The organism is Amorphus sp. MBR-141 (assembly GCF_053628695.1).
In genome coordinates this window covers 1-54,982 of the sequence record NZ_JBRJGW010000026.1, presented here as the reverse complement: position 1 = coordinate 54,982, position 54,982 = coordinate 1, and the positions used below count along the sequence as shown (strand labels likewise).

At 65.1% G+C, this 54,982-nt stretch carries 56 protein-coding genes, 1 tRNA gene and 1 pseudogene (1 of these 58 cut by a window edge); 16 read left to right on the top strand and 42 right to left on the bottom strand.

Annotated elements, in window-relative coordinates:
* Together ACSSVZ_RS24410 and ACSSVZ_RS24405 are read right to left on the bottom strand one after the other, a co-directional pair.
* Positions 1–248, bottom strand: partial view of a sensor histidine kinase gene (locus ACSSVZ_RS24410; RefSeq protein ID WP_453973407.1) — the 5' end (the start) only. Its footprint begins 1,402 nt before the window's first position; the window shows 248 of its 1,650 coding nt (coding positions 1–248); the start codon lies at positions 246–248; its stop codon lies off the left edge, out of view.
* A gap of 76 nt (positions 249–324) precedes the next feature.
* Positions 325–828 (bottom strand): hypothetical protein, encoded by a 504-nt coding sequence (locus ACSSVZ_RS24405; RefSeq protein WP_453973406.1) that lies wholly within the window; start codon positions 826–828, stop codon positions 325–327.
* Between the two features lie 412 nt (positions 829–1,240).
* On the opposite strand from ACSSVZ_RS24405, the gene ACSSVZ_RS24400 reads away from it, so the two are divergent.
* Positions 1,241–1,810 carry a PDC sensor domain-containing protein gene (locus ACSSVZ_RS24400; protein WP_453973405.1) on the top strand — a complete coding sequence of 190 codons (570 nt, stop codon included), beginning with the start codon at positions 1,241–1,243 and terminating at the stop codon, positions 1,808–1,810.
* An 86-nt stretch (positions 1,811–1,896) separates the two neighbouring features.
* Positions 1,897–3,546 carry a methyl-accepting chemotaxis protein gene (locus ACSSVZ_RS24395; protein ID WP_453973404.1) on the top strand — a complete coding sequence of 550 codons (1,650 nt, stop codon included), beginning with the start codon at positions 1,897–1,899 and terminating at the stop codon, positions 3,544–3,546.
* 436 nt (positions 3,547–3,982) lie between these two features.
* Here ACSSVZ_RS24395 and ACSSVZ_RS24390 read toward each other — a convergent pair whose 3' ends face one another.
* The 4 genes from ACSSVZ_RS24390 to ACSSVZ_RS24375 all read right to left on the bottom strand — a co-directional run bounded on the left by ACSSVZ_RS24390 (position 3,983) and on the right by ACSSVZ_RS24375 (position 9,816).
* Positions 3,983–7,204, bottom strand: coding sequence for an efflux RND transporter permease subunit (locus ACSSVZ_RS24390; RefSeq protein ID WP_453973403.1), 3,222 nt, complete (start codon positions 7,202–7,204; stop codon positions 3,983–3,985).
* A complete protein-coding gene (locus tag ACSSVZ_RS24385; protein ID WP_453973402.1) occupies positions 7,201–8,205 on the bottom strand; it encodes an efflux RND transporter periplasmic adaptor subunit in 1,005 nt (334 codons plus the stop codon). The genes ACSSVZ_RS24390 and ACSSVZ_RS24385 overlap by 4 nt, the downstream gene beginning before the upstream one ends.
* Before the next feature lie 76 nt (positions 8,206–8,281).
* Positions 8,282–8,485, bottom strand: a complete 204-nt coding sequence (locus ACSSVZ_RS24380; protein ID WP_453973401.1) for a YgaP family membrane protein — start codon at positions 8,483–8,485, stop codon at positions 8,282–8,284.
* A 38-nt stretch (positions 8,486–8,523) separates the two neighbouring features.
* The gene (locus ACSSVZ_RS24375) at positions 8,524–9,816 is read right to left on the bottom strand and encodes an NAD(P)/FAD-dependent oxidoreductase (RefSeq protein ID WP_453973399.1); all 1,293 of its coding nucleotides are present in this window, start codon (positions 9,814–9,816) and stop codon (positions 8,524–8,526) included.
* 232 nt (positions 9,817–10,048) lie between these two features.
* Here ACSSVZ_RS24375 and ACSSVZ_RS24370 point away from each other — a divergent pair, with 232 nt between their 5' ends.
* Positions 10,049–10,339, top strand: coding sequence for an ArsR/SmtB family transcription factor (locus ACSSVZ_RS24370; protein ID WP_453973397.1), 291 nt, complete (start codon positions 10,049–10,051; stop codon positions 10,337–10,339).
* Positions 10,340–10,444: 105 nt separating this feature from the next.
* On the opposite strand, the gene ACSSVZ_RS24365 is transcribed toward ACSSVZ_RS24370, so the two are convergent.
* Positions 10,445–11,566 carry a helix-turn-helix transcriptional regulator gene (locus ACSSVZ_RS24365; RefSeq protein WP_453973396.1) on the bottom strand — a complete coding sequence of 374 codons (1,122 nt, stop codon included), beginning with the start codon at positions 11,564–11,566 and terminating at the stop codon, positions 10,445–10,447.
* Positions 11,567–11,779: 213 nt separating this feature from the next.
* Here ACSSVZ_RS24365 and ACSSVZ_RS24360 point away from each other — a divergent pair, with 213 nt between their 5' ends.
* Both ACSSVZ_RS24360 and ACSSVZ_RS24355 read left to right on the top strand, forming a co-directional pair.
* The gene (locus ACSSVZ_RS24360) at positions 11,780–12,082 is read left to right on the top strand and encodes a hypothetical protein (protein WP_453973395.1); all 303 of its coding nucleotides are present in this window, start codon (positions 11,780–11,782) and stop codon (positions 12,080–12,082) included.
* Between the two features lie 186 nt (positions 12,083–12,268).
* Positions 12,269–12,529 carry a hypothetical protein gene (locus ACSSVZ_RS24355; RefSeq protein ID WP_453973394.1) on the top strand — a complete coding sequence of 87 codons (261 nt, stop codon included), beginning with the start codon at positions 12,269–12,271 and terminating at the stop codon, positions 12,527–12,529.
* Between the two features lie 13 nt (positions 12,530–12,542).
* On the opposite strand, the gene holA is transcribed toward ACSSVZ_RS24355, so the two are convergent.
* From holA to leuS, 3 genes are all read right to left on the bottom strand, one after another.
* A complete protein-coding gene (holA, locus tag ACSSVZ_RS24350; RefSeq protein WP_453973393.1) occupies positions 12,543–13,571 on the bottom strand; it encodes a DNA polymerase III subunit delta in 1,029 nt (342 codons plus the stop codon).
* A gap of 122 nt (positions 13,572–13,693) precedes the next feature.
* Positions 13,694–14,260, bottom strand: coding sequence for an LPS assembly lipoprotein LptE (lptE, locus tag ACSSVZ_RS24345; RefSeq protein ID WP_453973392.1), 567 nt, complete (start codon positions 14,258–14,260; stop codon positions 13,694–13,696).
* The gene (gene leuS, locus ACSSVZ_RS24340; RefSeq protein WP_453973391.1) at positions 14,247–16,847 is read right to left on the bottom strand and encodes a leucine--tRNA ligase; all 2,601 of its coding nucleotides are present in this window, start codon (positions 16,845–16,847) and stop codon (positions 14,247–14,249) included. The genes lptE and leuS overlap by 14 nt, the downstream gene beginning before the upstream one ends.
* Positions 16,848–16,989: 142 nt before the next feature.
* On the opposite strand from leuS, the gene ACSSVZ_RS24335 reads away from it, so the two are divergent.
* Positions 16,990–17,673 carry a YggS family pyridoxal phosphate-dependent enzyme gene (locus ACSSVZ_RS24335; protein ID WP_453973390.1) on the top strand — a complete coding sequence of 228 codons (684 nt, stop codon included), beginning with the start codon at positions 16,990–16,992 and terminating at the stop codon, positions 17,671–17,673.
* 61 nt (positions 17,674–17,734) lie between these two features.
* On the opposite strand, the gene ACSSVZ_RS24330 is transcribed toward ACSSVZ_RS24335, so the two are convergent.
* Positions 17,735–18,634 (bottom strand): hypothetical protein, encoded by a 900-nt coding sequence (locus ACSSVZ_RS24330; protein ID WP_453973389.1) that lies wholly within the window; start codon positions 18,632–18,634, stop codon positions 17,735–17,737.
* Between the two features lie 484 nt (positions 18,635–19,118).
* Here ACSSVZ_RS24330 and ACSSVZ_RS24325 point away from each other — a divergent pair.
* From ACSSVZ_RS24325 to ACSSVZ_RS24290, 8 genes are all read left to right on the top strand, one after another.
* Positions 19,119–19,205 (top strand) — tRNA-Leu (locus tag ACSSVZ_RS24325).
* A gap of 271 nt (positions 19,206–19,476) precedes the next feature.
* Positions 19,477–19,683: a ribbon-helix-helix domain-containing protein gene (locus ACSSVZ_RS24320; protein WP_394030966.1), complete on the top strand. Its 207-nt coding sequence runs from the start codon at positions 19,477–19,479 to the stop codon at positions 19,681–19,683.
* Entirely contained in the window at positions 19,680–22,901 is a 3,222-nt protein-coding gene (locus ACSSVZ_RS24315; protein ID WP_394030968.1) for a helicase-related protein, read from the top strand. The genes ACSSVZ_RS24320 and ACSSVZ_RS24315 overlap by 4 nt, the downstream gene beginning before the upstream one ends.
* Positions 22,898–23,668 (top strand): DUF4391 domain-containing protein, encoded by a 771-nt coding sequence (locus ACSSVZ_RS24310; protein ID WP_394030970.1) that lies wholly within the window; start codon positions 22,898–22,900, stop codon positions 23,666–23,668. The genes ACSSVZ_RS24315 and ACSSVZ_RS24310 overlap by 4 nt, the downstream gene beginning before the upstream one ends.
* A 2-nt stretch (positions 23,669–23,670) precedes the next feature.
* A complete protein-coding gene (locus tag ACSSVZ_RS24305) occupies positions 23,671–25,680 on the top strand; it encodes a site-specific DNA-methyltransferase (RefSeq protein WP_394038815.1) in 2,010 nt (669 codons plus the stop codon).
* Positions 25,680–26,201: a gamma-glutamylcyclotransferase family protein gene (locus ACSSVZ_RS24300; RefSeq protein ID WP_394030974.1), complete on the top strand. Its 522-nt coding sequence runs from the start codon at positions 25,680–25,682 to the stop codon at positions 26,199–26,201. The genes ACSSVZ_RS24305 and ACSSVZ_RS24300 overlap by 1 nt, the downstream gene beginning before the upstream one ends.
* Entirely contained in the window at positions 26,198–29,185 is a 2,988-nt protein-coding gene (locus ACSSVZ_RS24295) for a type III restriction-modification system endonuclease (protein ID WP_394030976.1), read from the top strand. The genes ACSSVZ_RS24300 and ACSSVZ_RS24295 overlap by 4 nt, the downstream gene beginning before the upstream one ends.
* A gap of 386 nt (positions 29,186–29,571) precedes the next feature.
* A complete protein-coding gene (locus ACSSVZ_RS24290) occupies positions 29,572–30,462 on the top strand; it encodes a LysR family transcriptional regulator (RefSeq protein ID WP_394030977.1) in 891 nt (296 codons plus the stop codon).
* Here ACSSVZ_RS24290 and ACSSVZ_RS24285 read toward each other — a convergent pair.
* Positions 30,435–30,581: pseudogene (locus tag ACSSVZ_RS24285) on the bottom strand (DUF2274 domain-containing protein); the annotation flags it as partial. The gene ACSSVZ_RS24290 and the pseudogene ACSSVZ_RS24285 overlap by 28 nt on opposite strands.
* 26 nt (positions 30,582–30,607) lie before the next feature.
* On the bottom strand, positions 30,608–31,471 hold the full coding sequence (locus ACSSVZ_RS24280) for an exonuclease domain-containing protein (protein WP_394030979.1): 864 nt from the start codon (positions 31,469–31,471) through the stop codon (positions 30,608–30,610).
* 145 nt (positions 31,472–31,616) lie between these two features.
* Here ACSSVZ_RS24280 and ACSSVZ_RS24275 point away from each other — a divergent pair, with 145 nt between their 5' ends.
* Positions 31,617–31,826: a type 2 periplasmic-binding domain-containing protein gene (locus ACSSVZ_RS24275; protein ID WP_394030981.1), complete on the top strand. Its 210-nt coding sequence runs from the start codon at positions 31,617–31,619 to the stop codon at positions 31,824–31,826.
* Here the strand turns inward: ACSSVZ_RS24275 and ACSSVZ_RS24270 are convergent.
* The 13 genes from ACSSVZ_RS24270 to ACSSVZ_RS24210 all read right to left on the bottom strand — a co-directional run bounded on the left by ACSSVZ_RS24270 (position 31,799) and on the right by ACSSVZ_RS24210 (position 43,919).
* Positions 31,799–32,041, bottom strand: a complete 243-nt coding sequence (locus tag ACSSVZ_RS24270; protein WP_394030983.1) for a DUF2274 domain-containing protein — start codon at positions 32,039–32,041, stop codon at positions 31,799–31,801. The genes ACSSVZ_RS24275 and ACSSVZ_RS24270 overlap by 28 nt on opposite strands.
* A gap of 3 nt (positions 32,042–32,044) precedes the next feature.
* The gene (locus tag ACSSVZ_RS24265; protein WP_394030985.1) at positions 32,045–33,238 is read right to left on the bottom strand and encodes a TrbI/VirB10 family protein; all 1,194 of its coding nucleotides are present in this window, start codon (positions 33,236–33,238) and stop codon (positions 32,045–32,047) included.
* Positions 33,235–34,218 (bottom strand): P-type conjugative transfer protein TrbG, encoded by a 984-nt coding sequence (trbG, locus tag ACSSVZ_RS24260; protein ID WP_394030987.1) that lies wholly within the window; start codon positions 34,216–34,218, stop codon positions 33,235–33,237. The genes ACSSVZ_RS24265 and trbG overlap by 4 nt, the downstream gene beginning before the upstream one ends.
* A complete protein-coding gene (gene trbF / locus ACSSVZ_RS24255; RefSeq protein ID WP_394030989.1) occupies positions 34,215–34,904 on the bottom strand; it encodes a conjugal transfer protein TrbF in 690 nt (229 codons plus the stop codon). The genes trbG and trbF overlap by 4 nt, the downstream gene beginning before the upstream one ends.
* Positions 34,901–36,250 carry a P-type conjugative transfer protein TrbL gene (trbL, locus tag ACSSVZ_RS24250; protein ID WP_394030991.1) on the bottom strand — a complete coding sequence of 450 codons (1,350 nt, stop codon included), beginning with the start codon at positions 36,248–36,250 and terminating at the stop codon, positions 34,901–34,903. The genes trbF and trbL overlap by 4 nt, the downstream gene beginning before the upstream one ends.
* Before the next feature lie 3 nt (positions 36,251–36,253).
* A complete protein-coding gene (trbK-alt, locus tag ACSSVZ_RS24245) occupies positions 36,254–36,535 on the bottom strand; it encodes a putative entry exclusion protein TrbK-alt (protein WP_394030993.1) in 282 nt (93 codons plus the stop codon).
* 11 nt (positions 36,536–36,546) lie between these two features.
* The gene (gene trbJ, locus ACSSVZ_RS24240) at positions 36,547–37,305 is read right to left on the bottom strand and encodes a P-type conjugative transfer protein TrbJ (RefSeq protein WP_394030995.1); all 759 of its coding nucleotides are present in this window, start codon (positions 37,303–37,305) and stop codon (positions 36,547–36,549) included.
* A complete protein-coding gene (gene trbE, locus ACSSVZ_RS24235) occupies positions 37,302–39,740 on the bottom strand; it encodes a conjugal transfer protein TrbE (protein ID WP_394030997.1) in 2,439 nt (812 codons plus the stop codon). The genes trbJ and trbE overlap by 4 nt, the downstream gene beginning before the upstream one ends.
* A 9-nt stretch (positions 39,741–39,749) precedes the next feature.
* On the bottom strand, positions 39,750–40,010 hold the full coding sequence (locus ACSSVZ_RS24230; protein WP_394030999.1) for a VirB3 family type IV secretion system protein: 261 nt from the start codon (positions 40,008–40,010) through the stop codon (positions 39,750–39,752).
* On the bottom strand, positions 40,010–40,342 hold the full coding sequence (locus tag ACSSVZ_RS24225; protein ID WP_394031001.1) for a TrbC/VirB2 family protein: 333 nt from the start codon (positions 40,340–40,342) through the stop codon (positions 40,010–40,012). The genes ACSSVZ_RS24230 and ACSSVZ_RS24225 overlap by 1 nt, the downstream gene beginning before the upstream one ends.
* A complete protein-coding gene (trbB, locus tag ACSSVZ_RS24220) occupies positions 40,339–41,271 on the bottom strand; it encodes a P-type conjugative transfer ATPase TrbB (protein ID WP_394031003.1) in 933 nt (310 codons plus the stop codon). The genes ACSSVZ_RS24225 and trbB overlap by 4 nt, the downstream gene beginning before the upstream one ends.
* A 219-nt stretch (positions 41,272–41,490) precedes the next feature.
* Complete coding sequence (locus ACSSVZ_RS24215) at positions 41,491–41,925, bottom strand: CopG family transcriptional regulator (RefSeq protein WP_394031004.1); 435 nt, start codon at positions 41,923–41,925, stop codon at positions 41,491–41,493.
* An 8-nt stretch (positions 41,926–41,933) separates the two neighbouring features.
* Positions 41,934–43,919: a conjugal transfer protein TraG gene (locus ACSSVZ_RS24210; RefSeq protein WP_394031006.1), complete on the bottom strand. Its 1,986-nt coding sequence runs from the start codon at positions 43,917–43,919 to the stop codon at positions 41,934–41,936.
* Positions 43,920–44,158: 239 nt separating this feature from the next.
* Here ACSSVZ_RS24210 and ACSSVZ_RS24205 point away from each other — a divergent pair, with 239 nt between their 5' ends.
* Positions 44,159–44,680 carry a hypothetical protein gene (locus ACSSVZ_RS24205; protein WP_394031008.1) on the top strand — a complete coding sequence of 174 codons (522 nt, stop codon included), beginning with the start codon at positions 44,159–44,161 and terminating at the stop codon, positions 44,678–44,680.
* Here ACSSVZ_RS24205 and ACSSVZ_RS24200 read toward each other — a convergent pair.
* The 16 genes from ACSSVZ_RS24200 to ACSSVZ_RS24125 form a co-directional block, all read right to left on the bottom strand.
* Positions 44,669–46,411 carry a relaxase/mobilization nuclease domain-containing protein gene (locus ACSSVZ_RS24200; protein ID WP_394031010.1) on the bottom strand — a complete coding sequence of 581 codons (1,743 nt, stop codon included), beginning with the start codon at positions 46,409–46,411 and terminating at the stop codon, positions 44,669–44,671. The two genes, ACSSVZ_RS24205 and ACSSVZ_RS24200, sit on opposite strands and share 12 nt — an antisense overlap.
* Positions 46,412–46,658: 247 nt before the next feature.
* A complete protein-coding gene (locus tag ACSSVZ_RS24195) occupies positions 46,659–47,420 on the bottom strand; it encodes a lytic transglycosylase domain-containing protein (protein WP_394031012.1) in 762 nt (253 codons plus the stop codon).
* 4 nt (positions 47,421–47,424) lie between these two features.
* Entirely contained in the window at positions 47,425–47,760 is a 336-nt protein-coding gene (locus ACSSVZ_RS24190; RefSeq protein WP_394031013.1) for a DUF736 domain-containing protein, read from the bottom strand.
* 69 nt (positions 47,761–47,829) lie between these two features.
* On the bottom strand, positions 47,830–48,375 hold the full coding sequence (locus tag ACSSVZ_RS24185; protein ID WP_394031014.1) for a S26 family signal peptidase: 546 nt from the start codon (positions 48,373–48,375) through the stop codon (positions 47,830–47,832).
* Positions 48,372–48,890, bottom strand: coding sequence for a DUF2840 domain-containing protein (locus ACSSVZ_RS24180; protein WP_394031015.1), 519 nt, complete (start codon positions 48,888–48,890; stop codon positions 48,372–48,374). The genes ACSSVZ_RS24185 and ACSSVZ_RS24180 overlap by 4 nt, the downstream gene beginning before the upstream one ends.
* Positions 48,891–49,142, bottom strand: a complete 252-nt coding sequence (locus ACSSVZ_RS24175) for a hypothetical protein (RefSeq protein WP_394031017.1) — start codon at positions 49,140–49,142, stop codon at positions 48,891–48,893. It abuts the gene before it with no gap.
* Complete coding sequence (gene parA, locus ACSSVZ_RS24170; RefSeq protein ID WP_394031019.1) at positions 49,139–49,777, bottom strand: ParA family partition ATPase; 639 nt, start codon at positions 49,775–49,777, stop codon at positions 49,139–49,141. Before parA ends, ACSSVZ_RS24175 begins: the two co-directional genes overlap by 4 nt.
* Positions 49,774–50,919, bottom strand: a complete 1,146-nt coding sequence (locus ACSSVZ_RS24165) for a replication initiator protein A (protein WP_394031020.1) — start codon at positions 50,917–50,919, stop codon at positions 49,774–49,776. Before ACSSVZ_RS24165 ends, parA begins: the two co-directional genes overlap by 4 nt.
* Before the next feature lie 11 nt (positions 50,920–50,930).
* Positions 50,931–51,212, bottom strand: coding sequence for a helix-turn-helix transcriptional regulator (locus tag ACSSVZ_RS24160; protein ID WP_394031022.1), 282 nt, complete (start codon positions 51,210–51,212; stop codon positions 50,931–50,933).
* Between the two features lie 132 nt (positions 51,213–51,344).
* Positions 51,345–51,854, bottom strand: coding sequence for a DUF2285 domain-containing protein (locus ACSSVZ_RS24155; RefSeq protein ID WP_394031023.1), 510 nt, complete (start codon positions 51,852–51,854; stop codon positions 51,345–51,347).
* Entirely contained in the window at positions 51,814–52,119 is a 306-nt protein-coding gene (locus ACSSVZ_RS24150; protein WP_394031025.1) for a transcriptional regulator domain-containing protein, read from the bottom strand. The genes ACSSVZ_RS24155 and ACSSVZ_RS24150 overlap by 41 nt, the downstream gene beginning before the upstream one ends.
* Before the next feature lie 110 nt (positions 52,120–52,229).
* On the bottom strand, positions 52,230–52,496 hold the full coding sequence (locus ACSSVZ_RS24145; protein WP_394031027.1) for a DNA -binding domain-containing protein: 267 nt from the start codon (positions 52,494–52,496) through the stop codon (positions 52,230–52,232).
* A gap of 132 nt (positions 52,497–52,628) precedes the next feature.
* Positions 52,629–52,883, bottom strand: a complete 255-nt coding sequence (locus ACSSVZ_RS24140; RefSeq protein ID WP_394031029.1) for a helix-turn-helix domain-containing protein — start codon at positions 52,881–52,883, stop codon at positions 52,629–52,631.
* Between the two features lie 190 nt (positions 52,884–53,073).
* A complete protein-coding gene (locus ACSSVZ_RS24135) occupies positions 53,074–53,400 on the bottom strand; it encodes a DUF736 domain-containing protein (protein WP_394031030.1) in 327 nt (108 codons plus the stop codon).
* Between the two features lie 597 nt (positions 53,401–53,997).
* The gene (locus ACSSVZ_RS24130; RefSeq protein WP_394031032.1) at positions 53,998–54,438 is read right to left on the bottom strand and encodes a hypothetical protein; all 441 of its coding nucleotides are present in this window, start codon (positions 54,436–54,438) and stop codon (positions 53,998–54,000) included.
* Positions 54,439–54,582: 144 nt separating this feature from the next.
* On the bottom strand, positions 54,583–54,750 hold the full coding sequence (locus ACSSVZ_RS24125; protein ID WP_394031034.1) for a hypothetical protein: 168 nt from the start codon (positions 54,748–54,750) through the stop codon (positions 54,583–54,585).
* Positions 54,751–54,982 lie beyond the last annotated feature (232 nt).

Here is a 54,982-nt window from a genome sequence, read left to right as displayed (position 1 = left end):
TGATACTGCTGAACGTTGGCCAGCAACCTGCCTTCTTCCGAGCTGTACAGAAGCGGCAGGCGCGAGCGCAGGATCGCGAGGCGAAGCCCTACCTCGCGCATCGCCTTCTCCGAAGGATCCGCCATCGCGACACGGATGGCAGAAAGGGATTTCACGAGCTCCAGCTGGGCCTGGTAGGCAACCCAGCCCGACGTGCGCACGCTGACCGTCAGTGCCTGACGGCTCCGCTCCTGCTGCCAGTAGAGCATCGCGGTGCTCGCCAGGAGGCCCAATGTCGTGAGTGCGAGGATGATCGTCAGAAGGTTCGACCACTTCCTCCCGCGGTCACTCGACGACGAAGTCGACCGCTTTGACCTGCCAAACCATCCGGGCATGATAGCGCTGCACATCCAGTATGCTGGGTTGTTCGTCGATCGGAAAAACGACCCAATAGGGGCCCATTCTGCGGATATCCATGGGCTCGCCATTGTGACGTGTCGCGAGGATGGCTCCAAGGTCCGTCCAGTCTTCCGGCGGAAGTGTGCCGACATAGTCGTTCAGCGCGACGAAAGTCGCCTCCTTGACCGGATGCGGACCGAGCGCCGCGATTTCGCCGATCGACGGGCCGGAGAAGCTCTGGACGCCGTCGGTCCACGGCGTGGTCGTCCTGAACGACTGCTGCGGCAGAGCCTCGAGGCCCGCCAAATCCATCGTGATCTCCTTCAGGATCGTCCCGTCCGGTGCCTTCCAGCGGACGGTCAGATCGATCTCCGGATGCAACGCAAGCGCCACGCCCGGCACGACGGCCACTGCGAGCGCCGCCAGAAGCAGCTTCAGCTTCGACAACATGAGAATGGCAGCTCCAGGCGGCACCGCAGAAACTGCGCACGATCCGGTGACCGCTGCCGCGTGCCGCGCTTCGAGGAAAACAAGGCAGCGATGATCACACAGGGCACCGTCCGAGGCGACGGTGATTTCGCTCCATTCTGAGAGTGAACCCTGACTTTCTGATCCCAATCCGGACCGATACAGCCGCAGAGGATCGATCCCGATCGGCTTCGGCCCCTTTGCGGAAGTCAGCCCGCCCCGTTGCCAGCACGATCGGCGGCGATCCGCGGCCGCGTCGCGGTGGGCAGGCACCGGGCCAGTCCAACCCGAAGTCAGGTCTCCGTTCCGGCGGCCAAGCCTCACGCAAGCTCGGTCCCATAACGATGTCGCAGCTGCATTTTTATGGACCACGCCACCAGAAGGAACACCAAGGATGAAGTCCCCGCTCTTTTCGGGCCTCTGCGCCCTCGCACTCTTCGCTGCGCCCGCCTTCGCCAACGAATTCGAGGCTCCGCTGACCGATCTCGCCCGTGGCGATATCGCCGCGATCGCCTCTGCTCCGGAAATCGTCGCCGCGGTAAACGCCCAGAACGTCCAGACCGCCGGCTACGACCAGGCAACCATCGACGCGGCCGACACAGCGTGGCGTGCGGAAATCGGAAGCGGCTCGCATCCGACCATCGACTCCGTCCTCGCCCGCCCTGCCTCGGCCTATCTGGTGGCCAAGAAGGAAAACTCGCAGGGTCTGTTCACCGAAATCTTCGTCATGGATGCCAAGGGTCTGAACGTCGCCCAGAGCGACGTCACCTCCGACTTCTGGCAGGGCGACGAGGCGAAATGGCAGGAGACCTATCCGAAGGGCGCGGACGCCGTGCACCTCTCCGACGTGGAACTCGACGAATCCACCCAGACCTACCAGAGCCAGGTCTCGGTCCCCGTCATCGACAACGGGACCGTCATCGGCGCAATCACCGTCGGCGTGAACGTCGAATACCTGCAGTAGTCCGCCTGCGTGAACGGCCGCGAAAGCGGCCGTTTTTCCTTTCCTTCTCCCAACGGGCCGACACGTACGGCTATCGGAGCGCGACAATGCCCCAGCAGGAAACCAAGAACCGGGCGCTCAAAGCCCCACGCAAGAAGTCGCTGCGCACCCGTCTGGCACTCGGCGTCTTCGTCGCCGTCGCGATCGGCTTCGCGAGCACCACGGTTCTCACCTACGTGACCGAGATCAGCCGCACCGCAGAGACCCTGAAGCAGACCCACCAGCAGCTTACCGGCCTGCTGGCCGGCCAGATGTCCGGCGCCGTGCGCTTCGCGAAGATCGATGCGATCGAGGCCGCCACGGGACAGCTCGGGGCCGACGAGGCTGCGCACGCCGACCATTTTGTGACGATCGGCGCCGATGGTGCCATCATCGCCGAGGTTGGCATCGCTCAAGATGCGGAAGCCGCCCTGACCCTCGCCCGCGCTGCGCTTGCCGGCAACGCGATCATCAACGAAGCCCGTGGGGCCTACGAGATCACCGCCGCACCGGTCCGCTTTGGCGCAACCAACGAAGCGATCGGCGCGGTCGTCGTCACCTGGAACAACTCCGCCGCGTGGACCATGGTGCGCAACCGCGCGCTCATCAGTCTCGGGGAGGCCCTTCTGATCGCCCTCATCGTGGCACTGCTGATCGACGTATCGATGCGGCGCTGGATGAGCCGCCCCATTGCGGAGGTGGTCGGCACCATGAACAAGCTCGCTGACGGCGACACCGACGTCGAGATCCGCGGCATCGATCGCCGTGACGAGATCGGAGAGATGGTTCGTGCGGTGGCGGTCTTCCGCGACAACGCCATCGAACATCGGCGCCTGGCCGACGAGAAGGAACGCGACCAGCGCGAGCGGGCCGCGCGGCAGGAAAACACCGAGCGTCTCATCTCCCTCTTCCGTGACGAAATCCAGACCGTCCTGGGTTCAATCAGTGCCAACATGAACCAGATGCAGTCGACCGCGTCCGAGCTGATGGGTATCGCCGAAAGCGCCACGGCCGGTGCATCGGGAGCGACCGCCGCCTCGCAGCAGGCGTCCGAGAACGTCGAAGCCGTCGCCTCCGCGTCCGAAGAGCTTGCCGCCTCGATCGGCGAGATCGGCCGACAGGTCTCCGACACCAACTCCGTCGTTGGCCGCGCCGCCAACGACACCCGCACCACCAACGAGAAGATCGCCGGCCTCGCCGATGCGGCCCAGAAGATCGGCGAGGTCGTCGAGCTGATTTCCGACATCGCCGCGCAGACCAATCTGCTTGCCCTCAACGCCACCATCGAGGCCGCGAGAGCGGGCGAGCATGGGCGCGGCTTCGCCATCGTGGCCGCCGAGGTGAAGACGCTGGCCAACCAGACAGCGAAGGCGACCGAGGAAATCAGCGCGCAGATCGCGGCAATCCAGGGCTCCACGGAAGACGCCGTCAGCGCGATCAAGTCGATCAGCGACATCATGGTGGAGGTCAGCGACTGCACCGCCGCGATCGCCGCCGCCGTCGGCCAGCAGGGTCAGGCGACCGGCGACATCTCGCGCAACGTCGCCGAGGCCGCGGCCGGCACCCGCGACGCCGCGGCCCGGATTTCCGGGGTAACGTCGGTCGCCCTGCAGACCTCCGACGCCGCCTCGCAGGTCGAAACCGCCTCCAATGACGTTGCCCTGCAGACCGCTGATCTGCGCTCCGTCGTCGACCGCTTCCTCCAGGACGTCGCCTGACGCCTCTTCCTTCCTATCGAGCTCCCCAGCCGAGGGGCCAGGATCAAACCGTCAGCGGGGTCCTGGCCCCTCTCATTTTTCCTGATGCATGCGATGGCGGTGCGAGGAGCGGAGCGTACAGGACGGTCCTCCAGGTTGCGGACCGGACCGGTCCTGGCCATGCGGCGTGGGCCACAAGCTCCACGCAAGCACCATGCGCTAGGGTCACTTCTGTTGAACGGACGGGCCCGCACAAACTGCTGTGCGGATCCAATCAGGCGGTCCCACCGAGCGCTCATCCGTCCGGTACCGCGTCAGCTTCCTCGAGGACGCTACCCGTCCCTCCCTCCCCACAGTGGGTGGCGTCCAACTCAGAGGCCCGAACCGAAGCTCAAGTCAGGTTCGGGCCTCTTTTTCGTTCGCCCCGGGGCAGCGCTCCCCGATCGACCTGCGGGACTCAACCCGCCATCTTGCCCCGCCGTCCACCCCGAAGCGCCACGTAGATCGCCGGAATGACGAGGACGGTGAGCAGCGTCGACGAGGCGAGGCCGAAGAGCAGCGAGATCGCCAGGCCCTGGAAGATCGGATCCGCCAGGATCACCGCCGCGCCGATCATCGCCGCCAGCGCGGTGAGGAGGATCGGCTTGAAACGGATGGCGCCGGCCTCGAGCAACACCTCCAGCAGCGGTCGATCCGGGCCCCCCGAATGACGGATGAAGTCGGCGAGCAGGATCGAGTTGCGCACGATGATGCCGGCGAGGGCGATGAAGCCGATCATCGACGTGGCCGTGAAGGGGGCGTGGAACACCCAGTGGCCGATCATGATGCCGATCAGCGTCAGGGGGATCGGCGTCAGGATGACCAGCGGCAGCTTGAATGAGCCGAACTGGGCGACCACCAGGATGTAGATTCCCAGGATCGCAACACCGAAGGCGGCGCCCATGTCGCGGAAGGTGACCCACGTCACCTCCCATTCGCCGTCCCACAGGAGCGTGGGGCGGGTTTCGTCCTCCGGCTGGCCATGCAGCCTGATTTCCGGCTTGGGCAGGTCGCCCCAGTCGGCGTCGTCGATCGCCTGGGCGACGGCGATCATGCCGTAGACCGGCGCCTCGTAGTCGCCGGCAAGCTCCGCCTGGATCATCTCCGCGTCTCGCCCATTGTGGCGGAAGACCGGGAACGAGGCCGCCTCACGGCTGACCTCCACGACGTCGCCGAGCTCGACGATGGCGCGGTCGCCCGGAAGCGCATTGGCGGCGACCGGAGTGGTCAGCGTGCGTTCGTCGACGACCTTGCCGCTCTTGGGAAGCGCGAGCACGATCGGGATCGGCTGCCGCCCACCGCCGCGATGGGAGTAGCCGACCGTCTGACCGCCGAAGAGGGCCTGGACGGTGTCGTACACGTCGCCCTGCTCGACCTTGTAGTATTCCAGGTTGGCCTGATCGATGGCGATGCGCACGCGCTCGGCCGGCGTTCCGAAGGAGTCGTCGACGTCGACCACGAACTGCACGCTTTCGAACGCATCGCGCACCTTGGCCGCCACCGCGCGCCGCGTCTCGGCATCCGGTCCATAGATCTCGGCCAGCAAGGTCGCCAGCACCGGCGGGCCGGGCGGCGGCTCGACAACCTTGATGGCCGTGCCGGCCGGCACGTCGAGCCCCTTCAGCCGCTCGCGGATGTCCAGCGCCGTCTCGTGGCTGGTGCGATCGCGGTCCTCCTTCGGCAGCAGGTTGACCTGCACGTCGCCCATCTGCGGCTGGTTGCGCAGGTAGTATTGGCGCACCAGGCCATTGAAGTTGAACGGCGCCGACGTGCCGGCGTAGGTCTGGAACGAAATCGCCTCGGGCAGGTCGGCGAGCCGGTCGACGACGCGTTGCAGCGCCCGGCTGGTGTCCTCCACGGATGCCCCCTCAGGCAGGTCGACCACCACCTGGAGCTCGGTCTTGTTGTCGAACGGCAGCAGCTTGACGGTGACGTCCTTGGTGTAGAGCAACACCATTGAGGCGAGCGTCGCCAAGCCGACCAGGATGAGGAACACCCAGGCCCGCCAGCGGGCCTTGAGGATCGGACGCGCCACCGCGACGTAGATCCGCCCGAGCGCTCCGCCGTCATGGCCATGGGGCGCGCCATGGCTGTCTGCCTCGGCGGGGGCCTTGCCGCTGACCTTGATCATCAGCCACGGCGTCAGCACCACCGCGACGAAGAACGAGAAGATCATCGCGGCGGAGGCGTTCGCCGGGATCGGCGCCATGTAGGGGCCCATCAGGCCGGAGACGAACAGCATCGGCAACAGCGCCGCGATGACCGTGAGCGTCGCCACGATGGTCGGGTTGCCGACCTCCGCCACCGCCTCGATCGCCGCCTGGACGCGGGAGCGGCCGTCGCGCATGGCCCAGTGCCGGGAAATGTTCTCGATGACCACGATGGCGTCGTCGACGAGGATGCCGATCGAGAAGATCAGCGCGAACAGGCTCACCCGATTGATGGTGTAGCCCATGATCCGGGCGGCGAAGAGGGTGAGCAGGATCGTCGTCGGAATGACGACGAGGGTGACCACAGCCGCCCGCCACCCGATCGCGAACCCGATCAGGACGACGATGGTGACGGTCGCGAGCCCCAGGTGGAACAGGAGTTCGTTGGCTTTCTCGTTGGCCGATTCGCCGTAGTTGCGGGTGATCGCGACGTCGATGTCGTCGGGCAGCACCTGGCCACGCATGAGGTCCAGCCGGTGGACGATCTCCTCGGCAATGACCACGGCATTGCTGCCCGGCCGCTTGGCGATCGCCAGGGAGACGGCCGGCACGCGGACCAGCGCTCCGTCGACCTTGCGGGCATCGGCAACGCGCACCTCGTTTGGCGAGGTGGCGAGCGAGATGGTGGCAACATCCCGGACATAAACCGGCCGGCCGTCGCGCGCCGTCAGGAACAGGTTGCCGATCTCCGGCCCGCCCTGCAGGGTCTGGCCGGCGACGAGCGAGCGCTGGAGCTGGTACTCGCGGACGCGCCCGATTTCGACCGAACGGTTGGCGCCGGCGATCTTCTGGGCGAGCTGCTGCAGGGTGATGCCGTAAAGCGAGAGCTTCTCCGGGTCAGGCGCGACGCGCAGCATCTCCGGCTGCTCACCGACGATATAGGTGAGACCGACGTCCGGCAGCTTCGCCATCTCGATCTGCAGCTCGCGGGCAAGCCGCGTGAGGCCGTTCTCGGTCCAGCGGTCGGCGACCGGCGGTTTCGGCGTAAGCGTGACCACCACGATTGCCACGTCGTCGATACCGCGGCCGACGATCAGCGGCTCCGGGATCCCGACAGGGATCCTGTCCATGTTGGCGCGCACCTTCTCATGGACGCGCAGGATGGCCGCGTCCTGGCTGGTCCCCACCACGAAGCGGGCCAGCACCACGGCGCCGTCGTCCTCGGTGCGGGAATAGACGTGCTCCACGCCATCGATGCTTTTGACGATCGTCTCCAGAGGCTCGGTGACGAGCTTGACCGCGTCCTCTGCCTTGAGGCCATTTGCCTGCACGCGGATTTCGACCATCGGAACGGAAATCTGCGGCTCCTCCTCGCGCGGCAGCGTCATCAGCGCGACGATACCCAGCGCGAACGAGGCGAGCAGAAACAGGGGCGTGAGGGGAGAGGTGATGAAGGCGCGCGTGAGGCCGCCGGCAATGCCCAGCTTCATGGCAGGACGACCCGGTCGCCGGCGCGCAGGCCGGTGAGCACCTCGATGCGGGTCTCGTCGCCGACCCTGACGGGGTCGCCGAGAACGACGGCGACGTCCTGTTCGCCTGCCCCGGCGGCGATCTTCACGTAGTCGATGCCGTGGACGGTCTTCACTGCACCGGCAGGAATCGCCAGCACCGTCCGCTTGCCGACCGGGATCCGCACCAGGGTGCGCTCGTTGACGAAATAGTCGCCAAGGCTGCGGACCTCGACGTCGGCAATGACGCGGCCATCGGAAATCTCGGGATAGATCTTGGCGATCGTTCCGCTCGTCGCGGCACCTGCTTCGGCCGCCGCAGATCCGGCAAGTCCGCGCTTGCCGATCTGGACTGTGGCGCCTTCTTCGATCTCGGCAGCATGGCGTTCAGGCAGCGACAGGCGCAGGAAGTAGCCGCCGCTGGCGATCCGGGCCACCTCCTCCCCAGCCAGAATGACGGCACCCAGCGTGACAGGCACGGTGAGCACGCGGCCATCGGTGGGCGCGAGCACCTGGCCCTCCCGGGCCCGCTGCTCGATAACCGCCTTGTCCGCCTCGGCCGCGGCAACCTGGTTCAACACCACGTCGAAGTCGGTCTGCGCCTGATCGAGCCGGCTCTGGGCAGCCACCCCGCGCTCCAGCAGCCGCTTCGCCCGGTCGAGCTCGGTGCGGGCGTTCTGCATCTGGGAGTCGAGGGCCTTGAGGCGTGCGTCGGCCGCCGCCGTTTCCAGCGCAATCTTGTCGTCGACCACGATCGCGACGACTTCGCCCTTCGCGACCTCGTCGCCCTCGACAACACGGATTTCGCGGATCGTCCCGCCGATACGGGCCCGCGCCGGCGCAATCGTCCGGCTTTCCACCTTGCCGAAGACAGCCTTGAACTCCGAAACCGTCACCGGTTCCAGAATGAACTCCTCGGCACTTGCGCCGAGCGGACCGATCGCGACGAGAAGCGGCAGGGCGATGAGGAGACTCAGGCGCACGGGCTGGAGTCCTGACTGATCCGCGCCGACATGGCTGCCGGCACGCGGAATTGAGGGAGGGTGAAGACCGGAACGCTCAGCGGAAGGCGACGCCGGGGCGTACGCCGAGCCTCCTGAAGACCATCGCCGCCGGGCAGAAGCCCGTGACCGACGCCTGGATCAGGTTCAGACCGACGAAGGCCGTCAGCAGAAGCCAGTACGGAGAGGCCGTCACGCCGAGGGCCAGCGACACAAGCACCACGAAGCCGGCAAACATCATCACAGCACGATCAACAGTCATCGCAATTCTCCAATGTTTCGACGAAAGAGGACCAAGGGCTACTCGGCAGGCTCGATATGAATGTCCTTGAGCTTCTTCACGCCCAGGATGTCGAGCGCGAGATTCTCGTAGAAGGTCTCGCTCTTGCCCTGCCGGACCTTGTGCAGGAAGTACTTCTCGAAGCCGATCTTGGCGGCATGTACCCACCGCCCCTGAGACGACCAGTTGACGTTGCGCGGCGGGATCTGCGGCTGCGCCACGAAGGCAATGCCATCGTCCCCGAAGTCGGCCAGGCAGACGGCATTCCAGGTCGCCACGGCGCGGGGCTCTTCACCCTTCACCAGCGCGGCGATGTTGTGGGCGGTCGCCGTGACCATGGATTCGATCATGAAGCCGGTCTTCGGCACACCGACCGCGAGCGGCGTCTTGCCCACCGGCGGGATCGCCACGCACACACCGACGGCGAAGACGTTCGGAAACGCCGGGTTGCGCTGGTACTTGTCGATGAGGATGAAGCCGCGCGGGTTGGTGAGACCCTCGATCCCGCGCACCGCTTCGACACCGCGGAAGGCCGGCAGCATCATCGAGAAGGAGAAGGGAAGCGCATGCGTCGCCTTGACGGCGCCGTCCTCGTCGACCTCCTCGACGTGCATCAGCTCCGGCTCGACCTTCGTCACCCTGGCGTTGGTGATCCACTTGATGTGGTGCTCGCGCATGGCGCTCTCGAGCAGTCCCTTGGTGTCGCCCACCCCGTCGAGGCCGAGGTGGCCGACATAGGGCTCGGGAGTCACGAAGGTCATCGGCACCCGATCGCGCACCTTTGCCTGGCGTAGCGCCGTGTCGAGCACGAAGGCAAATTCGTAGGCGGGCCCATAGCAGGAGGCGCCCTGCACGGCACCGACGACGATCGGGCCCGGGTTGCGGACCAGCGCCTCGAATGCCGCGCGCGCATTGCCGGCATGGTCGACCTGGCAGATCGACGCGGTATGCCCATCGGGGCCCAGCCCCTCGACCTCGTCGAAGGCGAGGTCGGGACCGGTGGCAATGACCAGATAGTCGTAGGTGACCGAGGAGCCATCGTTGAGCTCCACCCGGTTCTCCGAGGGATGCACACGTCTGGCGCCCTCCGGACGCAGCGCGATGCCACGGCGGGAAAACACACCTTCGAGGTCGACGCTGACATCCTCAGGCGTGCGCCACCCGACGGCCACCCAGGGATTGGACGGAACGAACGAATAGGTGGTTCCCTGGTTCACAACCGTCACCTTGCCCGCGCGTCCAAGCTTCTCCTTCATCTCGTAGGCCATGATGACCCCACCGAGACCTGCGCCGAGTACAACCACCTGCGTCATGACTTCCTCCGGTCTGTCTTCTCGTTCTCGTTGTTTCTCGCCGACGATCCCGGAGGCTGCGCCCTGCGGTGTCGGAATGCATTGAGCAAACGCAATGGTCGAGACCGGCCGTGGGTGGCGTTCCGCCTCGGGCGGATCCGCACGTCTCGACGCCGCACGTCGGACCTGCGACCATCAGGACTTGCAGATAACATTCAAGAAATCTAAATTCAATAGTATGAATATATCAGACATGATCCCGGCAGCCGGCCGCGCGGCGGAGCTGATGCGCAGCCTCTCGCATCCGCAGCGGCTGCTTGTCCTCTGTGCCCTGGGGCGCGAGGAAAAAACGGTGGCCCAGTTGCGCGAGGAGCTGGGGGTCGCCCAGGTGCCGATGTCGCAGCAGCTCATGCGGCTGAGAGCCGACGGGCTGGTCGAGGCGCGCCGGGAGGGCACGGCGCAGGTCTACCGGATCACGCAGCCGGAGGTGCTGACCGTCGTCGAAGCGCTGCACGCCGCCTTTTGTCCGCCATCGAACGTCTGAGGCTGAGGCGCTTGCCTCCCGACGGTGCACGAACTTTAGCCGGCTCTTGAGCTTCACGAGCGATCCCGATGGCTTCAGCCCGTTGAGGCCGGCCGTCGTCGTGATTTAGCGCAAGCTCAGGAAGCAGAAGCGCTCGAGCAGGCGGAGCAGATCCTTCTGACTGCGGCAGCCGGCCTTGGCCAGCGCAGTCTTCATCTGCTTGCGAACGGTGTCGGGACTGACGTTGCGGGCCCGGGCATGAGCGGAGAGGTCTTCTCCCGCAGCCACCGCACCCAGCACTCGCTGCTCGCTTGCGGTCAATCCGAACAGGCTGCCGAACTGTGCGATTTCGACATCGCTCGGCGCAATCTCACGCGCCAGCGGCACCAGCAGCACGGCCAGCGAGGCGCCGGCAGCGACCCCCGCCATCACCGGAGCGGGGACCGCCACGAAGCGAACGCCGAACTGGTCCCCCTCAGCGCTCACGCTCAGGCCCGCGCCAATGGCAGCGGGGCCGGGTACTCCCGTACGGAGCGCTGCGAGGTTTGCAGCGAGACGTCCGTTCAGGCCGGCCTCCCGAAAGCGCAGCCGGTTGCGGCGCAGAGCAATCACTCCTTCGCGGGTGAGCGCCTCGGCGGCCGCGTTGGAGAACGTGACGGCTCCGTTCGGCGCGAGAACCACGATGCCGCGACCCGCTCCGGCCCAAAGACCGCCGAGGAGCCGGTCCCGAGTGCGAAACTCCTCGATCGTACACGTCAGGCGCAGCGCCTGACGGACGTGCGGAACGACCCGGGCGATCATGGCAAACTCGTGATCGTCGAAGGGGTCGTCCCGCTGACGCGACACGCCGTACCAGGTCATGTGGTTTTCGATGCCCAGCTGGGCGCCGGTGATATGGAACATCTTCTGCGGACGCTGGAAGTCCTGGAACACCGGGCTCGCGCGCTTTTCCTCGGGGCTCCAGACGTCCGGGTCCCGGACCATCAGGCCCGGAGGAAGCGCATCCATGCGCGGCACCCGGATGTCGATCTCGAAGAACTCGTTCATGTAGGCGCGGATCGCTTCCGGGTCCTGGCGCGCGAGCACGTTGACCGGCTCGGCACCGCTCCTTCGGTCCAGCGCCATCACGTGCGAGGTGTGGGCCCCGAACGCGTCCGCGATGTCGTTGACCGCATCCTGCCAGAGTTCAGGCGCGAGCGCGGCTTCGTACAGCGCTCCGACCAGAGCCAGAAGTCTATCGGAGTCCACCCGATCAGCGCCCCTCTAACGTCCATCATTCCACCACCCAAAGATTAGTCGAGGGTGGCCGGAATGCGAAGCGCGCTTTCGCCCTGATCCGCACTTCCGGCCCCCATCTGGGGGATGCCGGCTGCCGCAAGGCAACGCCTACTCGCGACGTTCGCAGCAACGGCGCCTACACCTCTTGCCGCAAGGCAGCCGACCCCCTTGGGAGTGAGACAGATGGAAATGCTCGTGATCGGCCTCCTGATCTGCTGGATCGGCGTATCGACGGTCGTGGCCCGCCTGGTCGCGACCCGCAACGACCGTTCGGCCGCCTTCAACGCCACCCTCGTCACCGTCATCGGCTATGGTGCCGTGACGGCAGCTCTCGTCGCGGTGATGCTGCCGATGGTGCCGCCGATGGTGCGGGACCCGATCGCTTCGGTGCTCCCGCCCATCGCCATCGCCGGCGCCGTCGCTGCCGTGCTCGCCTGGATCCTGGCGTTCGTCAGCATCGGCCGGGCGCGCAAGGCACAGGCCTGATCTCGCGAGCGGTCGCCCGCCTCGCCTGACGACAGGACGTCATGCCGATCGGACACACCCCATCCGATCCACAGGGAGTGGTCTCAGGAAAGGCGCGAGGGACCCAAGGTGCGGACCGTACGAAGGCTGCTTTGGTGGGCGAGTGGAGGCGGGCGTCCCCCGAACGGCCAGGCGGTGGTCGACGCCGTGACCGATATTCTCGACCATCAGCACGCCATCGAAAGCCGGAGCTACGATGCCAAGACCGGCATCATGGCGGTCGCCGCCGCCCGCCGGGTCCTTGCGGCGATCCGCGTGCGTCGTTCCGGGCCCTGCCAGTTGAAGGCCATCCTCGACGCCCTCGAACGGCTCAAGGCCCTGCAGGCAGCCAGCAAGGGAGAATTCGCCAGCGGCGCGGCAACGATCGGTGCCATCCAGGGCGCGATCAGGACGCGATTTCCGGCATAGCCCCAACGTCCGCTCAGCGCTTGCGGCGCGCCGCCTGGGCGAGAGCCAGAAGCGTGTCGGACACCAGTTCGTGGGCGAGCCCCGGGGTTACGCGGGTCGCATGCACGGTCTCGGCAAGGCGACGCTGGGCCCGAACGAGTTGGGCGGCGGGCCAGGCCCGCAGAATCGTTTTGATCGCGGGCTTGCGTCGGAAGAAGATCCGAGGCTGGGCGCCGTCGACGACGGTGTCCGCGGCAAGACCTTGGTCGACCTGAGCGCGCATCTTCTGCAGGGTCTGGGCGAGCCGCAGCGCAAAGCCTGCGGTGACGGACGGATGCGTGCCGGCCGCCTCGAGCCGCTTGAGGCGCCGGATGGCGCCATCCGCGTCTCCGAGAAACGCCGCATCGACGGCCTCTTCGATCGACAGCGCGGCGCTGTCGCCCACTACCGCTTCCACGTGCGCCAGCGTGATTGTGCCGTCGCCATGGGCATAGAGGCACAGCTTGCCGATCTCCGACCGACTGCCGGCCCTGTCCGAGCCCAGGAGTGCGTGCAGCGCCTCACGCGCCTCGGCGCTGACGGCGAGCCCGTGTTGGCGGGCCTCGTCCTCGAGCAGCCGGTCGATGTCGCGCGCACCGTCGGCGTAGCAGGGAATGACCAGCGCGGCGGCGTGCTTTTCCAGGCTCTTGCGCAAGGGCGAGGTGGGCCGAAGATCGCCGGCTTCGATCACGATCAGCGCATCCGTCGGCGGATCATCGAGCAGCGGCTGCACCGCCGGCAGCAGATTGCGCGCGCCGATGTCGCGCACCCAGACCACCCGCTTGCCGCCGAACAGCGCGATCGTCCGCGCTTCGTCGCTCAGCCTGCCCGGGTCGGAGCCGAGTTCGTCGCCATCGATGCGTACCAGACCGAAGGGATCTTCCTCACCCGAGGCACGCTTGACGATGTCGCCGGCGCGCTCGCCGACCAGTCCATGATCCGGCCCGTAGACGAGGACGATCGGGGGCAGCCCTGCCGCTTCGGCGAGCCGACGATCGATGTCCTGGGGCTTCAGTACCGCCATTGTCGCTCCGCTGCATCGGACCGGCCGAGAGCCATTTCCGAGGGGGGCCTACCTCATCGACACGAAACGGGCACGAGCACGAGACCCATCACAGGCTGTGCCACCGCCGGGCGCGGTGCGGGTCAGCTCCCTGGATTGGCGGCGAAATAGGCCGCAAGCCGGTTTGCGACGTCCTGCGCGACCGACTTGGCGACCCTGTTCTGGGCGTCGATCGCGGCGCGGGTGTTCGCAAAGCGCTGGCTCGAATAGTCGTAGGAGGCCGTGGCGAAGCTCGACCCGGTAAGAAGCGTCAGGTCCGTCTCTGCATCGATCAGGGCGAAGTCGACGCCGAGGGTGACCGAGATGGCGGTCGGCTCGTCCAAGGTCACCGGCACGGCCAGCGAGGCCGAGCGGTCGTTGGTGATGTAGCGGAATCGATAGCGAGTGGGTGCCGGCGCCGCACCGCCGCGCAGCCGGAACTCGAGCTCGCGCACGAACTGCTGGAGGGACTGCGAGCCGCCCGCCGGCACCGAGATGCTCGCGAGCCGCGCCTGCACGCCTTCGTCGGCGGCAAGGCCGACATTGCCATAGAGCGGCTTGACCTGGCATCCGCCAGTGGCGGCGAGCATCACCGAAAGGCCGACGGCGGTCGCGAGGCGGCGCCCGGTTCCGCGGGCCCGGAAGGCACGAACGATCTCAGACGACCACATTGACGATCCTTTGCGGAATGACGATGACCTTCTTCGGCGCCTGGCCATCGAGGTAGCGCCGAACCTCGTCGAGTTGAAGCACGGCGCGCTCCACGTCCTCAGCCGGCGTCGTCCGATCGACCGTGATTTCCGCCCGCTTCTTGCCGTTGATCTGGACGGGCAACGTGATCGCGCTGTCGATCAGCAGCGACCTGTCGACGTCCGGCCATGTCTCCTGCGCGACAAGCCCGCGAAAGCCCATCACCGACCAGCCTTCTTCCGCCAGATGCGGCGTCATCGGCGCGATCATCTGCATCAGGAACCGCATCGCCGTCTTCAGGACCGGCGCCAGGTCGGGGTTCTTCACCCCGGAAGCCAAGTGCGGCTGGAGCGTGTTGGCGAACTCGTAAACGCGCGCGACGGCCCGGTTGAAGCCAAGGTTCTCGATGTCGTGCTCGACCGCGGCCACGGCACGGTGCATGGCCTTGCGCACCACTTCGGCGTCGGGCCCCGACCCGTCCCCCTCCTTCACGGTCTTCAGGTCGGCCGCGCTTTCCTGAACCATCCGCCAGATGCGCTGGATGAACCGATGGGCGCCTTCGACGCCGGCTTCGGTCCACTGGATGTCGCGCTCCGGCGGCGTGTCGGACAGCATGAACCAGCGGGCCGTGTCCGCACCGAAGGACGCGATGATCGCGGTCGGATCGACCACGTTCTTCTTCGACTTCGACATCGACTCGACCGGTCCGAGCACGACGGGCGCACCGGTGGTGGCATGGACATGGGCGCCATCGCGGACGGCAACCTCTTCGGGAAACAGCCAGTTGCCGGCTTCATCCTTGTAGGTCTCGTGCGTCACCATGCCCTGGGTGAAGAGGCCGGCAAACGGCTCGTCGATCCGGACGTGCCCGGTCGCCTTCATCGCGCGGATGAAGAAGCGCGAATAGAGGAGATGCAGGATCGCGTGCTCGACACCGCCGATATACTGGTCGACGGGCAGCCAGTGATCGACCGCCTCGATCTCGGTCGGCGCGATGGCGCGGGGTGCGGTGAAGCGGGCGAAGTACCACGAGGAGTCCACGAAGGTGTCCATCGTGTCCGTCTCGCGGCGCGCCGGCCTGCCGCATTCCGGGCAGTCGACCTTCGACCATGTCGGGTGGTGGTCGAGCGGGTTGCCGGGACGGTCGAATGTCACGTCGGAGGGCAGCTCGACCGGCAGGTCGCGTTCCGGGACGGGCACCGTACCGCAGGCTTCGCAGTGGATCATCGGGATCGGGCAGCCCCAGTAGCGCTGCCGCGAGATGCCCCAGTCGCGCAGGCGGTAGTTCACCTGCCGCTCGGCCTGGGGCGCGTTGCCGAGGTGCTTCCTTTCGAGGCGCGTGGCGACGACATCCTTGGCGTCCTCGATCGACAGCCCATCGAGGAAACCGGACCGGAAGATCGTGCCCGGGCCGGTGTAGGCCGTATCGGTGATCTCGAAGTTTTCGGGATCGACGTCGGGGGGCAGCACAACGGGCAGGACCGGCAGGCCATAGGCGCGCGCGAACTCGAGGTCCCGGGCGTCATGTGCCGGGCAGCCGAAGATCGCGCCCGTGCCGTACTCCATCAGGATGAAGTTCGCGACATAGACCGGCAGCGTCACGTCCGGCAGGAACGGGTGGCGGGCCCGCAGACCGGTGTCGTAGCCCTTCTTGTCGGCCGTCTCGATGGCCAGCGCCGTCGTACCCAGCTTGCGGCATTCGACGAGGAAATCGCGCAGCTTGGAATCCCGCTCACCGGCGGCGATCGCCAGCGGATGGTCGGCCGCGACCGCGACGAAGCTTGCCCCGAACAGCGTGTCCGGACGGGTGGTGAACACCTCCAGGTCCGACGCCCCGTGCGGGGCCGTTTTCGTCAGTTCGAAGCGCAGCCGCAGCCCTTCGGAGCGGCCGATCCAGTTCTTCTGCATCAGCCGGACCTTCTCCGGCCAGCGATCGAGCTTGTCGAGGGCCTCCAGCAGCTCCTCGCTGTAGTCGCTGATGCGGAAGAACCACTGGGTCAGCTCGCGCTGCTCGACGAGCGCGTTCGATCGCCAGCCACGCCCCTCGATGACCTGCTCGTTGGCCAGCACCGTCTGGTCGACCGGGTCCCAGTTCACCTTGGCCGTCTTCCTGGCCACCAGGCCGGCCTTGTAGAAATCGACGAACAGGCGCTGCTGCTGCTGGTAGTAGCTCACGTCGCAGGTGGCGATCTCGCGATCCCAGTCGATCGACAGGCCCATCTGCTTCAGCTGCCCGCGCATGTGGGCGATGTTCGAATACGTCCACTCGCGCGGATGCACCTTGTTCTGCATCGCCGCGTTTTCGGCCGGCATGCCGAACGCGTCCCATCCCATCGGGTGGAGGACGTTGAAACCCCTTGCCCGCTTGTAGCGCGCGATCACGTCGCCCATGGCGTAGTTGCGCACGTGGCCCATGTGGATGCGGCCGGACGGATAGGGAAACATCTCGAGGACGTAGTATTTCGGGCGCGGATCCTCGTTGCGGGTGCGGAAGACGCCATGCGCGTCCCACTCGCTCTGCCAGCGCATTTCCACGTCGCGGGCGTTGTAGCGCTCCGTTGTCGTCATCGGACGGTTCTGCTCGTGTGAAAGGGGGCCGATTGCGGTGTCGGGAGACAGTCACCAAAAAACCGCACCCCGGTCAACTGGAACCGCCCGGCCCACCTTTGCTAAGGAAGGGTACCAAACCTGAATGGAGATATGGGGACGGATGGACGCGAACGCATCGCAGCGACTGGCCGCCGTTCGTGGCGCGATCGAACGGGCGGAGGCCGATGCCGGACGCGCACGTGGCTCCGCGCAGCTGATCGCCGTCTCCAAGACCTTCCCGGCCGAGGACGCCGAGGCGTTGATCCGTGCCGGCCAGCGGGTCTTCGGCGAGAACCGCGTCCAGGAAGCCAAGGGCAAGTGGCCCGCCCTGAAGGACGCCCATCCCGACGTCGCGCTGCACCTGATCGGGCCGCTGCAGTCGAACAAGACAAAGGAGGCCGTGGCCCTGTTCGATGCGATCCACACCGTCGACCGGGAAAAGATCGCCGCGTCGATCGCCGCCGAAGGCGCGGCCCAGGGACGCAACCCGCTGCTGTTCGTCCAGGTCAACACGGGCGAGGAGCCGCAGAAGGCGGGGATTTCTCCTCGCGAGGCCGTTGCCTTCGTCACCCGCTGCCGGGAGGTGCATGGGCTTAAGATCGAGGGGCTGATGTGCATTCCGCCGGTGGAGGACGCCCCCGGTCCGCATTTCGCGCTCCTGAAGACGCTGGCGTCGGAGGCGGGCGTGCCGGGCTTGTCGATGGGCATGTCGGCCGACTTCGAGATCGCCGTCGCCTTCGGGGCGACCCATGTCCGCGTCGGCTCCGCCCTGTTCGGCACGCGACCGCCGCAGCCCGCCGGCTGATTCCGGCCCCCGGCACGCTGTCTGGTCCGGTCGGCTCCGCTGCCGCCTTCACCCGCCGCGATCAGAAGCGGTACCAGAAGGCCGCGAACACCGTCCGTTCCTGCAACGCGGCAACCCCGTCCAGCGTCCCGCCGATGCCGGCCTGCACGCCGTGACGGGGCGTCAGCCAGCAGACCGCGCTCGCCTGGAGCTTGTGGTAGCGATAGTCTGCCGCCTTCCCGGCTGAGAGCGTGGTGAAGGATTGCGCCATCAGCAGCCAGCGCGGCGCAGGCTTCAGCCCGGCCGTGACGTCGATGTGGATCTCGTCGTCCTCACCGCCCGCACTCAGCCGATAGGCCCCCTGCACGTCCAGGAAGGCCGGACGCCCGTGCACGGCGAACGCGTAGCCGAGCAGCGCGCGGGCCTCGACCGCTGCAGGCTCGGAGGTCACCCAGAGTCCGTTGCGGTCGAGACCGGGGGTGTAGCCGGTCAGCTCGGCGGAGACCACCAGCCGGTCGGTTCCGGCGACCCGCGCGCGCAGGCCGATGCCGTCGACAGCCGTCGTCTGGACCTTGCGGTCCTGGGTCTCGATCCGGGCGGCGGAGTGGACCACGCCGGTCAGCCGGTCGGTCAGCCCGTATTCGAGGTAGGCCGACAACTCGAACTTCCGGTATTCGGGCAGCGGTTGCAGGCGTCCGTCGGCATCGAAGCCCTTCGCCGCCCCCGAAAAGACGCTGGTCACGATCACCACGCCGTCGCCGCGCTCGGGCGTCCACGCGCCGGCTTGCGCGGCGACGCAACCGAGCAGCGACAGGGCTCCGGCAACCAGGGTGCGCCAGGCTGTTTCGCGGTCGACCGGAAGGCGCCCGCCGGCACGCCGATGGGCCGCAAGCGCATGATCGTCGGGATCGGTGCGCATCCGGGGCCGCCACAGGCCGGACCCGATCACGACCGCCCGCGCGAAGCGGATTGACGCGCGCATCGACGATGCCCCCCTCGAACCGCAGCTGATCATTCAGGTCCAGCGGCCTGAGGGATGAGCCTTGTGCATGCAGATGCCCAGACTACAATCTAAGGGCGCATATGGGTAGCAGAGAATCGCGACAGGCGAACGATCGCCGCTCCGGCCGCCGGGGATATCGACACGCGTGGCGTTTCCGGCTAGAGCCTCGGACCGAGGCGCTTGCGGCACCGTCGTTGGTGGGTGTCAGGCGCTCGCCGACAGACGCGCGGCAGCGCGCAGCGGTCCCTAAGGATCGGCATGTCGGCCGGGCGGGTGTGGCGGAATGGTAGACGCGCCGGACTCAAAAAGGGGTTTGTCTACCATGCGACGTTTTATCACGGTGAGTTGAAAACATCGTGGCTTCAATGGGTTGGTGAAGTAGGAGTTTAAGGCCTCGAAACTGGAAAATCGCGCTAGGTGCAGTATAGGAGCCAAGTGCGGCGGATAGAATCGGCGGCAATATGCGGGTGTGGCGGAACTGGTAGACGCGCTGGATTCAAAATCCAGTTCTGGTGACAGAGTGTCGGTTCGATTCCGACCACCCGCACCACAAATCATAGTGGCTCCCCTTGCGACGTCGGTCGCCGCCAAAAAAGAGCCACCGAAAAATGCGCAGAGGCTATGTGCCCGACCGCATGATCGCGGCGATGGCTCGAGAGCCCAGGCGGCAGGGCGAAGAAGCTACGCCTCAGCATCATACACCCATCCAAAATGTGGGTAGGTTTTCGCGCTTTGGGCACCAAGTCTGGTGAAAAGTGCATCACTTCGTTGCAATCTGATGCAGCAATGGATATCATCCTCCAGAATTTGAGGGGGGTAATATGACCGAGCGTCCTCGCAAGGCAACGCGGCTTACGGTGAGCTTGGAAGAGCAGGACTATCGTCTGCTCAACGAGATTGCAGTCGCTCGGGACGCCTCGATTTCTTGGGTTATTCGCCAAGCCATCCGGCAATTCATCGAAACCACAGCCAACCCGCAGAACGAACAGGGCCCACCGCGTGGTGGCCGGGCGAGTGGCCGTCGATGAAGCTTATTCGGAACAGCGGCAATGAACGGGTGATTGATCGACTGCGCGAGTGGCTTGGCCAGGGCGCGTCCGTCGATTTAATGTCCCCGACGTTTTCCGTTCACGCGTTCGCGGAAGTCCGAGAGCTCATCGAGAAGGCAGAAAAGTGCCGATTGCTGTTGGGCGATGAAGCGGCGCTCGCGGATTCGCTCTTCGGTGGGGCCGCCGACATCGTCTCTCGGGGTCAGCTTCAGGGCCGTTGGCTTGCACGGCTCGCCGCCGATTGGATCAAGAAACGCGCAGAGGTCAGGTGCGCGCCCTCGGCGCCACCCCAGTCGCTCATCGTCGTTCAAGGCGCGGAAACGCGACGGGCATTGCTTGGCACTTGTTCATTCACGACCGAAGGCCTCGGGATCACGCCAGGCGGTCACCTCGGGCTGGTTCAGGCTTCAGACGAGAACGACGAAGCCGCCGCCTTCGCCGATTGGTTCCGCGCGAACTGGGAGGGACTCAAGGCGGATTCCGCAGCAAAGGACAAGCTTGTCGCTTTGCTCGAAGAGGCAGGCTCCCAGCGCGCGCCGTCGCTTCTCTACTTCCAAATCCTGTTCCAGCTGTTCAAGGATCTCGGCGACGAGCTTGATGAAGAGCGGATCATCAAGTCCGCGACCGGCATTCGAAACACGATCGTTTGGAAGAAGCTGTTCCGGTTCCAGCGCGACGGCGTTGTGGGCGCAATCGACAAGCTTGAACGTATCGGCGGCTGCATCATTGCCGATAGCGTCGGCCTCGGTAAGACGTTCGAGGCGCTGGCCGTCATAAAGTATTACGAGCTTCGCAACGATCGGGTTCTGGTGCTGTGCCCGAAGCGGCTAAGGGACAACTGGACGCTCTATAAAGCCAATGACCGGCGCAACGTTCTCGCGGAGGACCGCTTCAACTACGATGTCCTAAATCACACAGATCTGTCTCGCGACGGCGGGTTGTCGGGCGATATCGACCTCTCGCACGTCAACTGGGGAAACTACGATCTCGTCGTCATCGACGAGTCCCACAACTTCCGAAACAAGGCGACGCATAAGGACCGCGACACGCGCTACGACCACCTGATGAAACGGGTGATCAAGGCCGGCGTGAAGACCAAGGTGCTCATGCTTTCCGCGACCCCGGTGAACAATCGTCTCGCGGACCTCAAGAATCAGATCGCGTTCATGACCGAAGGCAACGATCTGGCGCTGATCGGCCATGGCATTCCAAGCATCGAGGCGACGATCAGGAAGGCCCAGGCGCAATTCAATCGCTGGCTCGATCTGCCGGAGGCCGAACGCCGCCCCGCGCGGCTGATGGACATGCTGGGCTTCGATTATTTCAAGCTGCTCGACATGCTGACGATAGCGCGTTCCCGCAAGCACGTTCAGCGCTACTATGGCACAGCGGAGACCGGGCAATTTCCCGAGCGGCTTCGGCCCTTCAATATCAAGGCGGATGTCGATCTGGCAGGCGAATTCCGCCCCATCCGTGAGATCAACAACGAGATCAGACGGTTGACGCTCGGTGCCTACGCGCCCCTGCGCTACGTGCTTCCGCACAAACAGGCCGCCTACGACGAAAAATACAGCACCAAAATCCGCGGCGGCGAGAGCTTCTTCCGGCAGGTCGATCGCGAGGAAAGCCTGATCCACCTGCTTCGGGTCAACATCCTAAAGCGCATGGAGAGCTCGGTTGCCTCGTTCGCGCTCACCATCAAACGCCAGCTCGCCGATGTGGAAGCGCTGCTTTCGAAGATCGACGCCCACGATGAATCCGTTGAAGAAGCAACTATCGACGATATCGACGTTGACGATCCGGCATTCGAGTCCCTGCTTGTCGGCCGCAAGGTGAAGGTGCTGCTTCAGGACGTTGATCGCGTGCGTTGGCGTCAGGATCTCGTCGAAGATCGCAACCGCCTTGCGACGCTTTTGTCGGCTGCGCGCTCGGTGACCGCGGACAGGGACGCGAAGCTCGATGCATTGAAGCAGGTGATCGCCAAGAAAGCACACGAACCGATCAACGGCGGCAATCGAAAGCTGCTGCTGTTCACCGCCTTCGCCGACACGGCGGATTATCTCTACCGGGAACTGGCGCCCTGGGCGAAGAAGGTGCTCGGCTTCAACGCCGCAGTGGTGACGGGGACCGGTGCGAACAAGACCACCTTGCCCGGCTTGCGAAGTGACATGAGCACAATCCTCAGTGCGTTTTCGCCGCGCTCGAAGGAACGACCGGCCGAAATGGCGACAGAGGGCGAGATCGATCTCTTGATCGCGACCGACTGCATTTCCGAAGGCCAGAACCTTCAGGATTGCGACTTCCTGATCAACTACGACATCCACTGGAACCCCGTTCGGATCATCCAGCGGTTCGGCCGCATCGATCGGATCGGGTCGCCGAACACCCAGATTCAGCTCGTCAACTTCTGGCCGAACATGGAGCTGGACGAGTATCTCGATCTCGAATCCCGCGTCAGCGGTCGCATGGTGCTGCTCGACGTTTCAGCGACGGGTGAGGAAAACGTCATCGAGTTCCAGGCGGGCAACCAGATGAACGATCTGGAATACCGCCGCGCCCAGCTTCAGAAGCTGCAAGACGCTGTGATCGATCTCGAAGATCTGTCGAGTGGCGTCTCGATCGCCGACCTTACCCTCAACGACTTCCGCATCGACCTTTCAGGCTATCTGCGCGAGAACAAGGAGCGCCTCGAAGCGCTACCGCTTGCGATCTATGCGGTCACGTCGGCGCCGCGAAGCACCGCCGCGAGCGGCGACAGTGGCATTCAGCCTGGCGTGATCTTCTGCCTTCGCGCGGTTGGCGACGCGGCGCTGAAATCGCCGGAGCCGGGCTATCCCTTGAGCCCGCATTATGTCGTGCATGTCGGCGAGGACGGCGAGATCAAGCTTCCCTACACGCAGGCGAAGCAGGTGCTCGATTGTCTGAAGAAGCTCAGCCTCGGCCGCGATCTGCCCGATGCAGAAGCCTGCATCCGGTTCGACAAGGCGACTCGCTTCGGACGGGACATGGAGCCCTTTCAGAAGCTTCTGGCCCGGGCGGTCGCGTCCGTGGTTGGCAAGAAGGAGGAGCGCGCCGTCGCCAGCCTGTTTTCGCCAGGCGGGACCCACGCCATGAAGGGCGAGTTTGCCGGAATCAACGACTTCGAGGTCGTTGCGTTTCTTGTGGTGCTCCCTGATGCGGAGGGTGCAGCGTCGTGACGACGGAAGCCGGCATCCTCGCAGTTATCGACGCGCTGGGCGTGCCGCCCGAAGCCCGCGTGGACGCGCGGGTGCCGAAGAAGCTTCTCGTTGAACAGGGCGCGCCAACTGCCGCCGACAAGCGCGCCATTCAGGATGGGATCGACGAGTTGCAATGGCTCGCCGCCTGCAAGCCCACCACGATCGGCGTGCCGAGCTTTGCTGATGACGTCCGGGAATATCTTGAGATCGCCGTGGTGGGTTGCGCCTTCCGTCCTGGCGCCAAAGCTGCGCGCCTGATCGAACTGATCCACCGGGCGATTCCCTATCCGGCAGTCCTGATCACGTCAGACGGCGAGGGCATCGCCGTGTCGGTCGCTCATAAACGCCATGCCCAGAATGAGGCGGGCAAAGTAGTCATTGAGCGTGTCGTCTCCGTTGGGGGGCTTCAGGCGGATGGGGTCAGTGCGCCAGATCAGGCATTCTTCGGAAGCCTTGCGCTTGCTCGCCAGCCCCGCCGCGACCTATGGACCTTGTACGAGGGTTGGCTGACCCGAATCGAAGCGCTCAACGCCGCACGGCTGAACGGCGCATTCACCGCGAGCGATGATGCGGCGGTGATCGTGCGTCGCCGCGAAGCCCTTGATGCCCATTCCCGGCTGACGCGAGAGATCATCGGTCTTCGCGCCAAGGCCAACCGCGAGAAGCAACTGAACCGGCGCGTCGATCTCAATCTGGAAGTCCAGCGCCTGGAAGCCGAGATCGCGACCCACAAGAAGAACCTTTGAGAATGGAAAACGCGCCCATGCCCGAAATTAAGAAGCTCGATCTGAATGATCCCGATACCAAGAGCGCGGACATCGTCGCGGGCAATATCGACGCGCTGAAGGCGCTGTTCCCGGAAGCCTTCACCGAAGGCAAGATCGACTTCGAGGTGTTGAAGGGCCTGCTCGGCGCGGCGGTTGAGGAGCGCGACGAAAAATATGGGCTGAACTGGCACGGCAAGCGCCGCGCGCGGCAGATTGCATTGACGCCATCGACCGGGACGCTGTTGCCGCGCCCAGACGAAAGCGTTGATTGGGACACGACGCAGAACCTGATGATCGAGGGTGACAACCTCGAAGTGTTGAAGCTCTTGCAGAAGAGCTACGCTGGCAGGGTGAAGCTGATCTATATCGATCCGCCCTACAACCGCGATGCGGATGTCGTCTATCCAGATGACTTCGCCGACTCTGTAAAAAACTATCAGATGCTCACCGGTCAAATCGATACTGACGGCCGTAAGCTAACAAGTGCGAGCGAAGCATCTGGACGTTTTCATTCAGAGTGGATGAGCATGATGCTCCCGCGTTTGCGGCTTGCCAGAAGCCTATTACGCAATGACGGAACGATCTTTGTTAGCATCGATGATGCTGAGGTGGCTCACGCTCGCCTTATCATGGATGAGATATTCGGCGCGGAGAACTTCATCGCGGAGCTTGTGTGGGAGGGAGCGAATAAGAATGACGCTAGACAAGTCGGCGTCGTACACGAGTACGTCGTCATCTACTCCCGAAACCGAGAAAAAGTTGAGCGAGAATGGAGTCTAAATAAAGAAGGCGTCGAGCCTGTTCTCCGAGAAGTCGCGCGCCTGAAGAAACTGCATGGCGCGGATCACGAAGCTGCTTCAAATGACTTGGCGGGATGGTTTCGCGCTAACAAGGCAAAGCCAGCATTCGCAAACCGCCGATTCCGCAACATTGACGCGCGCGGCGCGTATAAAGAGGACGACCCTACTGCGCCCGGCGGACGCCGTTTCGAGCTAAAGCACCCTAAGACGGGGAAAGTCATTCCGCTGCGAGCCAATCGCGGGTGGGGTTTTGACCAGGACGAGTTCAATCGTCTAGTCGATGAAGGTCGCATTACGTTTGTCACGGAGACGAGCGTGATGGTTCGGCGATACCTTCACGAGACCGACAAGCTGACTCCGCCAAGCGTATTCTATCAACCCGCTCGCTCCGCGTCGGAACGGCTCGCGCGCTTGATGGGTGCTGCCGTCTTTGATTTTCCGAAGGACGAAACAACCCTACAGAAGTTCATTCAAATGGCGAGTGGTGCGGAACCAAACGCTATTGTTATGGACTTTTTTGCGGGCTCCGGAACTACCGCACACGCGGTGCTCTTACAGAACGCGGCGGATGGCTTAGATCGTCGCTTCGTGATGGTTCAGCTTCCCGAACCGCTTTCGCCTGACAACGCTGGGCAGAAAGTGGCGGCAGAATTCTGCGACCAGATAAACAAACCACGTACGATTGCGGAATTGACCAAGGAGCGTATCCGCAGATCAGCGAAAGCCGTCAAAGAGGCAAACCCGATGTTTGCTGGCGACACGGGCTTCCGCGTCTTCAAACTCGCTCAATCAAATATCCGCGCCTGGGAGCCGGACGCGGCCGACCTCGAAAACAGCTTGCTGAAGAACGCCGAGCACCTTGTGCAGGGCCGCAAGGAGCAGGACGTGCTCTATGAGCTGTTGCTAAAGCTCGGGCTCGATCTCTGCGTGCCGATCGAGGCGAAGACGATTGCGGGCAAAGCGGTGCACTCCATCGGCGGAGGCGCGCTGATCGTCTGCCTCGCCCTGGGGGTGACCAAGGACGTGGTTGAAGAGTTGGCGAAGGGTATTGTCGCGTGGCGGGCAGCGCTTGCGCCCGCCGTCGATACCCGCGTCGTGTTCAAGGATTCCGGATTCGCCGACGATATCGCCAAGACCAACATGGCGGCGATCCTGAACCAGAACGGCATTCTCGACGTGAGGAGCCTGTGATGAGCGAGGGCACCTTTCACTACTTTGCCTACGGCTCGAACATGTTCACCGCGTGGCTGAGGCAACCACAACGCTGCCCTTCGGCGAAGGCGCTGGGTATAGCTGAGCTTCATGAGCATGAGTTGCATTGGCACAAGGCCAGCAAGGACGGCTCCGGAAAATGCGATGTTGTTGCCAGCGCTGCACCGAACGCCTCGGTGCCAGGCGTGCTCTATGAGATCGCGAACGATGAGAAGTCCGGCCTCGACCAGGCCGAAGGCTTGGGTTTTGGCTACGAAGAAATCGAGATTGACGTGCTTTGCAGTCAGGGTCAGGTGAACGCCAAGGCTTACCGCGCGACCAACACCGATCACACGCTCAAGCCCTACACCTGGTATCGCGCCTTGGTGATTGCAGGCGCTCGGGAGCATGGCCTTCCGACATCCTACATCGCGCGGTTGGAGGCCGTTCCGGCAACTGAGGACCCTGAGCCCGCCCGCCACGACAAGAACATGGCCCTGATCGCGGGGGCGCTGGCATGAAACTGCATTTCGAGCCCGACCTCGACTATCAGCACACGGCCATCGAAGCCGTCTGCGACCTGTTTCGCGGGCAGGAGATCAACCGCACTGAGTTCACCGTCACCCGCCGCTCCGACGGCGGTGCTCAGCAAGAGCTGGGACTTGTCGAAAACGAGTTGGGCATCGGCAACCGCCTGACGCTGCTCGACGACGAGATCATCGGCAACCTGAAAGACATCCAGCTTCGCAACGGCTTGCCACCGTCAACGGCGCTCACTTCCGGCGACTTCACCGTAGAGATGGAGACGGGCACCGGCAAAACCTATGTCTATCTCCGCACGATTTTCGAGCTGAACAAGCTGTTCGGCTTCACCAAATTCGTGATCGTCGTGCCGTCCGTCGCGATCAAGGAAGGCGTCTACAAGACCCTTCAGATTACCGAGGACCACTTCAAGGGCCTCTATTCCGGCCAGCCTTTCGACTATTTTCTCTATGATTCCGCCAAACTCGGTCAGGTCCGCAATTTCGCGACCAGCCCGAACATCCAGATTATGGTGGTGACGGTTGGCGCCATCAACAAGAAGGACGTGAACAACCTCTACAAGGACAGCGAGAAGACCGGCGGCGAACGGCCGATCGACCTGATCCGCGCCACGCGGCCTATCCTGATCGTGGATGAACCGCAAAGTGTCGATGGCGGCCTCTCCGGCGCGGGTAAAACCGCCTTGGGCGAAATGAACCCGCTCTGCACGCTGCGCTATTCGGCGACCCATGTCGACAAGCACCACATGGTATTTCGCCTCGATGCGGTTGACGCCTATGAGCGCAAGCTGGTGAAGCAGATCGAGGTCGCTTCGCTGGAAGTCGAAGGCGGACACAACAAGGCCTACGTGCGGTTCATTTCGGCGAGCAACGGCAAGGGTCCGGTCACAGCTCGAGTCGAGATCGATGTTCAGGACGGCAAGGCAGTGCGCCGCAAGGAAGTCGTCGTTCAGGACGGCGACGATCTTCAGGAACTGACCAAGCGCGCCGTCTATGCCGATTGCCGGATCGGCGAGATCCGCGCCGCACGCGACAACCAGCTTCTGGAAGTGAAGCTGCCGGGCGGCGAGACTTTCCTTGAGCCCGGCCAGGCAGTGGGCGACGTGGACGCGGACGCCATGAAGCGGCTTATGATCCGCCGCACCATCCACGAGCACCTGGAAAAGGAAAAGCGCCTCGCACCCGTGGGCGTCAAGGTGCTGAGCCTCTTCTTCATCGACGCCGTCGAGCACTACCGGTCGTATGATGCGGACGGCAATCCGGTGAAGGGCAAATATGCGCGCATCTTCGAAGAAGAGTACCGCCGCGCGGCGAAGCTCCCCGAGTTCATCAGCCTGTTCAAGGAAGTCGATCTGACCTCCGAGGCCGAAGAGGTTCATGATGGCTACTTCTCGATCGACAAAGCCCGGCGGTGGACCGACACGGCCGACAACAATCAGGCCGGCCGCGACAACGCCGAGCGAGCCTATAGCCTGATCATGAAGGACAAGGAGAAGCTGCTGGGCTTCGAAACGAAGCTCAAATTCATCTTCTCCCATTCGGCCCTTAAGGAGGGCTGGGACAACCCGAACGTCTTCCAGATTTGCGCCTTGCGCGAGATGGGCACAGAACGCGAGCGTCGCCAGACGATCGGCCGTGGCCTGCGGCTGTGCGTCAATCAGAATGGCGAGCGCCTGCGCGGGTTCGAGATCAACACGCTGACGGTCATCGCGACCGAAAGCTATGAGGAGTTCGCAGAGAACCTGCAGAAGGAAATCGAGAAGGACACGGGCATCAAGTTCGGGATCGTCGAGAAGCATCAGTTCGCTGCGATCCCTGTGGCGAAGGCAGACGGCTCAACCGGAATGCTGGGCTTCGAGGAGTCAGCGGCCATATTCGAGCACCTTAAGACGGAGGGTTTCGTCGATGCCAAGGGAAAGGTGCAAGATACGCTGCGCACGGCACTGAAAGACGGCACGTTTGACTTGCCGAAAGCGCTGGAAGGGCACCTTGCGGCCGTTCGTGAGGTCTTGAAGAAGGTCGCCGGCAAGCTCGATATCAAGAACGCCGATGAGCGCGTCGTCGTCAAGACGCGGCAGGCCATCCTTGAAAGCGCCGAGTTCCAAGCGCTCTGGGACCGCATCAAGCACAAAACGACGTATCGGGTTCACTTCGATAACGAGAAGCTGATCACCGATTGCAGCAAGGCGATTACCAACGGCCCGCCGGTTTCCAAGGCCCGCGTCCGGATCAGGAAAGCCGATTTGTCCATCGGCCAGGGCGGCGTCGAAGCCAAGGAGCGCGACAAGAACAGCGGCACGATCGTCACGATCGAGGAAGGCGACATCGCGTTACCCGACGTGCTGACCGATCTTCAGGACCGCACCCAGCTCACGCGCAAGAGCCTCGTGCGCATTCTGACCGAATGCGGGCGGCTGAATGATTTCAAGCGCAATCCGCAGGCTTTCATCGAGATCGCGGGTGAGGTGATCAATCGCACAAAGCGCTTAGCGCTGGTCGATGGGATCAAATACCAGAAGATCGGCGACGAGCACTATTACGCCCAGGAGCTTTTCCAGCAGGAAGAGCTGATGGGCTACCTGAGAAACATGCTGAAGGACGCGACGAAATCGGTCTTCGAGCACGTCGTCTACGATTCTGGCGGCGTCGAACGGACCTTTGCGGAGCAGCTTGAGAAAAACGAGTCAGTGAAAATCTACGCCAAGCTCCCAGCTTGGTTCAAAGTGCCGACGCCGCTTGGCACATACAATCCGGATTGGGCAGTGCTGGTTGAAGTCAGCGGCGAGGAGCGCCTCTATTTTGTGGTCGAGACCAAGGGCAGCCTCTTCACCGACGATCTTCGCGACAACGAAGCGGCAAAGATCATCTGCGGCGAGGCCCACTTCAAGGCGTTGGCGACCGATCCGAACCCCGCCCGCTACATCAAGGCGACGAAGATCGACGATCTGATGGAGCATTGCTGACCTATCCCTGTTCGAGCGGGATGGGTTCGGGAACTGGAGCCAGGCCGGGAGCCCCGGTCCGGACTTGTCGTCGCCAGGAGATGGCTGGCGCTGGCCGGCTTGGCTATGCCGGCGCGGCCGAGCGGTCCGGGCCGCCCCATTGGGAATATTTCCGCCATCGCAGGAATCATATTGTTGCGAATGCGTCTTATTAGCATAATGGTTGTATAGCCATCCAATCCTACTTGTCAGGGAGTTTGGGAGCATCCCGAAAGGGCCACAGATTCATCACATATGCTTGGAGGCACCCGCAGGCATTTTGTTACCGCGATCAGCAAGACGAACCGATAGCGGAGCCTACAAGAAGGGAGACCGGATCGCTGGCGGCACCACTTGAATTGAGGCATTTGCGTTATGCTGTCGCCGCCGCTCATCACCGCAGCTTTCGCCGCGCGGCCGATGCGCTCGGTGTCAAGCAATCGACGCTCAGCCGCTGCATTCGCCAGATGGAGGACCGCTTGGGCGTCGTGGTATTCGAGCGGTCGAGCGGCGGTGTGCGGCTTACTGCGGCCGGTGCCGAGATCCTGCGCACCTCCCGGCATCTGGTCGAAGGGCTGGACCACATGATGGCGACGGCCAAGGCCGCCGGGCGGGGCGAGGCTGGCCAGCTCACTATCGGGTTCTACACGTCGCTCTCGGCCGGAAACCTGCGTGCCAGCCTGATGGAACATGCGCGACGGTTTCCGCAGCTGGAGATCCGCACAGTCGAGGGAGCGCGGGCGAGCCTTTTCACGGGCCTGGAGCGCGGCACGCTCGACGTCGCCATTGTCACCGGAGAGCCGACCGCGCGCGAGGGAAAGGCCATGGGCCTGTGGAGCGAGCGGATCATGGTCGCGCTGCCCGAGAACCATGTGCTGGCGGCGAACGAGATTGTCTACTGGACCGATCTGAAGGACGAGACCTTCCTCTTCAGCCAGCGCGATCCGGGTCCAGAGATCCAGGACATCCTGCTGGCGAAGCTCGCCGCGCCAGGCGAGCGGCCGAAGGTGATCAGCCATGACATTAGCCGCGAGAACATCAAGAGCCTGGTGGGCGCTGGCTTCGGCGTCAGCCTGATGTGCGAGGCCTGCATAGGCGCCGTGTATTCCGGCGTGGTCTACCGCGAGGCACGGGACGGCAACGGCCCGAGCCGGATCAGCTATACCGCCTTCTGGCAGGGCGACAACGACAACCCGGCGCTGGCACATTTCCTCAAGCTCCTGGAAGAACGCTATCCCTTGCTGTCCAACGGTGGCTGACGGGTCCGTCGTGCTTTGGCAAAAGCGCGATCGGTCGCCATGAAGCGTTCCACCATCGGGGCGATCAGCTTGGCCGGCTCGCCGACAGGCTGGCCCGTCTCCCGGCCAAGGACCTCTGCAGCGGAGTGTAGACCTCCGGTTTGGCTCAGGCCATTGCCACTAGCTCGCGGAAGTCCGTTTCGCGGATGACACGGATGGGGAAGCCCTTGCTGAACAGTTCCTCCGCCTTGCGATGTTTGGAGCTCTTCTCGTGTCCAGCGAGGCGTTGCACGTCGGTGTCGCCGACCACCAGCAGCGTCGTTTTCTTCGTGACGCCGGAATCAACCTCGCACCCGACCGATGCAGCTAGATCGGCGGCTTCACGACGCGGGATCGCCAGCGCCCCGGTGAACACAATCACCTCCCCAAACAGCGGGCCTTCCCGGTTGCCGTCGCGCCGGATAGCAGCACTAGCGCTACTGGAGGACGGGTCGATGGGCTGCCGAACGCGGGATAGCCAGGCGTCGAGGTCGAGACCGGTCTTCTGCATCGCGGCCAGAAGGATGTGTCCGGCCGCCTTCGCATCTTCCAGAGCATGGTGGTGCTGGAATTCGTATCCGATCAGCCTGCAAACGTCTGCGAGACCGTAGCCGCTGCCGGTACACTCTGCCCAGGTGCGGCGAGCGACACGGGCTGAATCGAGCCATGTGCAGGTGGGTTCGGCAACGGCCCAGCGGCTTGACGCTTGGTGCGTGGCGACCCGGTCGAAGTGGGTATGGGTGACGGCGACAGCGTCCCGAAGCATGTCGTTAAGTGTCCGCGACGCTTCCGAATAGATCGGCGCGCCTCTCACTGTGTCCATGTCGATGCCATGGATGGAGACATTGATGCCGTCGAAGTAATCTTGCGGATCAATCAGCGAGTACCACTCGTCTGCGACCTTGCCATTCTCGAATTTCACGGCTCCGATAGAGCAGATTGACGCCATATCTGCATTGGCAGTTTCCACGTCTATTGCCACGAAATTCATTGGCACGTCCCCCATCGCTATTCTGCCTGTGACTTGAGAAATACACGCAAGCTGGATCGGCCTCAAGGACGAGACCTTTCTTCTCAGCCAGCGAGATCCGGGTCTGGAGATCCAGGACATCAGCAGCGAGAACATCAAGAGCCTGGTGGGCGCTGGCTTCGGCGTCAGCCTGATGTGCAAGGCCTGCATTGGCGCCGTGTATTCCGGCGTCGTCTATCGCGAGGCGCGCGACGGTAACGGCCCGAGCCGGATCAGCTATGCCGCCTATTGGCAAGGCGACAACGACAATCCGGCGCTGGAGCATTTCCTCAAGCTGCTCGATGAGCGCTATCCCTTGCTGTCCAACGGTGGCTGACGGGTCCGTCGTGCTTTGGCAAAGGCGCGGTCGGTCGCCATGAAGCGTTCCACCATCGGAGCGATCAGCTTGGTCGGCTCACTGATCGGCTGACCCGTCTCCCGGCCCAGGACCTCGGCATAGGCGACGAGGTCGCGATGCACCGCGGCGGACAGCTCGACGGTGAGTTTGACCGGCCGGTCGTCGGCAAGGGGGCCGAGTTTCAGTTTCGCCATGGATCATCCGCCATAGGGTTCGAGGACAAGGTCGCGCGTGACGATCACACGGACGGGAAAGCCGGGCCGGATGGTCAGCGTTGGCGCCACATTGAGCTGGCGCCGAACGATCTGCTGGCCGGCATCGTTGATCGTGTCCTGCGCACCGCCGCGAATGGCGCTGATCAGACGATCATTGTCGTCGGCGGCAAGTTCCGCGCCGACGCCGAGCAGGGTCGAGAGGGCGGCCGCCTTGGCGAGGTCCCACCAGTGATAGTCGACGCCGTCCTCGAGGCCGGCATAGCCTTCCGAATCCGCCCCCGGCTGCCGCTCAAGCACGATGGAGCGGCCGTTCGGCAGGATGAGGCGGTTCCAGACGAGCAGCACGCGTCGCTGGCCGAAGCCGACGCCGTTGTCATATTGGCCGATCAGCCGGGTTCCCTGGGGCACGAGCAGCAGCCGGCCGGTCGGGCTGTCGTAGACGTTCTCGGTCACCTGCGCGGTGATCTGACCGGGCAGATCGGAGCGGATGCCCGTGATGAGCGCGGCGGAAATCACCGCGCCGGCCTGAAGCACATAGGGCGATGCCGGAGCCATGACGCGATCGGCCGCAACGGTGCGCCGGTCCACGGCGGCATTGAGGAACGCGGTCTGCCGATCCTGCGCGGTGGGCGTGCCCTGCTGACCAGGCAGGCCAAGGCCCGCGAGGTTTGGACTGGCAATGCCGCCGGGCGCTCCGGGCGCGGCCACCGTGCCGGGTGCTGTCTGGAAGAAGACACGGCTCAGGCGCGCGGCTTCTTCTTCGGCGAGCCGGCGCTGTTCCTCCGGGTCGACGGCTGGTGTCGCCATGGCGGGCGGCACGACGGGTTGCCCCCGGCGTTGGGCGTCGAGGATCGGGCGGCCGAGGTCGCCGGGCAGCGCCGGCCCGAGGACCGGCCCGGAATAATCGCGCGGCAGCCCGGCCAGACCATCGGCCGTTGCGCGGTTGTCGGTGGAGTAAAGCTCCTCGCCGCCGGTGTTGGCATCGCGCGTCTGGAGCGCATAGATCAAAGCCCCGCCGACGCCGAGGGACGCCACTACGCCAATGCTGGCGAGCACCTTTCGGGACAGGCGCGTCACACGCGGCGCGTCGGCGCGCAGCCGCATGGGTGCGGCGGAATCGGTGGCGGAGCCGGTCAGCGGCACGTCATCCTCTCTCCTGCTTTCGCTCTCGTTCATGATGCGGGCCTCCCGTCGGTGCGGACGATCCTGACCGTCTGCTGGCGGTCGCCGCCGCCAAGGCGCAGCTCGGCCGCGCCGAACAGTCGGTCGACGATCAGGATGTTCTGATGGATGCGGCTGTTGACGATCTGCGGCTCGCCGTCCGAGCCGATGACGAAGATGGGCGGCATCTCGCCCTGCACGATGCCGCGCGGGAATTCGACATAGACGCGGCGGCCATCGTCATAGACCGTGACCGGCCGCCAGGGCGGCGTGTCGCCGGTCAAGCCATAGCGATAGATCCGCGCTGCGACGGCTGGGATGATCGGGGTCGCGGGAACGCTCTGGCGTTGCCCTGCGGGTAGCGCAGGATAGGCCCAGGCGACGGCGGGCATATAGAGGGCGTCCCGCGCACGCAGCTCGATCATGTAGGTGCGGCGGTCGGTGGTGATGACGAGGTTGGTCGAGATGTCGGCGCGTGTGGGCTTGACCAGAACATGCACGCGCCGGGTCACGCCCGACCCACTTTCGGTGTCGCCGATGATCCAGCGGGCGGTGTCGCCGGCGGCGATCGGTCCCGCGCCGGTCAGGCTTTCGCCGGGCTCCAGCGCGATATTGGTGATCTGCCCGACTGCGGCATAGACCTGATAGAGCGCGCCTTCGCTCCACGGATAAATCTGGATAGCGTTGTAATAGCCCTCGCGGCGTGGTTCGACGCGGGCCGCGGCATTGGCGTTCTCGACGCGGGCGGCCGGCGTGCCGGCGGCGGTGCCGCCCCGGCTCGGCGTCCAGGCCGGTGGGACATGTAGCGGCCGGGGCGTCTGGTCCGTGATGACGGCGGGCACGGCAGGCAGCGGCGGCACGTCGGCATCGTAGCTGATCTGCGGCGGTCTGTTGGTGGCGCAGCCGGCGAGCGTAAAAGCGGAAAGCAGCACAAGCGCGGAAACTGATTTACGGAAAGCCGGGTTTCCGGTTGTGCGGATCGTCTGGCGGATCATTGGCCCATCTCCCGCGACCAGTTGATGGCGTTGACGTAGATGCCGAGCGGGTTCGCCCGGAGCCGTTCGGCGTCGCGTGGCGGTTGCACGACGATGGTGAGGATGGCCGTCCATCGGTCTGTGGCTGCGAGTTGGCCGTTCTCGTAGCGGCGCTCCGTCCAGGCGATGCGGAAGCTGTCGGGCGACGCGCGAATGACGCTGGAGACCTCGACGGCGATCTGCTGACGGCCGACGCGCGTGAACGGGTCGTTCGACCGTGCGTAATCATTGAGCGCCGCCGCGCCGCGATCGGTCGTGAACTCATAGGCGCGAAGCCAGTTCTGCCGGACGATGATGGCGTCGGCGGGGATCGAGCGAACCTGTTCGATGAAGCGGCCCAGATGCCATGCCACCTGCGGATCGGTGGGGCGATAATCGGCGACAGCGGGGGCGACCGCCTGCGACTGGCCGAGATTATCGACCTGCACCACCCAGGGCACGACGGTTCCGCGCGCCGATTGCCAGACGAGCGCGGCCGCGAAGCCGGCGGACAGGATCAGCGAGCCGAAAGCCATATAGCGCCAGTTCTTCGCCTGAACGCGGGCCGAGCCGATGCGGTCATCCCAGACCTGAGCGGCCTTCTGGTATGGGGTCTCGGGTTCGGGCGTCTTGCCGTAATGGGTGGCGGGACGTTTGAAGAAGCTCATGTGCGGTCGCCTTCGGAAAGATTGATGGAGGAGCCGCCGCCATGGCTGTCGCCGGAGCGGACGGCGTGCGCTGCGGCGGTGACGCCGTGGGAGAGTTGCTGCGAGCGTTTCATGCGCTGCGCCCAGGCGGGCGGGCCGCCGGTGGAAGATGCTGCCGGGGCAGCGGCGGCCCCGGATTCTCCGCCGACCGTGCCCATGGTCGAGGAGCCGCCGGTTGCGCCGAAGCCGGCCTTTGCACCGGCGGAGAAGCTGGATTTGACGCTCGCGGCTGTACGGCGAAGCGGCGACATGGCCGCGCTGCCAGCTCCGCGCGCCATGCCGCCGAGACCGGAAGCGACACCGGCCGCGCCGGACTGGCCCAGAGAACCGAGGCTGTAGGCGGCGGAAGCGGCGCCGGCAGCGGTCGCGCCATTGCGCACGGCCGCGGCTCCCCCGGAGAGCGCGGCGCCTCCACCCTTCGCGGCGAGGCCAGCGGCGCCAGCGCCAGCGACGATCATCCCGCCTGCGGCAAGGCCAGTGCCGACAGCCGCGCCCGCGCCGAGCTGCGGGCCGCCCGATACGAGGCCATTGGCGATGCCGGGGCCGAAGATGCCGAGACCGAGGAGCGAGAGGGCTGCGAGGACGACGGCCATCGCATCGTCGATGCTGGGTGTCGTGCCACCGAAGCCGGCCGTGAACTGCGAAAACAGCGTCGAGCCGATGCCGATGATGACTGCGAGAACCAGAACCTTGATTCCCGACGAGATGACGTTGCCAAGCACTCGTTCAGCCATGAACGCCGTCTTGCCGAACAGGCCGAACGGGATCAGCACGAAGCCCGCCAAAGTGGTGAGCTTGAATTCGATGAGCGTGATGAAGAGCTGGATGGCGAGGATGAAAAACGCCAGAAGCACCAGCGCCCAGGCGAACAGCAGGCAAGCGATCTGGATGAAGTTCTCGAAGAAAGCGATCCAGCCCATCAGGTCGGAGATGGATTCGAGTAGCGGCCGGGCAGCGTCGAGGCCGGTCTGCGCGACCTTGCCGGGGCGCAGGAGATCCGCTGTGGTGAAGCTGGTGCCCGATCCCTTGAGGCCGAGGCCGGCGAAGCTGTCGAAGACGATCTTCGCCAGGTTGTTCCAGTTGCCGATGATGTAGGCGAAGACGCCGACGAACAGGGTCTTCTTGACCAGCCGGGCGATTATGTCGTCATCGGCGCCCCAGCTCCAGAACAGGGCCGCGAGCGTCACGTCGATGACGATCAGCGTTGTGGCGATGAAGGCGACCTCGCCACCGAGCAGACCGAAGCCGGAGTCGATGTAGGAGGTGAATACGCCGAGGAAATTGTCGATGACGCCGCTGCCGCCCATGGATCAGCGTCCTTCCGTGGGCGCTACCGGCGCAGGGGAGCGGCCAAGGAATCGGTCGCGGGTCTCGGCCCAGACGCGCAGGCATTCGGCATCGTTCGCCGCCTCCTCTCCAAGTTGCTGGCAACGGCGCTGGCCTTCGCGCAGCAAATCGCGCGCTGGTTCGAGAAGGCGCACCGGCTCGGCGTTCGGCGTGTCTTCCTTGCGGGTCATCTCGATCGCGGTCGCGGTAATCGCGACGGCGACGAAGACGATAGCGCCCAGCCGGGCCAGCATCTTGCCGTCCATGGGTTGCGCCCTCAGTTGCCGTTGTTGAACATCTGCGCATTGCCGGGCTGGTAGCTGGAACCCGGCGTCAGGAATCTGCGACGCTGTTCGCGGCCTTGTTCGGCGGCGGCGGCGCGCTCGGCTTCCGTTAGCGCCGTCGCCCTGCCGTTGGCGGCGAGCAATGCGGTGAGGTCCGCGAGTTGCTGGGCCTGAAGCGCGAGAAGCTGGTTGCCGGCCTGCGTCGCCTGCAAGGCCCCGGTCGCGCCCTGGCTCTGGCCGACCAGCGCGGACATCTGTGCGCGATTGGTGTCGATATTGCCGACGACACCGGCCTGCACCCGCATGGCGTCCTGCAAGCCGCCGACCGTGTTCTGCCAGCGGCTGCGCGCATCGGCGACGATCTGTTGCTGCGTCGCCGAGAGCGAGACGTTTCCATACTGCTGCTGGAACGCCTGGTCGATCTGCTGCACGTCGAAGGCGATGTTCTGCGCCTGGCTGAGAAGCTGCTGCGTGCGCTGGACCGACTGCTGGAGTTGCTGGAGAGACGAATACGGCAGGCTCGCAAGATTGCGAGCCTGATTGATGAGCATCGTCGCTTCGTTCTGAAGCGAAGTGATCTGGTTGTTGATCTGCTCCAGCGTCCGCGCCGCCGTCAGCACGTTCTGGACGTAGTTCGTCGGATCGTAAACGATCCACTGTGCGGCGGCAGGGGGCGCCAGAACCGGCGACAGGACGAGTGGAAACGAGAGGATGGAAGCGGCGAAAAGCGCACGAGAACGACGGATCATCATGATGGTGTCTCCAGGTTGGTGAGGTTGGGGATCAGGTCGGCGGCCCATTCGACGCCGCGAAGGCGCAGCCAGGCGTCGAGGAAGCCGTCGCTTCCATGTTCGGCGTGGATGCGGGCGATCAGGGTCTGGTCGGATTTGGCCGAGGCCGCCGTCAGCGCCAGCCCGACTTCGGAGAGGCCCAGCTCGAACAGCCGGTTGCCGCGCCGCGACTGGCAGTAGTAGTCACGCTTCGGCGTGGCCCTCGCCAGAATCTCGATCTGGCGGTCGTTGAGCCCGAAGCGGCGATAGATCGCCGTGATCTGCGGTTCGATCGCCCGCTCGTTCGGCAGCAGCAGCCGGGTCTGGCAGCTCTCGATGATCGCCGGCGCAATCGCCGAGCCGTCGATGTCGGAGAGCGATTGCGTGGCGAAGACGACGGAAGCGTTCTTCTTCCTCAGCGTCTTCAGCCACTCGCGGAGCTGGCCGGCAAAGCCCTCGTCATCGAGGGCGAGCCAGCCTTCGTCGACGATGAGCAGCGTCGGTCTGCCGTCGAGCCGGTCCTCGATGCGGTGGAAGAGATAGGCGAGGACGGCAGGCGCAGCGCCCGTGCCGATCAGCCCTTCGGTCTCGAACGCCTGCACGGAAGCGCTGCCGAGATGTTCCGACTCTGCGTCGAGCAGCCTGCCGTAGGCGCCGCCGACGCAATAGGGCCTGAGCGCCTGCTTCAAATCGTTCGATTGCAGCAGGACGGCGAGCCCCGTGATCGTCCGCTCACCGACGGGCGCGCTGGCAAGCGAGGTCAGCGCCGACCAGAGATGCTCCTTGACTTGCGGATCGATGGCGATGCCCTCGCGCATCAGGATCGCGACGATCCAGTCGGCCGCCCAGGCGCGCTCCGGCACGTCATGGATGCGCGCGAGCGGCTGCAGCGAGACGGACGTCTCCGCACCTTCGGTCAGCCCGCCGCCGAGGTCGTGCCAGTCACCGCCCATGCCAAGCGCCGCGGCACGGATCGAACCGCCGAAATCGAACGCGAAGACCTGGGCTTGCGCGTAGCGCCGGAACTGGAGCGCCATCAGCGCCAGCAGCACCGACTTGCCGGCGCCGGTCGGGCCGACGACGAGGGTATGGCCGACATCGCCGACGTGAAGGGAAAACCGGAACGGGGTCGAGCCCTCGGTCTTGCCGAAGAGCAAGGGGGGAGCAGCGAAGTGCTCGTCCCGTTCCGGCCCCGCCCATACCGCCGACAGCGGGATCATGTGGGCGAGGTTGAGCGTCGAGACCGGGGGTGTGCGGACATTGGCGTAGACGTGTCCGGGCAGCGAGCCGAGCCAGGCATCGACGGCGTTGATCGTCTCCGGCATCGCCGTGAAGTCGCGGCCCTGGATGACCTTCTCGACGAGCCGCAGCTTTTCGGCGGCGATCCGGGGATCGTCGTCCCAGACGGTGACGGTCGCCGTCACATAGGCTTGCCCCGCGAAATCCTGCCCGAGCTCCTGGAGTGCCAAATCGGCGTCGGCGGCCTTGTTGGCTGCGTCGGTGTCGACCAGGGCCGAGGCCTCGTTGGTCATCACCTCCTTGAGGATGGCGGCGATCGACTTGCGCTTGGCGAACCACTGCCGCCGGATTCTGGTGAGCAGCCTTGTGGCGTCGGTCTTGTCGAGCAGGACGGCGCGCGTCGACCAGCGATAGGAAAAGGCGAGCCGGTTGAGTTCGTCCAGGATGCCGGGCGTGGTTGCCGTCGGGAAGCCGACGATCGTCAGCACCTGCAGATGCGCGTTGCCGAGGCGCGGCTTGAGGCCGCCGGTGAGCGGCTGATCCGCCAGCAGCGCGTCGAGATACATCGGAATTTCGGGGACGCGCACGCGATGGCGCCGGCAAGAGACGCAGTCATGCAGGTAGGTCAGCGTTTCGGCGTCATCGAGCCAGCCGCACTCCGGCATGAAGCCCTCGATGAGCTGAAGGATGCGGTCGGTGCGATCGACGAAGCCGCGCAGGACCTCGTGAGGGTCGACGCCGGTCTGTTCGCGGCCCTCGTAGAGCCAGGTCTCGGCGCGCGCAGCTTCCTCGGCCGGCGGCAGGTAGACGAAGGTCAGGAAGTAGCTCGACTCGAAATGCGCGCCGTCCTCCTCGAAATCCGCCTTGCGCTCGGCGTCGACCAATGCCGATGCGGGATCGGGAAAGCGGCTTGCCGGGTAAGCGCCAACGGGATGACGCTCAGCCTCGACGAAGATCGCCCAGCCCGAGCCCAGGCGGCGAAAGGCGTTGTTGAGCCGCCCGGCGACGGCGACCAGCTCGGCGGGGACGGCGCTGTCGAGATCGGGGCCGCGAAAACGTGCCGTGCGCTGGAAGCTGCCGTCCTTATTGAGGATCACACCTTCGCCCACGAGCGCGGCCCAAGGCAGAAAGTCCGCGAGACGGGCAGCGGTGCGGCGATATTCGGCGAGGTTCATCATGGGCCGGTCTCACACGTTCAGATGGCTGGGGATGCGCAGATGCCGGCGCACTACGTCGACGAACATCGGATCGCGTTTGGCCGCCCACACTGCCGCGAAATGGCCGATGGCCCAGAGGCCGATCCCGACCAGCCACAGACGCAGGCCGAGGCCGAGGGCGGCGGCGAGCGTGCCGTTGAGAATGGCGATCGAGCGCGGAGCGCCGCCAAGCAGGATGTGCTCGGTCAACGCCCGGTGGACCGGAACGGAGAATCCAGGAACCTCTTCCATCAGACGAGCGCCCCGCCGCCGAAGGAGAAGAAGGACAGGAAGAAGGAACTGGCCGCAAAGGCGATCGACAGACCGAAAACGATCTGGATCAGCCTGCGGAACCCGCCCGAGGTGTCGCCGAAGGCGAGCGTGAGGCCGGTGACGATGATGATGATCACCGCGAGGATCTTGGCGACGGGGCCTTCGATCGATTGGAGGATCGACTGGAGCGGCGCCTCCCACGGCATCGACGAACCGGAGGCGTGGGCGGCCGGCGCCAGCATCATGCTGACAAACAAGACGGAAGTGGCCGTCGCCATGTGACGGCGGATGCGCAGGGCGTGACGGATCATGCAGGGTCTCCTGTGGCTGGGACTGTGGGGGTGACGCGGTAGTCGCCTTGCGCGCCGAGCCCATCGACGCGGGCGAGTTCAGCGAGGCGGCGGGACGAGCCGCGGCCGGCGAGGACGGCCACGAGATTGATCGTCTCGGCAATCAGCGCTCTGGGCACGGTGACGACGGCTTCCTGGATGAGCTGCTCGAGCCGGCGCAGCGCACCGATGGCGCTGCCGGCATGAATGGTGCCGATCCCGCCCGGATGGCCGGTGCCCCAGGCTTTGAGGAGATCGAGCGCCTCGCTCCCGCGCACCTCGCCGATCGGGATGCGGTCGGGTCGCAGGCGCAGCGACGAACGCACGAGATCGGACAGCGAGGCGACGCCATCCTTGGTGCGCAGCGCCACGAGGTTCGGCGCGGCGCATTGCAGTTCGCGGGTATCCTCGATCAGCACCACGCGGTCGGACGTCTTCGACACCTCCGCCAGCAATGCGTTCGTCAGTGTCGTCTTGCCGGTCGAGGTGCCGCCGGCGACCAGGATGTTCCGGCGCTCGGCGACGGCCCTGCGCAAGATCGCGGCCTGATCGGCGGCCATGATGCCGGCGGCAACATAGTCGTCGAGCGTGAACACGGCGACGGCGGGCTTGCGGATGGCGAAGGCCGGTGCGGCGACCACAGGAGGGAGAAGCCCCTCGAACCGTTCCCCCGTCTCGGGCAGCTCGGCCGAAACGCGCGGGGCGCCTTGATGGACCTCGGCGCCGACATGGTGGGCGACGAGCCGGACGATGCGCTCGCCATCGGCCGGTGACAGCCGCTCGCCCGTATCGGCCAGCCCATCGGAAAGACGGTCGATCCAGAGCCGCCCGTCGGGGTTGAGCATCACCTCGACGATCGACGGGTCTTCCAGGAATCCGGCAATGGCGGGGCCGAGGGCGGTGCGCAGCATGCGCGCACCCCGCAACATCGCCTCGGATTGGTGTTGAGAAGCCGCCACGTCGTCCCCGTCCTTTCTCGGGCGCACACAACGCGCGGCCCTGGATCGGGGATGAGTAGAAGAGGCAGAAGTTGGACCGCCGCAACAAGGCTGTGGGCGTAGTAGCGGTGTGGCGTAGAAAGACAGGGAAACGGCGGAACGCCCAAAGACTTGAGATCGGGGGAATGACGACTATCCGCCGTCTTCCGTGCCCGGCAGGTCCTCCGAAATCTCTTGCCGGAGCTTCGGCCCCTTGGCGAGTCGACGGCCGAGTGCGACGATGAAGGCGTCGTAGCGTTCCCCAGCCTTGGCTCGGGCTGCCGCCTGCGCGGGCTCCGGCAGTGGCGGGTTGGTGGTCAGCCAGAAGCGGACGAAGACGGCGAGCGTCTCGACCGAGATACCGAGGTCGCGTTCCATCCGGGTCATGCGCCGGTCGAGCTGGTCGAGGCGTTTGGTGGTCGCGGCCTCTTGCCGCTCGGCGGCGTCCGGCGACAGGAAGGAGGCGATGGCGGCCTCGGCGATCAGCGAACGGGACTGATCCCGCCGCGCGGCATAATCCATGATCGCCTTCATCACGTCCGGATCGAGATAGACGGACAGGCGCTGTTTCTTCGGTGGCTTCCTCATCGGCGGTCTCACATCTCGATGCCGTCGCCGGGATCGAGCGAGGCCTGACGGGCGACCTGGCGCATGCGCTGGTTCATCCGGCTGACACGCGCGGTATCGTCCTCCATGGCGTCGTCCGGATCGGGAGCGAATTCGTTGTCGATCGGCTCTTTCTTCTCGATCGTCTTCGACTTGCTCAATTCGGGCTGATGCCGGCGTTCCGATCCGGTCGGATCGTCATCGTCCTGGCTGTCGCGCGGCTGTGGCTCCTCGATTGCAGGAGGCGGCGGTAGCGGCAGCGCGCTCCAGTCGTCGGCCTTGGCCACCTTGGCCTTCTCCATTATCGGCGGCGGCAGGATGCGTTCCTGGAATCGGGCATCCTCGTAGTAGCGAGCTTTCTTCGCCCGGATCGGCGGCGTGCCCGCCACCATGACGATTTCGTCGGCGGGCGGGAGCTGCATCACTTCGCCCGGCGTCAGCAGCGGTCGCGCCGTCTCCGAGCGCGAGACCATGAGGTGACCGAGCCAGGGCGACAAACGGTGACCGGCATAGTTCTTCATCGCCCGCATTTCCGTCGCGGTGCCGAGGGCATCGGACACGCGCTTCGCCGTGCGCTCGTCATTGGTGGCGAAGCTGACGCGGACATGGCAGTTGTCGAGGATCGAGTTGTTCGGGCCGTAGGCCTTCTCGATCTGGTTCAGCGACTGCGCGATCAGGAAGCTTTTGAGGCCATAGCCCGCCATGAAGGCGAGCGCGCTCTCGAAGAAGTCGAGGCGGCCGAGCGCCGGGAACTCGTCGAGCATCAGCAGCAATCGATGGCGTCCGGCCTTTGCCTGCAAATCCTCGGTCAGCCGGCGTCCGATCTGATTGAGAATCAGCCGGATCAGCGGCTTGGTGCGATTGATGTCGGAGGGCGGCACGACAAGATAGAGCGTCGTCGGCCGTGCGCCGCCGACGATGTCGGTAATGCGCCAATCGCATCGGCGCGTCACCGCCGCCACCACGGGATCGCGGTAGAGACCGAGAAACGACATGGCGGTGGAGAGCACGCCAGAACGCTCGTTGTCGGACTTGTTGAGCAGTTCGCGCGCGGCCGAAGCGATCACCGGATGCGGACCGGCTTTGCCGAGATGCGCGGTCTTCATCATGGCCGCGAGCGTCGACTCGATCGGCCGCTTCGGGTCGGACAGAAAGGCGGCGACGCCTGCGAGCGTCTTGTCCGGCTCGGCATAGAGGACATGAAGGATGGCGCCGACGAGAAGCGCGTGACTGGTTTTCTCCCAATGGTTCCGCTTTTCCAGCGAGCCCTCGGGGTCGACGAGGATGTCGGCGATATTCTGAACGTCGCGGACCTCCCACTCGCCGCGCCGAACCTCGAGCAGCGGGTTGTAGGCGTCCGACCTCGCGTTGGTCGGGTCGAAGAGCAACACCCGGCCGTGTTGACTGCGAAAGCCAGCCGTCAATGTCCAATTCTCGCCCTTGATGTCGTGGACGATGGCGGAGCCCGGCCAGGCCAATAGCGACGGCACGACGAGACCGACGCCCTTGCCGGAGCGGGTCGGCGCGAAGCAAAGTACATGCTCGGGTCCGTCATGGCGGAGATAGGCGCGGTCGAATTTACCGAGCACGACGCCGTCGGGTCCAAGGAGCCCGGCTGCTTTCACTTCATCGCGCCGCGCCCATCTTGCTGAGCCGTAGGTCTCGACATTCTTGGCCTCGCGCGCACGCCAGACCGACATGCCGATCGCGACGGCGATCGAGATGAAACCGCCGGACGCGGCGATGAAGGCGCCCTCGACGAAAATCTCCGGCGCATAGGCGTCGTAGAAATACCACCACCAGAAGAAAGCGGGCGGATAGTAGACTGGCCAGCCGAACAGCTCGAACCAGGGCCGACCGAGTTGTGGCTGGAAGCCGAGCTGCCATGCCGTCCACTGCGTCGCCGCCCAAGTCGTGGTGAGCACGATGAGGAAGACGGTGAGGATCTGGCCCCAGAGGATTTTGGTCGCGGACACGGTCAGCCTTCAAAGCGGAGTTTCATCCGCAAAGAAAGTGAGCGAGACTCAGACTTCAATGGTTACGACGCCTTGATAGTGTTCAAGCGTGCGATGGCGTAGAATTACTGATCTGACGCATCTGGGTAGCTAGGGATGGGCTAAATATGTCATATGCGAGTATTGTCATATCGATATTTTCGTTATGCATTGCTGTCGCATCAGCGTGGCTGACGCTCTTTCGGCGTGGGCGCCTCGCCATGACAAGGCCGAACGTCGTATTTTTCGGCTTTGATACCGCGCCAAAGACGACCGCCAAGATTTTCCTTCGCACCCTCCTCTACAGCACGGCGGTTCGTGGCCAGGTGATAGAGGGAATGTTCGCCAAGCTACATCATGCAGGAAGCGAACAGATCTTCAGCTTCTGGGGGTATGGCGAAACCAACCAACTTGTCCCCGGCAGTGGACTATATGTCGGGCAGACGGGTATCGCTGTGAACCATCACTTCGTCCTCTCCGTGCATCAGCCCGCCTACGAATTTGCGAAGGGTGATTACGAGATCGAAGTGTTCGTCCGACTGGTGGGACGGAAGACGCCTATCCGGCTGAGCGGGTTCAAACTGACGCTTTCGGCGGAACATGCCGGCATCCTGGCCCGGCATGGCGGAGTCTTGTTTGAATTGAACCCAGACGGTCGCGGCTATGTCGGGCACGCTCGTGATAAGGACGACGAGCTGCCACCGACTGACGTGATTCCGTTCTCCCGGCAATCAGAGTCCTAAGCCTCGCTTGCGGCCGAAGCCCCAGTCTATACCGCCATCGCCGCGGGCGACGCCGGAGACGTGGCGGCCGAGTTGTTTTTCCAGCGACGGGGACCAGGGCACCAACTGGAACCCGAGGCCGTCGTCGATCATGGCGAAGCGGCCAGAGGCGAGCGCGAAGCGCTGCCGGTAGGTGCCGGCGACATATTCGCCGGTCGCGGATCGGCTGAACGGCCGGCCGGTCTCGACAGCGAGCTTCTCGCCAAGCGCGTCCACTTCACGGCGGCGCAGCGTATCGATCAGGTTACGCGCGAAGATCACGCTGCGGCTGCCCTGGCGCTCGGCGAGGCCTTGTTCGATCAGATGCTCCGCGCGGGCGTTCATCGCTTCGCGGACCTCGGCGCCAAACCCACCGCCGCCAAGCGCGACGGGCTCACGCGCAATGGCCTGCCGGTCGAGCCAGGTCGCGCCGGTTGCCGTGATTTGCCGGTCGAGCGATAGGTCGGAGCGGACGGCCAGCGCTACGCGCCGGCGCCCCTGTGCGTCATCGAACTTCCGCAACTCGACGATCGAGCCCGGCGCGCTGTCGGCGGCAGCGTCGAGGTCGGGCAGCTTGACATGGTGGGTCCGTCCATCGACGCCGTCGACCACGGCATAGGCGGTGCCCTTCAATTCATCATCGAGGCCGCGATCGACCAACCGGCCGATCACCGGATCGTCGAGGCTCTCGCCGGCGAGCACATAGGCCGCCGCGCTGCGCTCGATGCCGCGTTCCATCAGGCCGCGGTGAATGCGCTTGATGATGTCGCCGCGCTCGCCGAGTTCGCGCAGCGCCGCCTCCGCGTTCTCGGCCATGACCCATTGGCCCGGGCCGATCTGGTCGGCGAGGCCGAGGGATTCCAGTTTGCGCAGGCGGCCGACCTTCAGCGCATGGAATTCGTCGGGTTGGTGGTCGGGATGCGGCGCCAGATCGACGACGCCGGTGCGATAGCCGTCGCGGGTGAGCTGGCGATCAAGCTGTGTCCAGCGCTCGGTATCGATCTGACGTTCGAGCGTGCGGCGGATTTCGTGATCGGTGCGCGGTCCCAGTTCCTGTGTGATCAGATCCTGGGCGCGGGCGCGCATCCCCTCCTTGATGTAGTCGCGGGAGATGACAAGGTCCTGGCCGTCGTCAGCGCGGCCCCGCACGATGACATGCACATGGGGATGCTCGGTGTTCCAGTGATCGACGCCGACCCAGTCGAGCCTCGTGCCGAGATCCTTCTCCATTTGGCCCATCAGCTCACGGGTGAAGGTCTTGAGATCGGACATCTCCACCGCGTCCTCGGGCGAGACGATGAAGCGGAAGTGATGGCGATCGTCCTGGCAGCGCTCGGCGAAGGCCTTGGGATCGGCGTCGTCGGTCTCGGGACCGAACAGCCGGGCCTTCTCCCCGTCCCGGGTGACGCCCTCGCGGCGGAGGTAGCCGAGATGCGCGGCGAGCGGTGCGGACCGTGCCGTGTGGCGCACGACGCGGGTCTTGATGACGGCGCCGCGCGAGCGGCCGGTCAGCAGACGGTTCGCCTGCACGCTGGCGCGCACGCCGCGCCCGAAGCGCGAGCGGTTGCCGGGCGTGATCTTGCCCGAACGCGAGACGCGGCCGCCGGCCTTCTGAGCGGCGGCGAGCGCCTGGGCGATGAAGGGCCTTGCCCGCTGGGAGCCGGAGGAGCGGATGCGGCCAGGGCGGATGCGGAAATCGTCCTCGCCGCTCATGGCCATACCTCCACACCTCGCATCAATGCATGGAAATTCCTGTGAAAACGCCGAATGCGCGAGGTTCGCCGATCGGGCACACCTCGCGAATTCGCCACGCAAGTCCCTGAAAAACCACGACCGGACCAAGCCGCACCTCGCGGCCTTTTATCCCGCCATCCTCCGGTCGTGTTGCCTGCCTCCCACCCGCGCACCCTCCATGATGCGCCGCGCCACGCCAGACTGCGATTGCCGAAGAACGCCATCATCACGGGCCTCCCGCGCTCGATCGCGCGACGAACAGGCCGCTCGATTGCGGCGCGATGGCCGAAACATCGCGCGGGCCGGGCGCAGCCGATGCGTCCTCGGAACGACCGTCGAACGGCACAGGATCGGCAGCCGATGCGGCATCCGCGCGGGCGACGAAGAGCGGCGCACGGGTCCATGACACCGGCTCGGCGCTGGCAACCGTGATGGGGCCGGCAATGTCTCCGCCGCCGACAAGAGGCGCGAGCGCGGCGACATAGGCGCGGGTTTCGGTCGGCAAGGAACGCTTTCCCGACAGATATTCCTCGTAGCGGCCGGGACCGGCATTGTAGGCCGCGAGGAACCCGGGCGAGCCGTAGCGGTCGTGCATTTCGCGTAAGTAAGCCGCGCCCGCGAGGATGTTGTCGCGCGGGTCGTAAGGATCGCTGCCGAGCCGATGACGGAGGCGCAGTTCCGCCCAGGTATCGGGCATGATCTGCATCAGGCCCATGGCGCCGGCCGACGAGATCGCGCGCAGATCGCCCGCGCTCTCCGCGCGCATCACGGCGCGTATCCATGCGGCCGGAATGCCGAAGCGCTGCGAGGCTTCGGCGATATGGGCGGCGTATGGATTGCCAGCGGCCGGTCGTTCCACCGGCGCGCCCTGCGCCCGCGTGGCGACCGGCGGCGCGACGATGCAGCAGAGGCCGGAAAGGAGAAGGAGGGTGATGCGCCGGGCGGCGCGGCGCCGCCCGGCGACATCGTGATAGCGGGAGAACGGCATGGCGTCACTCCCGTTCGCCGCGCTTTGGCGGCCGGTTCCAGTGCAGCGACCAAGCCGACTTATCGTCGCCGGATTGGAACAGGTTGGCGCGGATCGGCTGCATGAAGGCGGGATCGTCAATGAGCAGCGAGACATAGTCGCCCGCCTTCTCGCCGATGCGTTTCCAGGCGGCGCCGACCTCCGGTCCATCGTCATCGCCGAGATGAATGCGATAGTCGGGCGCGTTCTCGGCGTCGGAATGCTCGGCGGGAACGAGCACCAATTCGGTGTCAAGCGTGAGCGTATGGATGCGACCGGAATAGCCGGATTTGGTGCGGGTGAATCGACCGATCTGTGTCATGGGAAAGCTCCTCTGCAGGCGGTTGGTGAGAAAGTCGGCTGTGGTCGGCGCGCTGATTCAGCGTGCCAATCATCGGGTTTGGGCACGCCACTCGTAGCGGCCGGAGCCGTCTTCATCGGTCCAAAGCGGGACCGCGCGACCGATGATCGACCTGGCGGGTAGCGGGCCGAAATAGCGGCCGTCGAGGCTGTCGCGGATCTCCCAGTTCATGAGGAAGACCTCGCCGTCGGCGACGCGCCGGCAGCCCTGCCAGACGGGCAGTTCGCGGCCGAGACGGTCACGCTCCAGCGCTTCGCCCATCTCGATGCCGTCGACAGTGATGGCGAATCGCAAGCGGCAGACCTGTTGCCCCGGCAGACCGACGATACGTTTCATCAGCGGAAGCCCACGCGGCAGATAGCCGCGCTCGGCGAGGAACCGCGCCAGCGGCTCGGGCGCATCGACGGCGACCAGGTCCGTCACCTCGAGCCGGTCAGCCGGTTCGATCGAATAAAGCCCGATCGGTGCGCTCGCAGAGGCGTTCCAGATCAGCTTCTTCGGCATTTCGATGAGCGCCGAAGCGGCGACACCCATGGTCATGAGACAGGTGAGCATCACATAGCCGAAGCGAGTCATGGCGCGGTCCTCCGGCGCAGGAGGAAGGCCCGATGGTGTTTGGCGGTGTAGGCGCGCGGCTCATGGTCGGCGGCCAGACGGTTGTGGACGTGCCGCCAGTGATCGGGCGAAACCTCGGCTGGATCGATGCCGAGCGCCTCGATGGCGTCGATGATCTGAAGCACGCGCTCGACTCTGGGCCAGCCCTCGATCTTCAGGAGGATGTCGCCGCCGGGCCGCACGAAAGGCAGCGTCTGACAGGGCTCGCCGCGGTCGATGGCGCGCACGATGTCGATGCGCGAGATGATGGTGCCGTAGTCGTTGGATGCCCAGCGGACGAAGGCAAAGAGGCTGTTGGGCGCGAAGCCGACGACACGGCGACGGCGGTCGAGGATCTGCTCGTAGACCTCACGGCCGAAGCGGATCCAGTGCTCGATCTTCTTCTCATGCCAGATCAGCTCAATGAGCGTGGTGAATGGTACGGGGCCGGCCGACGAGTGGCCGCCGCGCATGCGGGGGTCCGCGTTGCCGGTCATTTAAGTGTCTCCTTCGGTTGGGGGGAATTCGCGGGCGAGCAGATCGCGCAGCATGTCGGCGACGGTCTGTCCGCGCTGGAACGCCGCGATCTTGATGCGGCCGCGCAGGTAGGGCGTGACGTCGATCGTCAGCCGGGCGGTGAATCCGGCGGCATCCGCGCCGCGCGCTGGCGGTGCATCCGATGCCTTGATCCAGCGCTCGGGATCGGCGGGGCGCGATGCGAAGCCGCGCTTCGGAGTGTGCCCGCTCATGGCGCGAGCCTCCCCACCTCGATGCAGAGCGCCGCGATCTCACGCGCGGCCGGACTGTCCTCATCGATCTCGAAGACGAGCCGCCCGGATTGCGCCGTATCGGCGAAGCCGACGCGCTGACCAATCGTGGCTGCGAGCACCGGCGGATCGTGATCGGCAAGCGTCTCGGCCGTCTCGCGGGCGATGATGGTGCGCGCGCCGCAGCGGTTCAGCACGAAGCGGGCGGCAAGCTGCGGGCGATAGATGCGCGCTTCCTGAAGCAGCGACAGCATCTCGGCCGAAGCCCAGCCGTCGAAGGGCGACGGCTGCACCGGGATCAGCACCAGATCGGCGGCGAGCAGCGCCGAGCGCATCAACGAGGCGACGCGGGGCGGTCCGTCGATGACGATGTGATCTGCATCGCGCGCCAGCTCGGGCGCTTCCCGGTGCAGGGTGTCGCGGGCCAGGCCGACGACGCCGAACAGACGTGGCAGCCCCTCACGCGCGCGCTGCTGCGACCAGTCCAGGGCGGAGCCCTGTGGATCGGCGTCGATCAGGGTGACGCGCTTGCCCTGCCGAGCCCATTGCCCGGCGAGATGCAGCGCCAGCGTCGTCTTGCCGACGCCGCCCTTCTGATTGAGGAGCGCGATGATCATCGTGCCCCTCCCGGCTTGCGCCCAAGGGGCAGTCGCGATGGGTGAGCGGCGTCACTGCCGGATGGCCGCGCCCCGGATGTCTTTCGGAGGAGCCCGTTGATGGCGGCAGCGACGGTGTTTTCCACATCGCTGCGCGCAACATAAGAGTTAGATTCTCTGTTAGATTCTAAGTTAAGGCCCGGAATCGTCGTTTCCGGCCAGAGACTTAACTGCGATCTCTGCGTGCGAAGTCCCGATAGTCCTGCGTGCGAAATCCCGATAGTGTTTGCGTGCGAAGTCCCGAGTGCTTCCACAGCGCTATCCACAGGCCCTGTGGATAACTTCATTGGCACGATGCGCAGCAGTTCGCGCCGGCGTTCGCGCTCGATCTGGAGGTGGTAGCCGGGCAGCGGCTGGCGCAGGGCGATGCGCCGGAGCTGGAGCGCGAAGTCTGAGACGCGCACGAGGCTGCCGGACTTTTCGTGGAGATGGGCAATCTCGAAGATCCAGCCCCGCGGCTGGCGGCCGGCGTGCTTGCGCGCGACGCGGTAGAGCCAGCGCTCGATCCCGCCCGTCAGCCGGAAATAGGCCGGGTCGATGGTGAGAACCAAGGAGCGGTCGGTGACGCCGCGATAGAACCAGTCGGGCAGCACGAATTCCATGCCCTCGACGCGGCCGTCGCGCGTTACGCATTCCTCCCATTCGTTGATCCAGGAGAATTGGTGCCGCCGCCAATGCTCGCCCTGGCGGATGGTGGTGCGGATGACAGTCGATTGCAGGCGAGTGAGCGCGCCCTTCAAGAGCTTGTAGTCGCGCGCGCCGGTTTCGCGGCCGATCGATGTCAGGAGCTGATAGGGGGTGAAGCGCAGGAAGCGCGAGGTCTTGAAGCCAAGATTTTCGGCCTCGACGATCTGCGAGGCGGCCCAGATCAGCACGTCGGCATCCCAGATGGTCGCCATGCCGTGCTCGGGCACGGCGAAGACCTCGACGCGGACGCCGCCGGCCTCATAGAGGATCGGCGCGACGCGCTTGGCCTTGGCGAGCGAGAAGAACGGCCGCTCCATGAGGTCGCGCTGGTCGCGCGGGCTGGCATCGCCGGTCGCAACGATGAAGGGATCGAGCGTGGCCCGCTCGGTCGAGGTGATGAGACGACGCCGCTTCATAATCGGACGTCTCAGCGACGGTTGCGGCCGGCGTGGGCCGCCGGCATCGGTTCATGGCGCTTGGCGGGCAGCACAGACCCGCGCGGATCGGAGGTCGAGGTGACGGCGCCCCGATCGGCCCAGGCCTGCAAATCGTCGATTGCATAGACGACGCGGCCGCCGAGCTTGCGATAGGCGGGGCCGGTCCCATAGGTACGGTGCTTCTCCAGCGTCCGGCCGGAGAGACCGAGGAAACGCGCGGCTTCGGGGGTTCTGAGAAAGCGCGGCGGCAAGCCGGCGAGATTGGGCGACATGATCGGGCCTCCGTGGGTTGGTTGAGGCCGCTGGCAATGAGCGGCGGACGCAGGCCACGGTGGCGAAGGAGAGCCGCGAGGGGGGAGTGCGAAGAAGGGCGTGCTAAATTCGCACCCCCTGCCGACATCGGGTCAGGATCGGCGGCGATGGCGCAGCAGCACGCGATAGCCCCCGGCGATCATGGCGAGGGCGTCCTTGACAAGATCCATGGTTGCGTCGCGCAGCGCCGAGGACTTCCAGGGATCGGACGCAACGCGGGGCACGCCGTAAATGACGCCAGCGATCTCGCGATAGCTCGCCCCGTTCATGCGCCCGTCAACCGCTTGCAGCATGTGGCGGGCACGCCGGCGCTGCTGGCCGGTCAGGCGGGTGTCCGCAGGCACGGCGCGACCGAGCAGGGATTTGAGCAGACGCTCGACGGCTTCGAGCCGGTCGAGGCCGTCGAGATCGAGCGGGATCAGCGCGGCAAGGGGTTCGCCGCCGGCAACGCCTGCCAGCCGCAGGAGATGGAGAATCTGCCCATCTCCGGGATCGTGCAGGAAATGGACGCCCTGTTCGTCGGAGCGGGCGGCGGTTTCCTGAACGACGGTGAGGAGATTGCTATCGGCGGGAAGTATGGAAGGCGCGGCCGTCAGCAGCACGGTGCTGGTGTCGTCCTCGGGGCACCAGAAGACGGGAGTTTCGGTCGCGTTGAAAGAAGGGCGGATAAGGAAATTGCAACCCCCAGCATCTCCGGACCCGGTTCGTCAGTTCCTTGAGATCGCACGCCGGCCGTCTGGTCTCGGCATATTCGCGCTGATAGTCGCCATTGCGCCGCAGCCATTCCCAGCCGAGGTCGGGCGATGCGAGATCGTCGAGATAGTCGTAGGTCGATGTCGACCGCCACCGGGATATGTCAGGGGTCATGGCGTCCTCTGCGCGTTGTTTACCGGGAGGCGCACGATTCCCGGTTGCAGAGGGCTACGGAAGTCCCGAAGGCGGCAACGGGCGATGCGGGCGAGGCATCGCGATTTCGGTCAGTGAGGACGGCCCTCGCGGACGAGCAAGCGGTAGCCGTGCTCGGTCATCCAGCGGGCACGGGCGAGATGGGCGTCGTGGATATGGCGCGCGCGGTCCGGCTCGCGCTCGGGATCGAGGCCGAACAGGATCGTGACGGCCTCGCGCCAGTCGGCGCCGTCGGTCGCCGCGTCGAGCAGGCGCATATAGAGCTTCATGTGCTCACGGTCATAAGCCGTGAGCGCCGCGCACTGCGGCGGTTCATCGAGAAATTGTACCTGCGTCACCTTAGCCCCCAGAGCCTCAACATAACCGCCCGCGTCCCATTTGTTAACCGGGCATTCGACGGGCAGTGGGAGAGGACGTTGGCGCATCGCGTGATGCGTGGCAGGCATCGCCGAGGCGCCTCGCGGGCGATGTCAGGGCGATTTGCGGCTGTCGATTTTCGCACGAACGAACATCACTCCTTCCCCCTGATCGGAGGTCAGGAAGACGATGCCGTTGGCCTCGAGCGTGCGGCGCACCTGATCGCATGTCGTCTCGTACACCTTGAGTCCGCTCACGGACTCAAGGCGCTTCAACGCGGTCAGGGATACCAGGGCCTTTTCAGCGAGCGTCTCCTGCGTCCAACCAAGCAACGCGCGTGCGGCCCGCGTCTGTCGGGCGGTGATCATGCATGATCACCTCCTACGGACACGAACGTGCGCGCCAGAACTACGACTATAATAGTCGTTCTTGAGGTGAAGCGCCAGCGGTAATGGGCTGTTTGGGCATTCGTTGGCGGGTTCCCAAGGTGACTGATTCGGTCGCTCTCGAACGGCGAAAGGCCCCGCCCGAACCAGCCGGGCGGGGCGTCGCGGCGCATCAGTCGCCGTTGCGGCGGCTGGGGCGGGACCAGATGAGGCTGTAGCCATCGCCGTCCTCGTCATCGAAGAGGTTGGCGAAGATCGGGGCGGTGAAGCTCGGATCGTCGAGCTTGAGGCCCAGATAGTCGCGGCCCTCGTTGGAGCGCTTGGACCAGGCAGCGCCGATCTCCGCTCTGCCAACGAAGACGCGGTGGCTGGGGGCGTTCTCGCCGGTGGCGCGGGCCTCGGGAACGATGCGGACGTTCCTGGCCTGGACGCCGAGGGTGACGATGTCGCCGGTGAATTCGTTGTTGCCGGTCTTCTTGAAGGTGCCGATGGTCGCCATGGTGGTTCTCCGTGATCTGAAGTTCCGAGCCCGCACCATTGCGGCCTCGATGGCGATCCACAGGCCGGAGGCGATCGACGCCGCACCCGTCAGGGCCGCAGCGTCAGCGGAGGATGGCGCCGAGCGACTTTGTTGTTCCGCGAGGAATGACGGCGTAGCCGGCAGGGGAAGAAAGTCGATCGGCGCCGTTGCGGCATAGGCGATCGAGGCGGAGCCGGCCTTCGGCCAGATCAGCCCATTGAAGAGGCCGTGTTGGAGCGGTCGACCCGACAAAAAGATCAAGGGAGAACGTGGCGACCCAATGCACCCGCCGGGATCCCGGCAACGGATCGCTGCCGGTGATGACGTCCCGCCTGTCCCGGCGATGACCGCGATGGGCTTACCTCGGCCATCGGCTCATGAGACGCCATCCGCGCGTGCGTTCATCGAGTGGCTGTGCAGGGGACCAGCTACCTGTCCAGCGCCGCTTCAACGTGCCTTACGCTGTTTCTGGCCTGACATTGCGATCTCTGCTCGAGGGCCAGTTTCGCCCATCTCCGGCATCAAGGATGGCAGCCATGCCGGCTTGCTGGCCGTGCGCCAACGGTTGTGTCGGTGTCAGCCTCGCGCCATGCCCTGTCCGGTCGGTTCGGGCGCGGCCATCGCCGCGACCCGCAGGAATGCAGCAATGCCGACCGCTATTGCGCCGACGACGGAAAAGGTGATCTGCCAAGTCTCCGACGGCATGGCGTGCTTCACGATGCCATGGGTCGCGTGATAGCCCGCGATCGCCGCAGGCGCGACGAAGGCAAGCGCAATGGCGATGCGCAGCCAGAGCGGCCGCGCGACAGCGAGGAGCAGTTGGCCGACGCCGAAAATCAGCCCGGCCGCGACCAGGCCGATCGCGATGCCGCCCGGCCAGCCTGCGCCGGTGTCATAGGCCCACATTCCGGCGGTGACGCCGGCGAAGGCTGGGAGCGCGTAGATAGCAAGCGTGAACAGCAGCCAGCAGAGAACGCCGATGGCCGCGATGCTGAAGATGATGCCAAGGAAGATCATGGTGGTGGTCTCCGTGAGAAAAGGTCTGACGGTCGCGCCCTCCACCACCACCACGGCGCAACGTGAAGCATAGCCGAAGATGAGCGGCCACGGGAGCGGAAATCGGCTAGGAAGTTCCGCTCGCCGGACCAGGCGCTCCCTTCGTCAGGGCTGGAAGGGATCGAATTCAAGGATGATGGCGGCGGTGTCGCCGTCGTATTCGTTGGCGGGAACGACCGAAAGGCTGCCGTCGCCGGCCCGGAAGATGATTATGGCGACCATGAGTGTGGTGGCGAGGCTGAAGGCGAAGGCGTGAGCGTCGTTGAGGGACATTGTTCCGGCTCCTGTCTGGAGGCGGGGGACCATCCCCCGCGCGACAGGCGCCCGATGTGTCCGGCCAAGGGCCGCAATCACCGCGGAGGCGTCGCCTCAAGGCCGCACGCTCGCGTAGCGGACCCTTCACGGGTTGATTGGCCTGCCCCATCGAGGTGGCCGGGGCGTAGAGTTAGAGTCCGGCGGTTAGGGCCGGCGGATGTGCCGACACGGCGCCAGGGTAAGGTGACCA

Bases quoted from the DNA above. Each gene is read 5' to 3' on its own strand.
- ACSSVZ_RS24125 (WP_394031034.1), bottom strand. From the start codon at position 54,750: ATGTCCCTCAACGACGCTCACGCCTTCGCCTTCAGCCTCGCCACCACA.
- trbK-alt (WP_394030993.1), bottom strand. From the start codon at position 36,535: ATGGACGGCAAGATGCTGGCCCGGCTGGGCGCTATCGTCTTCGTCGCC.
- ACSSVZ_RS24270 (WP_394030983.1), bottom strand. From the start codon at position 32,041: ATGGCGAAACTGAAACTCGGCCCCCTTGCCGACGACCGGCCGGTCAAA.
- ACSSVZ_RS24395 (WP_453973404.1), top strand. From the start codon at position 1,897: ATGCCCCAGCAGGAAACCAAGAACCGGGCGCTCAAAGCCCCACGCAAG.
- holA (WP_453973393.1), bottom strand. From the start codon at position 13,571: ATGGCGGTACTGAAGCCCCAGGACATCGATCGTCGGCTCGCCGAAGCG.
- ACSSVZ_RS24200 (WP_394031010.1), bottom strand. From the start codon at position 46,411: ATGAGCGGCGAGGACGATTTCCGCATCCGCCCTGGCCGCATCCGCTCC.
- ACSSVZ_RS24295 (WP_394030976.1), top strand. From the start codon at position 26,198: ATGAAACTGCATTTCGAGCCCGACCTCGACTATCAGCACACGGCCATC.
- ACSSVZ_RS24160 (WP_394031022.1), bottom strand. From the start codon at position 51,212: ATGTCGCCCAATCTCGCCGGCTTGCCGCCGCGCTTTCTCAGAACCCCC.
- ACSSVZ_RS24205 (WP_394031008.1), top strand. From the start codon at position 44,159: ATGACAAGGCCGAACGTCGTATTTTTCGGCTTTGATACCGCGCCAAAG.
- ACSSVZ_RS24140 (WP_394031029.1), bottom strand. From the start codon at position 52,883: ATGATCACCGCCCGACAGACGCGGGCCGCACGCGCGTTGCTTGGTTGG.
- trbE (WP_394030997.1), bottom strand. From the start codon at position 39,740: ATGATGAACCTCGCCGAATATCGCCGCACCGCTGCCCGTCTCGCGGAC.
- ACSSVZ_RS24195 (WP_394031012.1), bottom strand. From the start codon at position 47,420: ATGCCGTTCTCCCGCTATCACGATGTCGCCGGGCGGCGCCGCGCCGCC.
- ACSSVZ_RS24330 (WP_453973389.1), bottom strand. From the start codon at position 18,634: ATGCGCGCGTCAATCCGCTTCGCGCGGGCGGTCGTGATCGGGTCCGGC.
- ACSSVZ_RS24390 (WP_453973403.1), bottom strand. From the start codon at position 7,204: ATGAAGCTGGGCATTGCCGGCGGCCTCACGCGCGCCTTCATCACCTCT.
- ACSSVZ_RS24380 (WP_453973401.1), bottom strand. From the start codon at position 8,485: ATGACTGTTGATCGTGCTGTGATGATGTTTGCCGGCTTCGTGGTGCTT.
- parA (WP_394031019.1), bottom strand. From the start codon at position 49,777: ATGATCATCGCGCTCCTCAATCAGAAGGGCGGCGTCGGCAAGACGACG.
- ACSSVZ_RS24370 (WP_453973397.1), top strand. From the start codon at position 10,049: ATGATCCCGGCAGCCGGCCGCGCGGCGGAGCTGATGCGCAGCCTCTCG.
- trbF (WP_394030989.1), bottom strand. From the start codon at position 34,904: ATGAGCTTCTTCAAACGTCCCGCCACCCATTACGGCAAGACGCCCGAA.
- ACSSVZ_RS24180 (WP_394031015.1), bottom strand. From the start codon at position 48,890: ATGACCGGCAACGCGGACCCCCGCATGCGCGGCGGCCACTCGTCGGCC.
- ACSSVZ_RS24360 (WP_453973395.1), top strand. From the start codon at position 11,780: ATGGAAATGCTCGTGATCGGCCTCCTGATCTGCTGGATCGGCGTATCG.
- ACSSVZ_RS24280 (WP_394030979.1), bottom strand. From the start codon at position 31,471: ATGAATTTCGTGGCAATAGACGTGGAAACTGCCAATGCAGATATGGCG.
- ACSSVZ_RS24175 (WP_394031017.1), bottom strand. From the start codon at position 49,142: ATGAGCGGGCACACTCCGAAGCGCGGCTTCGCATCGCGCCCCGCCGAT.
- ACSSVZ_RS24215 (WP_394031004.1), bottom strand. From the start codon at position 41,925: ATGAGGAAGCCACCGAAGAAACAGCGCCTGTCCGTCTATCTCGATCCG.
- ACSSVZ_RS24185 (WP_394031014.1), bottom strand. From the start codon at position 48,375: ATGACTCGCTTCGGCTATGTGATGCTCACCTGTCTCATGACCATGGGT.
- ACSSVZ_RS24265 (WP_394030985.1), bottom strand. From the start codon at position 33,238: ATGAACGAGAGCGAAAGCAGGAGAGAGGATGACGTGCCGCTGACCGGC.
- ACSSVZ_RS24335 (WP_453973390.1), top strand. From the start codon at position 16,990: ATGGACGCGAACGCATCGCAGCGACTGGCCGCCGTTCGTGGCGCGATC.
- ACSSVZ_RS24400 (WP_453973405.1), top strand. From the start codon at position 1,241: ATGAAGTCCCCGCTCTTTTCGGGCCTCTGCGCCCTCGCACTCTTCGCT.
- ACSSVZ_RS24165 (WP_394031020.1), bottom strand. From the start codon at position 50,919: ATGAAGCGGCGTCGTCTCATCACCTCGACCGAGCGGGCCACGCTCGAT.
- trbB (WP_394031003.1), bottom strand. From the start codon at position 41,271: ATGCTGCGCACCGCCCTCGGCCCCGCCATTGCCGGATTCCTGGAAGAC.
- trbG (WP_394030987.1), bottom strand. From the start codon at position 34,218: ATGATCCGCCAGACGATCCGCACAACCGGAAACCCGGCTTTCCGTAAA.
- ACSSVZ_RS24300 (WP_394030974.1), top strand. From the start codon at position 25,680: ATGAGCGAGGGCACCTTTCACTACTTTGCCTACGGCTCGAACATGTTC.
- ACSSVZ_RS24320 (WP_394030966.1), top strand. From the start codon at position 19,477: ATGACCGAGCGTCCTCGCAAGGCAACGCGGCTTACGGTGAGCTTGGAA.
- ACSSVZ_RS24315 (WP_394030968.1), top strand. From the start codon at position 19,680: ATGAAGCTTATTCGGAACAGCGGCAATGAACGGGTGATTGATCGACTG.
- trbL (WP_394030991.1), bottom strand. From the start codon at position 36,250: ATGGGCGGCAGCGGCGTCATCGACAATTTCCTCGGCGTATTCACCTCC.
- ACSSVZ_RS24225 (WP_394031001.1), bottom strand. From the start codon at position 40,342: ATGATCCGTCACGCCCTGCGCATCCGCCGTCACATGGCGACGGCCACT.
- ACSSVZ_RS24190 (WP_394031013.1), bottom strand. From the start codon at position 47,760: ATGACACAGATCGGTCGATTCACCCGCACCAAATCCGGCTATTCCGGT.
- ACSSVZ_RS24375 (WP_453973399.1), bottom strand. From the start codon at position 9,816: ATGACGCAGGTGGTTGTACTCGGCGCAGGTCTCGGTGGGGTCATCATG.
- leuS (WP_453973391.1), bottom strand. From the start codon at position 16,847: ATGACGACAACGGAGCGCTACAACGCCCGCGACGTGGAAATGCGCTGG.
- ACSSVZ_RS24150 (WP_394031025.1), bottom strand. From the start codon at position 52,119: ATGACCCCTGACATATCCCGGTGGCGGTCGACATCGACCTACGACTAT.
- ACSSVZ_RS24135 (WP_394031030.1), bottom strand. From the start codon at position 53,400: ATGGCGACCATCGGCACCTTCAAGAAGACCGGCAACAACGAATTCACC.
- lptE (WP_453973392.1), bottom strand. From the start codon at position 14,260: ATGTGGTCGTCTGAGATCGTTCGTGCCTTCCGGGCCCGCGGAACCGGG.
- ACSSVZ_RS24130 (WP_394031032.1), bottom strand. From the start codon at position 54,438: ATGATCTTCCTTGGCATCATCTTCAGCATCGCGGCCATCGGCGTTCTC.
- trbJ (WP_394030995.1), bottom strand. From the start codon at position 37,305: ATGATGATCCGTCGTTCTCGTGCGCTTTTCGCCGCTTCCATCCTCTCG.
- ACSSVZ_RS24230 (WP_394030999.1), bottom strand. From the start codon at position 40,010: ATGGAAGAGGTTCCTGGATTCTCCGTTCCGGTCCACCGGGCGTTGACC.
- ACSSVZ_RS24305 (WP_394038815.1), top strand. From the start codon at position 23,671: ATGGAAAACGCGCCCATGCCCGAAATTAAGAAGCTCGATCTGAATGAT.
- ACSSVZ_RS24405 (WP_453973406.1), bottom strand. From the start codon at position 828: ATGTTGTCGAAGCTGAAGCTGCTTCTGGCGGCGCTCGCAGTGGCCGTC.